This is a genomic window from Pedobacter sp. Leaf41 (genome assembly GCF_001422545.1).
Lineage (GTDB): Bacteria > Bacteroidota > Bacteroidia > Sphingobacteriales > Sphingobacteriaceae > Pedobacter.
Genome location: NZ_LMLE01000008.1, coordinates 285 through 57,955, shown reverse-complemented (window position 1 = coordinate 57,955; position 57,671 = coordinate 285). Strand labels below are relative to the sequence as shown.

Annotated in this window: 47 protein-coding genes (1 of these 47 only partly in view); 34 read left to right on the top strand and 13 right to left on the bottom strand. The window is 39.9% G+C overall.

All coding sequences use genetic code 11. From position 1 onward, the window contains the following. The 4 genes from ASE92_RS12585 to ASE92_RS12570 all read left to right on the top strand — a co-directional run. Nucleotides 1-1,305: the 3' portion of a class I SAM-dependent DNA methyltransferase gene (locus ASE92_RS12585; RefSeq protein ID WP_056850472.1), read on the top strand. The gene continues 1,020 nt to the left of window position 1, outside the view; the window shows 1,305 of its 2,325 coding nt (coding positions 1,021-2,325); its start codon lies beyond the left edge, outside the window; the stop codon is at nt 1,303-1,305. A gap of 3 nt (nt 1,306-1,308) precedes the next feature. After that, nucleotides 1,309-1,914, top strand: a complete 606-nt coding sequence (locus ASE92_RS12580; protein WP_056850471.1) for a hypothetical protein — start codon at nt 1,309-1,311, stop codon at nt 1,912-1,914. A 197-nt stretch (nt 1,915-2,111) separates the two neighbouring features. Then, entirely contained in the window at nt 2,112-2,537 is a 426-nt protein-coding gene (locus ASE92_RS12575) for a hypothetical protein (RefSeq protein ID WP_056850470.1), read from the top strand. Next, nucleotides 2,534-2,893, top strand: coding sequence for a hypothetical protein (locus ASE92_RS12570; RefSeq protein WP_056850469.1), 360 nt, complete (start codon nt 2,534-2,536; stop codon nt 2,891-2,893). The genes ASE92_RS12575 and ASE92_RS12570 overlap by 4 nt, the downstream gene beginning before the upstream one ends. A gap of 390 nt (nt 2,894-3,283) precedes the next feature. Here ASE92_RS12570 and ASE92_RS12565 read toward each other — a convergent pair whose 3' ends face one another. From ASE92_RS12565 to ASE92_RS12535, 6 genes are all read right to left on the bottom strand, one after another. After that, complete coding sequence (locus ASE92_RS12565) at nt 3,284-3,775, bottom strand: hypothetical protein (RefSeq protein ID WP_056850468.1); 492 nt, start codon at nt 3,773-3,775, stop codon at nt 3,284-3,286. After that, nucleotides 3,762-4,433, bottom strand: a complete 672-nt coding sequence (locus ASE92_RS12560; RefSeq protein WP_235527360.1) for a peptidoglycan-binding protein — start codon at nt 4,431-4,433, stop codon at nt 3,762-3,764. Before ASE92_RS12560 ends, ASE92_RS12565 begins: the two co-directional genes overlap by 14 nt. Further along, nucleotides 4,352-4,723, bottom strand: coding sequence for a hypothetical protein (locus ASE92_RS12555; RefSeq protein WP_157255737.1), 372 nt, complete (start codon nt 4,721-4,723; stop codon nt 4,352-4,354). Before ASE92_RS12555 ends, ASE92_RS12560 begins: the two co-directional genes overlap by 82 nt. Nucleotides 4,724-4,817: 94 nt before the next feature. Then, nucleotides 4,818-5,456 (bottom strand): DUF6266 family protein, encoded by a 639-nt coding sequence (locus tag ASE92_RS12550; RefSeq protein ID WP_056850466.1) that lies wholly within the window; start codon nt 5,454-5,456, stop codon nt 4,818-4,820. Nucleotides 5,457-8,328: 2,872 nt separating this feature from the next. Then, entirely contained in the window at nt 8,329-8,607 is a 279-nt protein-coding gene (locus tag ASE92_RS12540; RefSeq protein WP_056850464.1) for a hypothetical protein, read from the bottom strand. Nucleotides 8,608-8,793: 186 nt separating this feature from the next. Further along, on the bottom strand, nt 8,794-9,726 hold the full coding sequence (locus ASE92_RS12535) for a LytTR family transcriptional regulator DNA-binding domain-containing protein (RefSeq protein WP_056850463.1): 933 nt from the start codon (nt 9,724-9,726) through the stop codon (nt 8,794-8,796). A 285-nt stretch (nt 9,727-10,011) separates the two neighbouring features. Here ASE92_RS12535 and ASE92_RS12530 point away from each other — a divergent pair, with 285 nt between their 5' ends. From ASE92_RS12530 to ASE92_RS12515, 4 genes are all read left to right on the top strand, one after another. Further along, on the top strand, nt 10,012-10,398 hold the full coding sequence (locus ASE92_RS12530) for a hypothetical protein (protein WP_056850462.1): 387 nt from the start codon (nt 10,012-10,014) through the stop codon (nt 10,396-10,398). A gap of 120 nt (nt 10,399-10,518) precedes the next feature. After that, nucleotides 10,519-11,094: a Crp/Fnr family transcriptional regulator gene (locus ASE92_RS12525; protein ID WP_056850461.1), complete on the top strand. Its 576-nt coding sequence runs from the start codon at nt 10,519-10,521 to the stop codon at nt 11,092-11,094. A gap of 181 nt (nt 11,095-11,275) precedes the next feature. Next, nucleotides 11,276-11,722 (top strand): MauE/DoxX family redox-associated membrane protein, encoded by a 447-nt coding sequence (locus tag ASE92_RS12520; RefSeq protein ID WP_157255736.1) that lies wholly within the window; start codon nt 11,276-11,278, stop codon nt 11,720-11,722. 85 nt (nt 11,723-11,807) lie between these two features. Then, on the top strand, nt 11,808-12,191 hold the full coding sequence (locus tag ASE92_RS12515) for a hypothetical protein (protein WP_056850459.1): 384 nt from the start codon (nt 11,808-11,810) through the stop codon (nt 12,189-12,191). Between the two features lie 55 nt (nt 12,192-12,246). Here the strand turns inward: ASE92_RS12515 and ASE92_RS12510 are convergent, their stop codons facing one another. Genes ASE92_RS12510 through ASE92_RS12500 form a run of 3 tightly spaced genes read right to left on the bottom strand, consistent with a single transcriptional unit; the run spans nt 12,247 to nt 17,404 of the window. Continuing rightward, nucleotides 12,247-13,614 carry a RagB/SusD family nutrient uptake outer membrane protein gene (locus ASE92_RS12510; protein WP_056850458.1) on the bottom strand — a complete coding sequence of 456 codons (1,368 nt, stop codon included), beginning with the start codon at nt 13,612-13,614 and terminating at the stop codon, nt 12,247-12,249. An 11-nt stretch (nt 13,615-13,625) separates the two neighbouring features. Continuing rightward, nucleotides 13,626-16,826, bottom strand: a complete 3,201-nt coding sequence (locus ASE92_RS12505; RefSeq protein ID WP_162237760.1) for a SusC/RagA family TonB-linked outer membrane protein — start codon at nt 16,824-16,826, stop codon at nt 13,626-13,628. Between the two features lie 32 nt (nt 16,827-16,858). Continuing rightward, nucleotides 16,859-17,404: a TlpA disulfide reductase family protein gene (locus ASE92_RS12500; RefSeq protein WP_056850456.1), complete on the bottom strand. Its 546-nt coding sequence runs from the start codon at nt 17,402-17,404 to the stop codon at nt 16,859-16,861. 1,353 nt (nt 17,405-18,757) lie between these two features. On the opposite strand from ASE92_RS12500, the gene ASE92_RS12495 reads away from it, so the two are divergent. From ASE92_RS12495 to ASE92_RS12425, 14 genes are all read left to right on the top strand, one after another. Beyond that, nucleotides 18,758-18,991: a helix-turn-helix transcriptional regulator gene (locus ASE92_RS12495; RefSeq protein ID WP_056850455.1), complete on the top strand. Its 234-nt coding sequence runs from the start codon at nt 18,758-18,760 to the stop codon at nt 18,989-18,991. Nucleotides 18,992-18,996: 5 nt separating this feature from the next. Beyond that, nucleotides 18,997-19,566, top strand: a complete 570-nt coding sequence (locus ASE92_RS12490) for a hypothetical protein (protein ID WP_056850454.1) — start codon at nt 18,997-18,999, stop codon at nt 19,564-19,566. A gap of 393 nt (nt 19,567-19,959) precedes the next feature. Further along, complete coding sequence (locus ASE92_RS12480) at nt 19,960-20,943, top strand: site-specific DNA-methyltransferase (RefSeq protein ID WP_200926414.1); 984 nt, start codon at nt 19,960-19,962, stop codon at nt 20,941-20,943. Nucleotides 20,944-20,945: 2 nt separating this feature from the next. Then, nucleotides 20,946-22,943 (top strand): ATP-binding protein, encoded by a 1,998-nt coding sequence (locus tag ASE92_RS12475; protein WP_157255735.1) that lies wholly within the window; start codon nt 20,946-20,948, stop codon nt 22,941-22,943. A 6-nt stretch (nt 22,944-22,949) separates the two neighbouring features. Next, nucleotides 22,950-24,302, top strand: a complete 1,353-nt coding sequence (locus ASE92_RS12470; protein ID WP_056850450.1) for a hypothetical protein — start codon at nt 22,950-22,952, stop codon at nt 24,300-24,302. Continuing rightward, complete coding sequence (locus ASE92_RS12465) at nt 24,299-26,413, top strand: AAA family ATPase (RefSeq protein WP_056850449.1); 2,115 nt, start codon at nt 24,299-24,301, stop codon at nt 26,411-26,413. Before ASE92_RS12470 ends, ASE92_RS12465 begins: the two co-directional genes overlap by 4 nt. Further along, nucleotides 26,406-27,362, top strand: coding sequence for an HNH endonuclease (locus tag ASE92_RS12460; protein WP_056850448.1), 957 nt, complete (start codon nt 26,406-26,408; stop codon nt 27,360-27,362). Before ASE92_RS12465 ends, ASE92_RS12460 begins: the two co-directional genes overlap by 8 nt. After that, nucleotides 27,359-28,408, top strand: coding sequence for an HNH endonuclease (locus ASE92_RS12455; RefSeq protein ID WP_056850447.1), 1,050 nt, complete (start codon nt 27,359-27,361; stop codon nt 28,406-28,408). The genes ASE92_RS12460 and ASE92_RS12455 overlap by 4 nt, the downstream gene beginning before the upstream one ends. Before the next feature lie 72 nt (nt 28,409-28,480). Next, nucleotides 28,481-29,170, top strand: a complete 690-nt coding sequence (locus tag ASE92_RS12450; RefSeq protein ID WP_056850446.1) for a hypothetical protein — start codon at nt 28,481-28,483, stop codon at nt 29,168-29,170. A gap of 309 nt (nt 29,171-29,479) precedes the next feature. Continuing rightward, nucleotides 29,480-29,866: a (deoxy)nucleoside triphosphate pyrophosphohydrolase gene (locus ASE92_RS12445; protein ID WP_056850445.1), complete on the top strand. Its 387-nt coding sequence runs from the start codon at nt 29,480-29,482 to the stop codon at nt 29,864-29,866. Continuing rightward, a complete protein-coding gene (locus tag ASE92_RS12440; RefSeq protein WP_056850444.1) occupies nt 29,863-33,000 on the top strand; it encodes a DUF3427 domain-containing protein in 3,138 nt (1,045 codons plus the stop codon). The genes ASE92_RS12445 and ASE92_RS12440 overlap by 4 nt, the downstream gene beginning before the upstream one ends. A gap of 188 nt (nt 33,001-33,188) precedes the next feature. Then, nucleotides 33,189-33,569, top strand: a complete 381-nt coding sequence (locus ASE92_RS12435; RefSeq protein WP_157255734.1) for a hypothetical protein — start codon at nt 33,189-33,191, stop codon at nt 33,567-33,569. 115 nt (nt 33,570-33,684) lie between these two features. Beyond that, nucleotides 33,685-34,734, top strand: coding sequence for an HNH endonuclease domain-containing protein (locus ASE92_RS12430; protein ID WP_056850442.1), 1,050 nt, complete (start codon nt 33,685-33,687; stop codon nt 34,732-34,734). A gap of 246 nt (nt 34,735-34,980) precedes the next feature. Next, nucleotides 34,981-35,385, top strand: coding sequence for a DNA-directed RNA polymerase subunit alpha C-terminal domain-containing protein (locus ASE92_RS12425; protein WP_056850441.1), 405 nt, complete (start codon nt 34,981-34,983; stop codon nt 35,383-35,385). A 70-nt stretch (nt 35,386-35,455) separates the two neighbouring features. On the opposite strand, the gene ASE92_RS12420 is transcribed toward ASE92_RS12425, so the two are convergent. Continuing rightward, nucleotides 35,456-36,049, bottom strand: coding sequence for a hypothetical protein (locus tag ASE92_RS12420; RefSeq protein WP_056850440.1), 594 nt, complete (start codon nt 36,047-36,049; stop codon nt 35,456-35,458). Nucleotides 36,050-36,089: 40 nt separating this feature from the next. On the opposite strand from ASE92_RS12420, the gene ASE92_RS21275 reads away from it, so the two are divergent. Continuing rightward, nucleotides 36,090-36,299: a hypothetical protein gene (locus tag ASE92_RS21275; protein WP_056850439.1), complete on the top strand. Its 210-nt coding sequence runs from the start codon at nt 36,090-36,092 to the stop codon at nt 36,297-36,299. A 713-nt stretch (nt 36,300-37,012) separates the two neighbouring features. Here the strand turns inward: ASE92_RS21275 and ASE92_RS12410 are convergent. Continuing rightward, the gene (locus ASE92_RS12410; RefSeq protein WP_056850438.1) at nt 37,013-37,993 is read right to left on the bottom strand and encodes a phytanoyl-CoA dioxygenase family protein; all 981 of its coding nucleotides are present in this window, start codon (nt 37,991-37,993) and stop codon (nt 37,013-37,015) included. A 96-nt stretch (nt 37,994-38,089) separates the two neighbouring features. On the opposite strand from ASE92_RS12410, the gene ASE92_RS12405 reads away from it, so the two are divergent. From ASE92_RS12405 to ASE92_RS12360, 10 genes are all read left to right on the top strand, one after another. Then, nucleotides 38,090-38,776 carry an aspartyl/asparaginyl beta-hydroxylase domain-containing protein gene (locus ASE92_RS12405; protein ID WP_056850881.1) on the top strand — a complete coding sequence of 229 codons (687 nt, stop codon included), beginning with the start codon at nt 38,090-38,092 and terminating at the stop codon, nt 38,774-38,776. Beyond that, nucleotides 38,773-39,726: a hypothetical protein gene (locus tag ASE92_RS12400; protein WP_056850437.1), complete on the top strand. Its 954-nt coding sequence runs from the start codon at nt 38,773-38,775 to the stop codon at nt 39,724-39,726. Before ASE92_RS12405 ends, ASE92_RS12400 begins: the two co-directional genes overlap by 4 nt. Further along, on the top strand, nt 39,719-40,252 hold the full coding sequence (locus tag ASE92_RS12395; RefSeq protein WP_056850436.1) for an adenylyl-sulfate kinase: 534 nt from the start codon (nt 39,719-39,721) through the stop codon (nt 40,250-40,252). Before ASE92_RS12400 ends, ASE92_RS12395 begins: the two co-directional genes overlap by 8 nt. Nucleotides 40,253-40,463: 211 nt before the next feature. Next, nucleotides 40,464-41,435, top strand: coding sequence for a hypothetical protein (locus ASE92_RS12390; protein WP_056850435.1), 972 nt, complete (start codon nt 40,464-40,466; stop codon nt 41,433-41,435). Nucleotides 41,436-41,438: 3 nt separating this feature from the next. Then, entirely contained in the window at nt 41,439-42,038 is a 600-nt protein-coding gene (locus tag ASE92_RS12385) for a phage tail protein (protein WP_056850434.1), read from the top strand. Between the two features lie 3 nt (nt 42,039-42,041). Continuing rightward, complete coding sequence (locus tag ASE92_RS12380; protein ID WP_056850433.1) at nt 42,042-43,193, top strand: ABC transporter substrate-binding protein; 1,152 nt, start codon at nt 42,042-42,044, stop codon at nt 43,191-43,193. 13 nt (nt 43,194-43,206) lie between these two features. Continuing rightward, nucleotides 43,207-51,243, top strand: a complete 8,037-nt coding sequence (locus tag ASE92_RS12375; RefSeq protein ID WP_056850432.1) for an Ig-like domain-containing protein — start codon at nt 43,207-43,209, stop codon at nt 51,241-51,243. Nucleotides 51,244-51,298: 55 nt separating this feature from the next. After that, entirely contained in the window at nt 51,299-52,177 is an 879-nt protein-coding gene (locus tag ASE92_RS12370) for a PorP/SprF family type IX secretion system membrane protein (RefSeq protein WP_082455053.1), read from the top strand. 73 nt (nt 52,178-52,250) lie between these two features. Beyond that, nucleotides 52,251-52,754, top strand: coding sequence for a hypothetical protein (locus ASE92_RS12365; protein ID WP_056850431.1), 504 nt, complete (start codon nt 52,251-52,253; stop codon nt 52,752-52,754). Between the two features lie 1,375 nt (nt 52,755-54,129). Beyond that, nucleotides 54,130-54,975: a PRC-barrel domain-containing protein gene (locus ASE92_RS12360; RefSeq protein WP_056850430.1), complete on the top strand. Its 846-nt coding sequence runs from the start codon at nt 54,130-54,132 to the stop codon at nt 54,973-54,975. A gap of 178 nt (nt 54,976-55,153) precedes the next feature. Here the strand turns inward: ASE92_RS12360 and ASE92_RS12355 are convergent, their stop codons facing one another. Then, nucleotides 55,154-55,684, bottom strand: coding sequence for an NAD(P)H-dependent oxidoreductase (locus tag ASE92_RS12355; protein WP_056850879.1), 531 nt, complete (start codon nt 55,682-55,684; stop codon nt 55,154-55,156). A 94-nt stretch (nt 55,685-55,778) separates the two neighbouring features. On the opposite strand from ASE92_RS12355, the gene ASE92_RS12350 reads away from it, so the two are divergent. Further along, the gene (locus tag ASE92_RS12350; RefSeq protein WP_056850429.1) at nt 55,779-56,147 is read left to right on the top strand and encodes a helix-turn-helix domain-containing protein; all 369 of its coding nucleotides are present in this window, start codon (nt 55,779-55,781) and stop codon (nt 56,145-56,147) included. A 289-nt stretch (nt 56,148-56,436) separates the two neighbouring features. Here the strand turns inward: ASE92_RS12350 and ASE92_RS12345 are convergent, their stop codons facing one another. Then, on the bottom strand, nt 56,437-56,667 hold the full coding sequence (locus ASE92_RS12345; protein ID WP_056850428.1) for a hypothetical protein: 231 nt from the start codon (nt 56,665-56,667) through the stop codon (nt 56,437-56,439). Between the last annotated feature and the right edge of the window lie 1,004 nt (nt 56,668-57,671).

Here is a 57,671-nt window from a genome sequence, read left to right as displayed (position 1 = left end):
GATTTTGATTTAATTCTAATGAATCCTCCATTTGTCTCTTGGGAACTTTTGGATAAACAATCAAAAGATGTAGTAAAAAACACTTTAGATAATGTCTTTGTTGGTAAACCAAATCAAGCCAGTGCATTTTTTTATAAATGTATTCAAAATTTAAATGATGGTGGGATTATTGGTTGTGTTGTTCCCTCTTCATTATTGTCGTTAGATGCCTACAAAAAACTTAGAATGGAGGCATTTGATTTAATTTCGATAAGTCTGATAGGTAAACTTGGAAATTTTGTTTTTGAGGATGCCTTAACTGATGTTAGCTTATTAATTGGTCATAGACCTAAAGTGAATATACTTACAACAGTTCTCTGGGCAAGGAATGAAAAAGGAGTTGCCCAAGAAGCCCTCAGAGATTTGAGAAAGATGTACTATTCTAATGCACTGACTATAGACGAAAGAAATTACAGTATTTTTCAACCAATTGACTTTCCTATAATTCAAGGCAGTTGGAAACCAATTTCACTCGATGAGAATAAGCTGTTTAAAAATATTGAACGGTATGTTCTTGAGAAAAGATTAGTAAGGGTTGAAGATGTTTTTGGTGTTCAACAAGGAATTAGGACCGGTAAGAATAAAGTTTTTATTATAAGTAGTTCCGAGTTTGAAAATTTGCCAGAAAAGGAAAAAATATATTTTCGACCTAGTGCAGATAATGAATCAATAAGAAATGGTAGTGTTAAGATCATTAATTACGTATGGTATCCTTACAATGAAAAAGGGACGTTGATTAAGACCGAAGAGGAATTTGAGAAAGAAGCGCCAACTTTCTTTCTTAAGTTGTTCCCTTTGAAAGATATGTTAGCCGACCGTGCAAGGAAAAGTGAAAATAGTTGGTGGCTTCTAAGTGAGCCAAGAGCATGGTTAAGAGAGAACAAATCTCGTTTGATTTCTTCTGAATTTGGAAAATCTGATTCATTCGCATTTGATAAAACAGGTAGGTTTGCGGTTGAAAGAGGTAATGCTTGGCTTCCGAAAAAAGCTTTCACGAATTCTGATTACTACTTTTACTTAGCTATATTTTCAAGTCCATTATTTGATAGTTTGCTGTCAATCTATTCGAAACAACTTCTGTCAGGATGGGACTTAGGTAGGAAATACACAAAAGATATACCGCTTCCTGATGTGAAGAATAGTGACGTAAGAAATTCGCTTGGATATGACGGTCTTGTACAAATTGGATTAGGGTTATCTGAGGGAAATCAATATATGAAGCTACTCATAAATGAGGTTCTTTTTAAATATTTCTATCCTGACTAGATTATGCTCGATCAAAAAAAGATAATCGATGGGATTAATACCGCATGTAAAGTTTTTTTTACGGAATCCATCTTCTTCTTAAAGCCAAGCAGAGCAAATCGATTTAGTGTTGAGGGTGATATTATGTCGAAAGCTATAAATAATTACAACAACTCCTCATATGAAGTAAATGTACTAAAGTGGTTTTCGGATTTTTGGATATATGTAGACATTCGGTTTGAGGATAAAAATACATTTATTTCACTGTCAATATTTCAGGGTTTAGCAGACGACGCATTTAAGCATCAATTATTTCGGGCTGAATGGGACGATTATAATAAGATCGACGAAAGTCATCCTCAGCCTCATTGGCATATAACGTCTAATCAAGTTATTGAAAAGACGTTTATGGAACTGGCAAATATGGATAAGAATTCTGATACTTTTATAGGCTTATTAGCTGAAGAAAAGTCTAAAATTATTGATTTAACTAAAATGCATTTTGCAATGAGCGGTAACTGGATTAATAACCAAACTCATGTACATAACTTAAATGACGAAAACCAAATAATTAAGTGGTTTATAGGATTATTTTCTCACATGAAACAGCAATTGTTATATGTTTCATGATCGTATTTCAAATTTAACTGGTTTGTTTGATCTGAGATGCTGGAGAAAAAGAGAGATATTAGGCGAAGTTTAATGCGGCCGAGTCATGGAGGAAAGTCATAGATTTCAATTTTGAATACCAAAACTTCTTAATTGTATTAACAATTTATAATCTTCGATATATTTGTTTTTAACAATGCACTCTTAATAAATATTTAATGGAAGAAAATAAGGATAAAGCTGAAGGCAATTTACATCTAAACGACGTGGAGAAGCCTGTCAAAAGAGCAAATGCTTACGAAAACCTTTCACGTGGGTTGACGGTAGATGAGCTTGCTCAAACAGGTACGCAAAAGCTAATCCTAAACGATTTATCAAAAGCTGAAAGAACAATTGAATTACTGGAACCATTTCGTGATATGTATTATACAGAAACAACTGAAAAAAGGGTTTTGGAGGAAAAGTTAACCAAAACAAAAAGAGCAGAAATTTTGTACTCTTTCTCGACGGCTTCTGGTGGGGTAATCTTAGGAATGGGTAAAATGTACTTAGAAACTAAAGGAAACCTAGCATTTTTCATGATGGGTATTGGTATTCTACTAATACTTGGGGGGGTTGCCTTTAAAATATCTTTTAAGAAATGAAATTAGAAATTAGAAATGTAAGTGATAGGGGCACCAAAGAGGAAAGAGTGGTATTATTAGCAAAAGAAGATTGCGATATTGGTAAATATCTTGTTTTTATCACTAGAAAAAATGGAGAAAGTGTAATTTATACATCCTTAAAAGAACCTTATTGGTTTCCTGATAAAGTTGTGAGTAGAGGCGACTTAGTAATATTATACACAAAGAAAGGAACATCTTCTTTCAAAGAAAATAAAGATAATAGTAAGTCTCATTTCTATTACAGAAATTTAGACACTGCACTACTAACAGCTAGTAATTTTGCGTTCATTATTGAGGCAAATACATGGCAAATTGAGAAAAAACCAACTCCTTAAATTTTATTTCTAATAAATTAAGCTTCGTTATTCTGTTGCTAATTTTGTTTGGGGGTGGAGAAATATGAAAAACGACTAGGATAGGAACTTACAGGGCATAAATTAATTTTGTTTAATTAAAAAAAATCAAATAGCAGAAAGGGACCACCAAAAGTACCACGAAATAGATAAAATCACCGTTCATTGACTTTTAAAGTGGTATTTATAAGTCTCGTCGGGACCACTTTTTATATTAGCCCTTAGGCCTTAGAGACCACCTTTAAGGCTTTTTTTATGAGTGCCCTGAAAAGAAAACGGGAATCATCCAGTTTGGACAATTCCCGTTTAATCTAAATTAACGCTCTCGTATATAATACGATCAGGTACGCTGTTTATTGTGCGCCGTTTAATTTAAATCATCGCTAACTTCTTTCGCAACCTGGAAACCAAGATTACCCAAGCCAGGAATATCCCACCGGCTACCGCAAGCCAAAGCCAAATGGCTGAACTCCAACCTGATTTTTTGAGATGTTCGTCCAATTGAGTCTTTTTTATTTTTGTGGCCTGTGTTTGCCGGTGATTAACGCCAATAAGTTGATTCTCCTTGCGCTTCATCTGGGTTTGTTGCTGTAACTTTCCTTTCCACACCAATTGGCTGGCCATGCCTTTGTATCCGTTAAAGGCATCATAAGTAAAAACACCAAGCGGTGAAATCTCTACCAGGTAATCCTGCCGGGAACTGTCGGTAATTACTTCATTGGTAGTGGTGCCGATCGATAAATTCGAATTCATTTCAATGGCTTCCGCTTCGGAGGTACTTGCTTTCAGAAGCTGTTTATCTTTAATACTCCCACAAGCACTGGTGAGGCTGATGATCATCAACAGCAGACTAAAATTTCTCATGCTTTGCTTCCTCCTTCCCTTGGGTCCAATCGGCAAAGTACCGGATGGAATTTACCAATCTTCGTTTCCGATACACCCCGTCACCTTCTCGATTTCCGGCAACGTTTGTATTGCCTTCAATGGTGATGATCCAGTGCCCATCCAGGCGCTCTACAAAACCACAATGGGCGATCCTTTTTAAAGCAGGAAAATAAATGCCAAATACAGTTGCAGGTTGAATGTCAGTCGTTCGTTTCTGAAGCGGAAACAGCGAAGGGCTCCAGGCGGTTTTAGGCTGACCGAAACCTGCCCTTCCAAATACCCAGCTTACAAAGGCGGCACACCAGGGCGCTCCCTTCTGCTCTCTGGTATAGGCAAGGTATTGCGCTACGTTTAAACCGTCGTTTTTGCCTGTAGCCTCCCGCACACCGATCTGAGATTGTGCTATGGCGATAATGGCATTTTTAACCGCACAAGAGGCTGCCTTTTTGGAAATAAGATGCCGAGGCTTTGCTTTTATGTAAGCCACACTAAAGGCTGGCCACTTCTTGTTAGCAACTGCCGGCTCCATATTTCCGGCTCCAAACTCAGCCCAGCCTACAAAACCGCTGCCAGGCAGCCCACTCCAGCCAAAAGCAGCAAGGCAAATGATGCCCAGTAAAATCCTAATTGTTGCCATAACGCTAAATTTTTAAACTGTGAAACCATATTTGATAATTCAACAAGACCCAGCCGCTGCCAAAAATGATGGGTTAAATGCCAGGCAATAATTAACCAGCCTATAAATATCAATACCGCTAATAGGAGTAACTGCCAAATACCTGCATCCAGCAGTGCAACAGTAACATCGAGCTTCGTTAATATTTTGGTGAATGTTTGCCAGCCTAATACCATGATGGTTATCAGCATGATCGGTTCGAGTACTTTTTGGAATTTTGCCGTAGCAAATTTTAAGATTAATGTTTTCATGATTTTTTTGATTAGGAAAGCCATTTGATGCAGCATACCTGCTCTGGTTTTACCAGCATAATACACCACCGTCAAACGGCTTTCCGGTTAATAATTAAGGCATGGTAAAGGATCCGAGATACTGGCTGTTGCCAACGATGTCTCCTTCACGCTTCATGGAAAATGCCCACGCATCATAAACATCTCCCGAGAAATCGTTTCCGATCTCAATGGTGTAAGTGAGGTCGGCCCGCGTTATTTCCTCATAAATCTGATACATCATTTTGGTCTCGTTGAACAAGACCACCATAAGGGTATCATCTGTAAAAGCATTATACCTGTTCAGGATGCTCTTCCAGGTAAGTACAATATCTTCTCCCTGTAAATTGGCACCCAGGCCATGAAATACAGATAGAGATCCCTTGCTCAATACCATTTTGGAAAAATCGATGCTGAAGGCAGGATAATCCCCTGTAACTACGTCATTTAAGAACAGTCTCACCGCAGCATTATAACCCGTAAGCTTGTTGAGGTTTTTATCGCCAAAGCCAATGTTGAGAATGTCTTTTATTGGCCTGAGGTAAAGCGGTGCCAGTGCAAATTTTGCCCTTTGTGCCAACTGGTCGGCTGTGGGCTCCTTTTTGCTTTTCTTAGGCAAACTTCTTAAATAATCAATACTGCGCCAGCTGGTGCCAACAACGCTACCAACTTTTCCGGAGAATGTGCCATTGGCACCTTTTGAATACGCTCCCATAATTTCTAAATTTTAAATTGTGATCATTGTTTAAATGGATGTTGAATACCGGTATATTTTGAAATCCATGACCAAACATAGTTCACATTATTAGGCTGAGATGCATTATAGGCTGTATTGGGACGAGATGATCTATTATGGGCTGAAGTGAACCATAGACGATGCAATTCTCTTTTACGGATCGAAATCGTTTAGGTTTTGAACCCTATAGGCATCTAAAACATGTATTTTTTTTCCTTCATCATTTGCCAGACTGGATACCCATTCCAAACCTCATTCCACAATACCTTATATCATTGCCTGCGGTAGGAGGGCGAAGGAGTATTTCACGCTTGCGGCAATCTTCTCGTTTATACGATGTTTACGTTCAGCAAATCCCTCCAGCCAATCCCATCCAACCAATCCGTCATCACGACCGTTGTGGAGAGATCTTTTAAGCTGAATCTCATCCGTTGTCATCCTGAGCGTAGTCGAAGGATCTCTTTTCAATCATTCCTTTCGCCTCATCGGCGGCGGCCTTTTACCTTTTTCTTGATAAAAAGGTAACCAAAAATNTGTCATCCTGAGCGTAGTCGAAGGATCTCTTTTCAATCATTCCTTTCGCCTCATCGGCGGCGGCCTTTTACCTTTTTCTTGATAAAAAGGTAACCAAAAATCAAGGCTTGCATCTGATGTCGGGTAAATTCGTCAAAGCTCTTACTGCGGCATCACAAGCTGCGATGAAGAATCGCAGAATACGCGATGCCTTGGTTTGTGGTTTTTGAAAGTTGCTACATAAGCTTTAACGTTTTCCCCTTCCATNGGCATCACAAGCTGCGATGAAGAATCGCAGAATACGCGATGCCTTGGTTTGTGGTTTTTGAAAGTTGCTACATAAGCTTTAACGTTTTCCCCTTCCATCAGCTCCTATGCCGGAGAGCAGGGCGGCTATAGCGAGCGCCTGTTTTAGGGGTGGTCATCTCGAGTGCAGCGGAGAGATCTTTTAAGCTAGGTATTAATCTCGCATCCTGTCATCCTGANGGGCGGCTATAGCGAGCGCCTGTTTTAGGGGTGGTCATCTCGAGTGCAGCGGAGAGATCTTTTAAGCTAGGTATTAATCTCGCATCCTGTCATCCTGAGCGTAGTCGAAGGATCTCTTTCGCCTCATCGGCGGCGGCCTTTTACCTTTTTCTTGATAAAAAGGTAACCAAAAATCAAGGCTTGGAGCTGATGTCGGATAAATTCGTCAAAGCTCTTATTGCGGCATCACAAGCTGCGATGAAGAATCGCAGAATACGCGATGCCTTGGTTTGTGGTTTTTGAAAGTTGCTACATAAGCTTTAACGTTTTCCCCTTCCATCATCTCCTAGGCCGGATAGCAGGGCGGCTATAGCGAGCACCTATTTTTGGGCATCGTCATTTCGAGCGCAGCGAGCAATCTTTGTACCTAATTGCGTATAAACCTTAGGATAACTTAAACTCGCCGTCGCTTAAAGCTTGAAGAACTAGAATTTTATCTTCTATATTTTTGATTCAGAAATACACAACCGCCTGCAATTTCGACTTTGTTTTTCCACCTAATAAGGCCAACGCAGAACATCTCCGTTAACCTTCAATCCGGCTTGACAAATTCTTGGGGATGCACGGTAAAGGCCTAAGCAGAAACTTGAATACAAAAACGGCGTAGCCCTCATGAATACCAATAAAAARATAAATATCAATGAATAATTTTAAGCCGGTGTTTTTTGTTGCTTTTTGACATCAAAAAGCAAAAAGCCTGTCCGGCCAGGACAAATGAAGTCTAACCTGATATCCGGGATGCACGGTAAAGGCCTAAGCAGAAACTTGAATACAAAAACGGCGTAGCCCTCATGAATACCAATAAAAAGATAAATATCAATGAATAATTTTAAGTCGGTGTTTTTTGTTGCTTTTTGACATCAAAAAGCAAAAAGCCTGTCCGGCCAGGACAAATGAAGCCTAATTTCCCGTTTGATAGCCTTAGAATCCTAAACACCCTCAACAAATCCGTCATCCTCGCGTAGGCAGGGATCTTAAAGCGTAAAATAAATAATCAAAACCTTGAATTTTTCTTTCGCCTCATCGGCGGCGGCCTCCTACTTTTCTCTTGATAGAAAAGTAGCAAAACCGAGCCCTTCAGCGAGCTCATTAATGCCTTTAAAAAACAATAACAAATTATTAATACCTCAAGGCTTGCATCTGATGTTGGCTATCCTCGTAGAAACTTCCATTGCGGCAACGCAAGTATTCCGACGAAGGGTCGGAACAGAACACGTTGCCTTGTTCCTGCTAATTGAACGTTAGTGCAAAAGTTTCAACGGGCTATCCTTCCATCATCTGCTAGGCCGGAGAGCAGGGCGGCTATAGCGAGCGCCTGTTTTAGGGGTGGTCATCTCGAGTGCAGCGGAGAGATCTTTTAAGCTGAATCTTGTCCGTGTCATCCTAAGCCTGTTAAAGGATCTCTTTTCAATCATTCCTTTCGCGTCATCGGCGGCGGCCTCTTACCTTTTTTCAGTAGTTTTTATCCCTCTCCCGAAGGAGTGGGAGCCATGGCGCTTATAGCGATGCGTAGTACATTTTTCGGCAACCTCTTCCGATAATCACCCACAATCAACTATCAGTGTCACATCGCGAGAATCTTAAAACAATGTATTATCTCCTTTTTTTGCTTGATTTTTGAAATTATGCTGTCTGTTGCAGTTCCCCTAACAGGCAATAACGCTACTGTTTTATTACCCTTTGTTTACCCCATGTTTACTGTTTGGGTAAGCAATGGGTTAACAATAGGTACAGAATGGGTTAACAAAGGGTATAGAAAGGGTTAACAATGGGTTAACAAAGCCTAAGGAAATCTGCAATAAAGGGTAAACAATCAGGTACGGCCACGGCGATGACTCTCATTAAAAGCCGCCAGTAATTCGTGTTTGTAAAAACGATCACCTCCAGGCATTTTGATCGGCCTTAATGTGCCGTCTTTTACCTTGCGTTTGTAGGTACTTTCGCTAATTTTTAGGTAATCTTTTACCTCCTGGCGGGTCATTTGCTGGCTATCATCATACTGTAGCGGTAGCGCAGCAAGTAAATTTGGATGATCTTTTAACAAAAGATAAATGTTGTAGAGAATTTTAATCAGGGTATCGATCTTTTTCATGATGCAAATCTTTAGTTCTGGTAGCACCCATCCGAAAGCTGATTCGGTTGAAGCTAACTTGATGATTAACTATTATGTTGCATTGATCGATAACTAAATTTACAAAAACAGATGGGTTAAAATGAATAGTATTTTTAAATAATTATGCACAAAGGTGATCTTTTGAACATCTTGCCATTCCTCTTTTTACTGATTTTCCACGTAAGCTTTAAATGAATCTTTAAAGTTCTGGTATCGGTCTCTGCTAATCAACGTCGACCCCTGGAAGTCAATCTCTTCTTTGAAAAGCACATTGCCTGTTTTGCCATTATTTTTATAGTTCCTTATGGTGTCAAAGCCTATAATTGATTTATGATTAATCCTGAAAAAACGTGCAGGATTTAACATTTTTTCGAGTGTTTCGGTATTAGCGTCTATCATCCAGGTGCTATTATCCTTGAGCAATGCCAGACTAATCCTGCCCCGGCGCTCAAAACAGCTCAAGTCCCTGACCTGGAACAACCTGTTATGAACACCCATTGTTCCCTGAAAAACTAAGTTTGGATGGTATAAAGACGCACTGCTAGCCTCAAGTTCGGCTGCTTCACGCTTTAAATTCTCAGCTTCCTCTACTGCCTCTAATTCTTTTTCTTGTGCTGCTATTTTTTTTAAGCGCTCGGCTTCGATCTGGTCTGCTGCTTGTTGGTGTTGGAGATACAGCTGATAGTACCATCCATTGAGTACGTAAATTAACAGTTTTGCTAAGGGAAGTTCTGAGGTTTCATAGCGGCTCTGAACATAATCAAGTTTAAAAAGCCAAAAAAAGCCTTTGACGAGAAAGATGTCTAAAGCAATGGGAACGAGTATGCAAAGGATCAGTTGATATAATAAACGTTTTCTATACTCCAGTTTCCAGTTGTAAGTCCTGTCCAGTAGTTGCGTAATCCAATGAATGATACAGATTAAGATCAAAGCAATACCAATTGAACAGATAATAGTAATCCAGACATTCGGATCAGAAAGAGATTTCCAAATTGGAGCCTGGTGACACTCCGTTACAATATAGATTGCCACAAAAACAGAAAGCCATAATCGGGTGGTAAGGGAAAAATATAGCGGATATTTCGATTGAATGAGCATGCGTTGAAATTGGGTTTGGCTTGTTTGGAAGCAGAAGATATAAAAAAAAATATTTCCATTTAAAACAAGCGTTGAAATGGATAGGGGATTTGCATTCCTGTACTAATTTTCAAGAATTAAACTGAACGGCATCACCGCAATTTAGGGCAGTTTTAAAAAGAAATGAGACATTATTCGACAAAAAATGGGCAATATGCACTATGGATACCGTTTGGGCCTATTCAAGAGCGGAAGTGTTTAATAAATTTGGTTAGCACAATGGTGTGCAAGATAAAATATAACATTATGGATAAACATGAATTTAGTCCTGAAGGATTATCCGAACTCTTGAGGCAACTTTACCAATTGCCCGATCCTCAACTCCGGCAGGAGGCAGCAGCAGTGAGCGCCGATTTTAGGGGCTGGCTAAAGAGTAATTTTAACCTGGCCGAGAGCCAGATCATTTTCCTCGATGCCTTGAGCAACGAATTTATCGCTATGGCGGCAGTAAAAAGCGGTTACTTTATTCAAAACCGGCTGCCGATTGTACTCATCAAAGCAACCACAGCGGGTGCCCGTTCCGAAACCCAAGATAAAGTGGTGGTGGTGCACCAAGATACCAAAGGTAAATATTCAGAAAAAGAAGGCTTTAATGAAGAACAAGCCCTTAGTTTTACCATTGAATATCAGTAAAAAAAAAGCAAAGCATGAAATCCGCAATGCATTGATCGATACTTGATTGCGGAATGTGGAACACAGCCCTATGTGTTAGGTCACATCCCCTGTACAGTTTGGAACTAATGAATCCCAAAGATGATAAATCTGTTCGAAAAATTTACGCAGCACCTCAGTCAATACCATCCTTTATCTGAAGGGTTGACCGAATACCTCGAAGAAAGTGTTACCGAAAAAGTATTGCCCAAAAACTACAAGCTATTGGAGACCGGTAAAATCCCAAAACACATTTGGTATCTGCCATCAGGTTCGGCAAGGGTGCACCGTGTAGATGAGCATACCGCAGAAGATTTGACCTTGTGGTACTGGCAGAGTGAGTTGATTTTGCCACTGGATGGCCTTTTTAGCCAAACCCCAGCCAGAACCACTATCTCACTCGATCAGCAAAGTACGGTAATTGCCCTATCGTATATTCATCTCAAGCACCTCAATCACCTTTTTCCGGAATATTATTATATCAGCCAGGGCTATCTGGAGCGCATCAATCAAAAACTGAGCGAACATCTTGATTTGATCCAACATGCTGAAAGTGCCGCCCGCTACGCTTTCCTAATGAAATATCATTCCTCTCTGTTACTCCATGCCAGTTTGAAAGATATTGCTTCCTTTCTGGGCATGAGCATCAGCACCATCAAACATTTGCGATACGGCTAAAGCCTGCGCATACAGCTGAAGCCAATATCCCCCATTGTAAATCATCTATCAGATGAATTAACTCAACCGCCCAAAGCCGAATTGATTACAAGCGCTGCAAATTAAGCTTGCATTCGGTGCAATTCTAACCTTTTTTACTCCTCCTTATCCAGCTAGCTTTATTCTATTCAAAATGAAGGATATGAAAAGCAGATTGATCATCGGTAATCTTTTAAATACAGCAGGGTTGATGCTGCTCATTACTTTGTGGACTTATGCCTTTTTTATCAAAATCATCGATTTTAATCATTACCAGAATCAAATGGCTGATCAGCCTTTTCCCATCTTTTTCCAGGGTATATTAACTTACGGATTATTGATTACCGAGGCCATAGCCGCAATCCTTTTAATTATAGGGAAAAAGCTAAGTGGCCTGATTCTCTCCTTAATGCTTTTGATAGCGTTTACCATTTATATTTTGCTGATTCTTAATGGGGCTTTCCCCGAAAGACCTTGCAGCTGCGGGGGCTTCATTTCCAAAATGAGCTGGAAAAATCATTTAAAATTCAATCTGGTTTTAATCGCCATCAATAGTTTTTGTCTTTACACCATGAGCAAAAAAGGAAGGAGGTTAGCCGTTACAGCATAAATTATTTTATAAACGGGGCGAAAGCCCAAACCTTAAACTAAACTTTTTCACTGCTTTTTCAAATGCAAACAAGCAGTATTAAAACATGAATACAAACATTAAAAATTTAAGCAAAGGCCTGTTGGCCGCCGCTTTCGGATTAACATTGGTTTTTACAGGATCTGCCTTTAAAACAGAAAGCAATGCAAAGAGAATCCAGTACACCTTTCGTTTCAACGATTCCAATCATAGCGAAGCTAACGTAGAAGATGAAAGTAAATGGGTTTATGATGCAACAGCAGGAGATTGTGATCAGGAGCAGGAACAGGCCTGTTTAATAAAAGTGGATGCTACCTATGTAAATGCAGGTGCTACCCCTACATTGAAATCTACACTCAATCTAAATGCGAGCGCCATTTCATCAGCTAATGCGTATGTGGCAGGAAGTGCAGATGCCAGCATGGAAATTCAAAACCGTAGTATTCAATAGTACATCACTTTGATAAAACGGCAAAGGGCAGATAATTTTTTATCTGCCCTTTTTTTTAGTTTTGTGGCATACCCGAAGCCTCAATGATATCTGTAGGGATCGGTAATGCATAATAGCTTGCATTTGGCAAAAGTGTATAGGTTTTGCCGTTCACTAATCTTTTCAGGATAATGTTTGCACCCTCCTTGTTATATCGCTTCAGATCACCGAAGCGTAAGCCACGCATTAAAAGCTCTTTTCTCCGCTCTAATCTGATTTTATCCAAAGCATCAATTCTGCTAACTGCCGTTAATGGTACAAAAGCTACTGAGTTTTTCCACCTGCTTTTCAATAAAGTGTTTAAATCGGCCATTGCGCCAGGCAAATCATTAAGATAGGCCTTACACTCTGCGCTATTTAAATAAAGCTCGTCAGTTGCAAACCCAGAGAAATAAACCGTTGCGCTTCCGGTATAGTTCCCTTTAAATTGCTGGTACGGAGCGGCGGCCTTAAAAAATGCCGTTTTCCTCAAATCATTCGTGCCATAACTGGCATATAAATTTGAATCAATTCTTATTCTGGCAGTAGTGGTTACACCAAAACTGGTTGATAATTCTGCATACCAAATGGTTTCTTTATTGAATTTTTTAACAGGCACAGCGTTACTCAATGCTAAAAGGTCGTTATCACCATTAAAATTCATCAGCTTGTTATTGAATTTAAGCGCTTCACCAGCATATTTCAAAGCCAGATCATACTGATGCATATACAGATAACATCTGGAAAGCAAGGCTGCTGCCGCCCCTTTTGATGGACGCATAACATGTTGCGGATAGTCGGGTAATAAATCGATTGCTTTGCCGGCATCATCAATCACCTGTTGATAGCCCCCAAGCACACTTGCCCTTACAGATGGACTGTTGAAGTCGGTGCTTAGGCGCAGCGGGATACCTAAGTCTGAAACTGATGACTGATCATAGGCTAAACCAAACTGGCTGTTCAGCATCAGAAAATAATAGGCCCTGAAGAATAAAGCGCTCCCCTTAACCTGATCCCATGCCGCAGCATTTGCCGTATTACGTGTGATATCGTTCAATAGCTCCAGGCTTAAATTGCTATTGTAAACGGCAAGGTAGCCCATGCTCCAATCATTTTGATATCGGTAAGGGGTAGGCTGCCAGGTATAAGCTTCCTGCCCTCGGCTAAGAATAGCGTTGTAGCTGGCCGGCGGAAGAAAAAAGTCATCGCTCGAAGCCTCGCCAAATGATGGCGTGGTTCTCAGGTTCATTAAAGTGGCGTCATCCAGTAAGCCCTGCGCATCGGTGAGTGTTTTAGGGATCACAAGCTTTGCATCGGATTTCATTTCCAGGTATTTTTTACAGCCAAGTATGGCAATTGTGGTATATAGCCCAACAATAATGGCTATCGTATATTTCTTTTTCATCGTTTTCTAGATTAAAATGAGCCCCTAATTCCGAAAGTGAGTTGACGGCCTGGCGGAATAACATTGGTGTAATCGGGATCGTAATCATCATGATTGGCTTTCCATAAAATGCCAACATTTTGCAGTCCCGTATATACTTCGAGATTGCGAAAAGGAAACTTCCAGGTTGCTGTACTAAAAGTATAAGCCAAACGGATATAATCCAGCCGGATGTGATCGCCAGACATGATGTTGGCAGTTGCCCCTGCATAAAAAGCATCACGGTTACCATTAACGGGATAAACGAAAGCAGGTACATTGCTAGCAGATTCATCCCCTGGTTTTTGCCACCTACTGGCAAACTCCCTGTTTCCGATCCCATTGCTGATCAGCTGACTGTACGACAAGGCAGGTTTACGCACCTGGTAACCCAGTTTATAATTGATATTGAATGATAAGCTTATTCCTTTCCACCCAAAAGTATTGATCACTGATCCAAAATAGGTGGGGCTGGCAGTGCCTTTATATTCCAGGTTGGCACCAGTTTGCCCAGCTTCTTCAGCGATGGCATTGTAATCAGTACTCAATTGCCCCTTCAGATAGCCCTGTGGATTTCCCTGCGCATCTAGTCCGCCCCACCTGTAGCCTGCAATCGAGTAAAGTGGATAACCTGCCACGGGGGTGATAAATGTGCCTCCTGATAGGAGATTGACGATATTACCACCGTATTGACTGTAATATTCGGTTGTTTCACTTTGGTTATAGCTGAGGTATAAGTCTGTATTCCAGTTGAAACGACCGGCTTGGATGTTTTTGCTGTGTAAATCCAAATCGAAACCATAACCTTTCATGTTGGCTATATTCCTTACCAAATCATCTCTGCCGCCCCAGCTGGTATAATCGTAAGGTGAATTGCCGTACAGATCAGATCCTTTTTTAAGGTACCAGGAAAACGACCCGGTTAAGCGCTGTCTTTTGAGCTCAAAATCTACCTTCAGGTTCAGTTGCGATAATTGCTCCCATCGCAAACTGGGGTTGCCAATGGTGTTTACCCTGGTAATTGGAAAACCAGTTACGGTGTTGCTGGCATATCCGGCAATTGCCGATGCGCTTCTGCTTAAATCTACGTTGCCACTATAGCCGAAGGTGCTGGTTAAAGTGAATACCGGTAGCCAATCCAGGTTGTAAAAACTTTCTTCCGCCAGTTTCCATCCTAGCCCTGCGCTCCATAAGGGCTTCCATTTATCGTTGGTATTGGCTCCAAATATATTAGAGCCATCACGGCGAACACTGCTGCTTATGGTATAACGCCCTTTATAACTGTAGGCAATATTCGCATATAAGCTTACAAACCTGTAATCGGTTTGCGTTAAAGTATTGTTTCCAGCCAGCTGACTGTAATTACCTGTTAAGATTTCGGAATAAGCGGTCAATTCATCAACTGCACTAAAATAGAGTGGATCAGCCTGATAACCCAAACGCCTGCTGGCATTTCCACTGGTGCTGGCCGAACGCATTTCAGCACCTAAAATGGCGTTGATGGTATGAAGGCCGAATATTTTATTATAATTCAACTGTGCCCGCCCTGTATGAGAATACACTTCAGTATGATCCATATTCAGGATGCCGCCCTTTGGTACAATGTATTTGATCAAGCCTGTACTTTGATCATATTGGCTAAAGGTATTTACCAGATTACGGGCAGCGTAGCTCTGTACATCGGCGGTTTGGGTATATGTTGTATTTTGTTTCTGGTATTGGTAGCTCAACTGTATATTTAAACCGCTCATGATCTGATAGCGTAAACCTGCATTGGCAAAAAATTCCTGCGTTTTTCTTCTATAAACGTCGTGCTTGTAATCATCAAGCGGATAGTAAGCCCAATCCAATAGTTTGCCTCTTGCCAAAGTATCGGTATAAGCCGAACGATATTGGTATGCCAGCTTATCGCCAGATGCAAAATCGAGATAGGCGGGAAAACGACCGCCAACGGCTAAACTGTTGTATGCAGGCCTGCCGCTATTTGCCGTACTATTGGTGTAATACATGTTGGTGCTTAAATCGAGGTTTTTAACAATTTTAAAATCGTTTGCAAAATGAAGGTTCAGTTTGTCGTTTGTTGTATAGGTTTCTCCTTTAGCACGATCGTAAGCAATTCCGAATAAATAACTGTTCCTTTCACCGCCACCTTTCAGATTCAGATTGTATTGTTGGGTGAGTGGATGGGTATAGAAGTTATCCAGATACGATTGGCGGGTGTCTTGTTTGCTCAGGGCTTCCAGCTCACTCGCGCCTCCCACTCCGCTCAGTTTGCCACTCCGCATGGCCAGCAGAATTTCTACCGCTGGCGTAAGCGCATAAAAAGGCGTGGTGGTGATCCGGTCGTTAAAATAACCCGCATCAAATAATTGCCGCTCCACCATGATGTAATCACGGGCTTCCAGCTGATTCATTTCTTTCAGCTTAGGTAATGCCTGTAAAAAATAACTGGCTCCAAAAGTGATCTGCATGGCCTGATTTAATTTCCCACGTTTGCTGGTGAGCACAATCACTCCGTTGCCTGCCCTGGCACCCCAGATGGATGCAGCGGCAGCATCCTTCAAAATCGATACACTTTCTACGTCGTTCGGATTGATATTGTTAATGTCGCCTTCATAAATGAAGCCATCCAATACAATGAGGGGATCCAGTGGGCCGTTAATGGTGCCCAGGCCTCTTATGCTCAGGTTAGTCGTATTTTGAGGATTACCATTGCTTTTGCCGGTTTGCAGCATCAATCCGCTGCTTTGACCGATAATCCGATCGAGGATATTCGTGCCTACACGGGTTTGAAGTGCCTGCTCATTAATGAGCGAAACAGTGCCATTTATTTCGTTAGGCTTTACCGTCTGATAACCGGTTTGCGCCACTACATCTTCCAGCTGTTTAATTTCTTCTGTCATTTTGATGGCGAGAAAATCGCCCTCACGGCGGTAAATTTTGGTCAGGGCGGTATATCCCAGCGCGGTAAAGCGTATGGTATCGCCAGGTTTGACAGATGGGATTGTAAACTCGCCATTTTTGCCATCGGCAAGCAGCATTCCTCCTTTAAACCTGACACTCGCCCCAACCGGGCGGCCATCTAAATCTGTTACCTTACCTGAAATTTTTGATGGGTTTTGAGCGTAGGCCGAAAAAAATGCCAGCATCGATAAGATGATCACCGTGCTGATAATCATGAAGTTCCACTTCATTTTTTTAGCGTTAAAATGATTGTCATTCATGGCTAGTCTTTTTTAAGTTTGAGGTTAAGCGACAAGCCAGCAATGAGCCGTTCGATGTTTGCAGGCTTAACCTGATCTGCCCGGGTAATGGCTTTAATGCGGCCATCCGCGCCGACCCAGATGTAGTGTGGCATACTTTTAATTGGAAAAACCCCTTTAATGGCTTCACTATGTTGCACCAGTGGCATCGAAAAGCCACTGTCGGCACGCAGTCTTTCTTTTAAAAATGCCTGTAACACTGCTTTCGTGTCTTTCGTGTAGGCATCCATTAAAATGATCTGCAGGTTTTTAGCATACTGGCGTTGCAGGGAATCCATTTTTGGAAACTCCTTTAAGCAGGCTGTACAATAGGTTGCCCAGAAATCAAGGATGACCGCTTTTCCTCTTAGTTGTGAAAGCTGAATGGTGCTGTCTTTATAATTAAGTACTGTTGAGAATGCTATATTTGGTACTTTGTCGCCAATGATCAGGCGTTCCTGGGCCTGTGCGCCCGCCCAAAAATTTAGGCATAGCAAAGCCATTACAGTAAAAAGTATTATTTTTTTCATGTTAGTTTGTTTGGTTTAAAAAGCCCCACCCTAACCCTCCCCAGAAGGGAGGGAACGCAGGGCGGCTATAGTGTTGTATTGTAAAAGCCCCACCCTAACCCTCCCCAGAAGGGAGGGAATGCAGGGTGGCTATAGCATGTTGTCATAATCCTTAAAATAATCCCATCCAACCAGTCCGTCATCTCGACCGTAGCGGAGAGATCTTTTAAAGCAGGTATTAATCTCACCAGTTGTCATCCTGAGCTTGTCGAAGTATCTCTTTCGCAATTTCTCTTTCGCCTCATCGGCGGCGGCCTTTTACCTTTTTCTTGATAAAAAGGTAACCAAAAATCAAGGCTGGCATCTGATGTCGGCTATCCTCGTCGAAACTTTCTCTTCGCCAATCCCATTTCACCAAACCGTCATCGTTTCGCAGGCGGGGATCTTAAAGCGATACACAATTAAGCGGATGTGAAAGCAAAACCCTGCCCGCTCCTTAAACAATTATTAAATCACCAAATTTTATGGAAAACAGGAGCGGAACAGGGTTCGCTCCTGCGCTAAACCGGTCCTTTTGGCTTTAAAGCAAAGAGCCTGTTAAATGGATACTGGCTAAATGATTTCATTCTACATTTGGTTAATTATTGGATTGTTGATAAAAATCAAAGCAATAAACAGCCCCGAGCATACATTTCTGTATACTTTACGGTAAACCGTAATAAACAATAGGAAAAAGATGCTTACCTTGGAATCGCGAAACACCCTAGTTTGCACCTGTGCCTAATCATCACGGGGCTGGTACCAGTTTAAATTAACCCCTCCTCAAATCGGGTATGCGATCGCCCGCATACTCCCTTTTTATTCAGGGCGCTTTTTTACCTGGAATTTCTGGCAAACATTAGGATGGAGAACAAATAACGTTCTTTAACAAATTTTGGAGGGAATGATTTTGTGCTACTTCTGTAAAGAAGCAGTAGGGTTTGATGGCGTTTAATTGGTTCGTTTTCATAAACGGTTAATTTTATGTAAAACGATGTGAACTCAGTAAAAGTAATGAGGAAACCAGATTGGCTGAAAGCCAATAAGGCGAACCTCAATGCTTTTGGCAGTGGTACCGTCAAGAACCATTCAGATGAATCTGAATTCCACAAAAGACTAACATGAAGTCCGCCGTATTGAATAAGATATCACGAAGATAGCAAAACTCAATAAGTACGGCGAACTCACGAACATCTCATGTGGGAAGTTTGACGGTTTCTGCCATGAGTGACATCGTTAAAGCCAGGTTGCCCCAACTCTATTTGTCGCTATAAATAACTGATAACAAATATAGTAAAGTTGATATTAAATATCAACTATTATTTTAAAATATTTATGATCAATAGGATTGCGGAAGTTTTAAAAGAAAAAGGTGCAGGCAATAAAGACTTAGTTGAGTTTCTGGAAATAGAAAAAGAAACTGTTTCCAGATGGGTAAATAATAAACATCAACCTACTGTAACAACTTTAAATAAAATAGCGGAATTTTTAAGAGTTGATATTAGGGAGCTACTGCATCCGAGTGATTGGAGTAAGAGTGAGGTACAAGAATTTATAGCTAAAAAATAAATATTATGATTATAAGCTTTGATTTTCCTGACGCTGAGTTTAATAGATTAAGAGACCTATTTAAGAGTAATCTAAACTTGGACATTGCGGTGACTGATCCTGAAATCAATGATAAGTTAAATGATCTGGCAAGGTCAGCATTTTATGAATATATTACTATGATTACGGATTCTGGAATGCCCTCAAAAACATTAGATGTATTGAATTCAAGAATCCTTTTACTTATCGAACATTATTTTGGCAAATTCCCAACAGACAATGATATTGCGTTATTATTTAATGTAACTCAATTAAAAAGCAGAGCTTTATTAAATAATTTGAAGGCCACGCATAGAAATAAATTAAGGCAGAAGTTGCAAGATGAAATTATAGTATTTCTTCAATCTGGAGATGATTTAGGGGATGATAGGTGGGAGTTCAACATAACTTCAAAACCTATTATTCATGAACTAAATGAAATAATGACAGTCGAAAAACCTGGATTAGAGTTATTTAAACAAAAAATAAATAGCGGAGGAAAAGTAATCCTTCAAACAGACTCTTACAATCACTTGAAGAATAAATATGGAATCTAAAGATTTAACAGACATTTATTCAGCAATTTCAATAATCTTAGTTTTTATCACTATCATTTTAGATTTAATTATTCGAGAAACTCAGATATTTGATCAGAAAAAAAAACCAGATAGCTCAAAAGCAACAGAAATTACCCTCTATAATAGAGAAAGAATTAGATTGCTTTTTAAAATTGCCTCTGTCTTTTTGTTCTATCTATTCACTTTCTATCTTTTATTACCAAATTCTATAAAAATTTTTAATGTATCCACAATTAGTTTTTGGGAGTTTGACCTTCTAAGTACTTTTTATCTTTTCATTAACATTTCATTATTAGTTTTTATTTACATTATTATAGTGAATTTTATCAAAATATACAGAAAGCGTTAATAGCCTGTTAATCTAACATCTTCGTGAATTCAACACCAACATACAAATCAAATAAAGGAATATTAATCCAAGGCAACTCAATTGACTTATTAGCCAATGGCGCCGAACTCGATTATTTAAAAGGAAAAGTGAACTTGATTGTAACTTCTCCGCCATTTCCATTAAACAATAAAAAACAATATGGTAATGAGAAAGGTGAAGAGTATAAAGAATGGTTTATTAAACTCGCTCCAATATTTTCAGAGCTATTAGCTGATGATGGTTCATTAGTTATAGAAATCGGCAATGCGTGGGAACCAGAAAGGCCTGTTCAATCCTTACTACATCTCGAATGTCTCTTTGGGCTTGTAAAACACCCTACAGCCAATTTAAGATTAATACAAGAATTTATTTGCTACAATCCTTCAAAACTTCCATCTCCAGCACAATGGGTTACTGTAAATAGATTTAGAACGGTAGATAGCTATACACATGTATGGTGGATTGCAAAAAGCGACCTACCAAAAGCTGACAATAGTAAGGTATTACGTCCTTACAGTAAGAGTATGCTAAAGTTATTGAAAACACAGAAGTATAATGCTGGTAAAAGACCCTCAGAGCACCAAATAAGTGAAAAAGGTTTTTTAAAAGATAACGGTGGCAGCATTTCTCACAATTTCTTTGAAATGGAAAATCTGGATGAAAAACGAGACGTCAGATTACCTCACAGCGTATTGAGTTTCTCAAATACCAACTCTAACGACTATTTTCTCAAAACATGTCGAGGTAAAGGTATAACACCACATCCTGCACGTATGTCTGGCGGACTAATTAACTTTTTCACTCAATTCTTAACAGATGAAAATGATTTGGTCTTAGATCCATTTTCTGGCAGCAATACGACTGGTTACTGTGCAGAAAAGCTAAATCGCAAGTGGGTATCTTTTGAAATCAAAGATGAATATGTAGAACAGGCGATTCTCAGATTTAGCGAACCCAATTTCAAATCTCCATTAAAACCGTTATAATCATGGAAAACTTAAGAGACGAATTTGAAAAAATTGCTAAGACAGATATTTTTGAAGTCGCAAAAGACTCCAATAATTTTGTAGGTAATCCATTCAAAATAGATTACAACAAAATAAGTCTACTTACTTGTGATAATTGGAAATATAATGTTGGAGGAATTGCCCAAGGTTGTTTTCTGTTGGCATTCTATGAAAATGACTTTGGAGAAGAAACCGTTCACGAAGCATTATTATTAAGAGCACTGAGACCTTGTTCTATTCCAAGTGATAATAGCGTAATTAGTTCTAGAATAGAATATTTCAAAGAGGAACTTAAGACGGCGGGAAAGAACAGGCAAATTGATCAATTTACCAGATTTGAGTTTAGTTGCTCGGGTATGGAATGTTCTATACTTGGGACGTTCTATAAAACATCTGGCGGAAAAGTAGAGTTTGGTGCTGATTTAGAAAATTTTTATTCCCCACATTTATATAAAGTGTATAAACCGTCAGGTCAATATCTTCAATATATTGTAAATCTTAGAGATAATGATGGTCCGTTAAAACCAGATTCTAATTTTCAGATAGGGACTGTTCGTTACAGTTCAAGTAGAAAAAACTATTCTGAAAATACTAGTACTGATGAAAAGGTTTATATGCATACCAAAGATATATTAGGAAAAAGGACGGCATTGTTTGGTATGACCAGAACAGGTAAATCAAATACGGTTAAAAAATTAATTGAGGCTACCCAAGAACTCTCAAATAAAGCAACAACTACCTCAACAAGCAACTTTCAAGAAGATATAAATCCATATCATGAAAATGAAATTCCTAAAGAAAAAGTAGGACAAATCATTTTTGATATTAATGGTGAGTATGCAAATAAAAACTTGCAAGATGGAACTGCGATTTTCGAAAAATATATAAAAGATGTAACTCGATATAGCGTATTAGAAAAGGATGATTTTGAGGTGTTAAAAATTAACTTTTATAAAGATATTTCAGCCGGACAGGAATTAATGCGAGGATATTTTAAGCAGTTTGGGAAACAATCTGATTATGTAGAAGATTTTCTAGGTGTTAATTTAGAAAAAGAAGGAGAATTACAAGGAGGGGAAAAAATTAGATACGACCGAAAGATGACAGCTTATAAATGCTGTTTGAAATTAGCTGGATTTACTTTAGCAGGAAGCAATAAACTTTACTTTGAAGGATGTAAAGAAATTAATGAACAGGTAAAAGAGGGCGGTATAGACCCCAAAAAAGGGATTACTTATGATGAAGCAATAACCTGGTTCAGCCAAGTTTGGAAAAATTATAACGAGTGGGATTATTTAAAAAATTATGAGTCAAAAAAAGGAAAACCTTGGGCAGATAATGACTTAAAAGCCATTTTAAGATTTTTATCTCAATATAGAAGTCCAGGGGAAAGAGGTCCAGTAAATAGCTTCATAAAATTACGTCCACTAATAAAATACCATACAACTTCTGAAACAGAGTTGTTTGAAGACAATATTTGCAAACTCGTTAAAGTTGGAAAAATAGTAATTGTAGATTTATCTCAAGGAGATCCTGAAATTCAAAATTTATATTCTGAAAAGATTTGTCGAGCTATTTTTAATTCATCCATGAATAATTTCATTGATGCTAAGCCTAATAATTTTATACAGTTTTACTTTGAAGAAGCACACAACCTTTTCCCTAAGAAAGATGACAAAGATTTAAGTCAGATTTATAATAGAATTGCCAAAGAAGGTGCTAAACTTAACTTGGGGATGGTGTATGCCACACAAGAAGTTAGTTCAATCAGTTCAAACATTCTGAAAAATACACAGAACTGGTTCATAGCCCACTTAAACAATGAAGATGAAGTAAAGGAGCTACGTAAATTCTATGACTTTAGTGATTTTGCAGATGCTTTAATTAAGTTTAGTGCGAAGAATGACAAAGGATTTGTTCGAATGAAAACTTATTCCAATCCTTTTGTGGTTCCTGTGCAAATCGGACTTTTTAAATAACGGAATATGTCAAACGAATACACAAATAATAGTTTCGAACGAGGTAGCCGAATTTCTCATAGTTACATTATTAACGATGAGGAAGTAAAACAATATTTAAACAATTGTGAGATTCCTGTTAAAGAGGAAGATGTAGAGTTGAATGATGCTCTTAAGTATGATATTATTTATCCAGAGAAAAATACCATTGAATTTATTGTAGCTGTTGACGGAGAAAGCACAACCATTCCAGTAAAAAAGAGCTTTCCTTCTTCCTTAATTACTTTCTTTCAGTTTGGTTCTCTTCTTATCAAAGGTTCCGATTTGGATGAGATGGAAAAGAAGCCGTTTGTATCACCTTCTGATATTAATAAACTGAAGAAGATAGAGCGAGAAAAATTTGTATTGCCTACAAAGAATGTTGCATTAAAAAAAGATATTGATTTTCGAACTACAGTTAGAGAAGCAATTCACGAATTTTTCAAAAAGAAGCATTCTGGTACAACATCTATTCTTGAAACATTATATTGGTTCATATTTGAGCAATATAACCCTTCTTCAACCAAGAGCAACTACAAACTTTCTCAGTGTCCTCATTGTGGAACTAATAACATAGTTTTAGAGAAAGACAAAATAGAATTTAAAAATTACTCTTGGACATGTACACACGATAAGTGTAATAAAGAAATATTTATTACTGATGTCTTCAGGTTATTTGAGAAAGTTGATAATGATGCTGGAGCGTCTGGCATTATTACCTACCTGGAAAGTGTTACAGGAAGCTTTTTTATAATTCATACTATCAAAAGTCTAATGGAAATTGAAGATGGTTTAGTAGATCGCTTTTTGCTTGTAAAAGATGGCCCTTTAAGTTTTGGTGGTGAAACAGCCAATATGCATAAACCAATGCAGGTTTTGCTTACATATCTTAACAAAAACAATAAGATTAATTTGATCGGAGTTGAAACTTCTGGGGCTTTTGTAGATCACGCAAGACAAATCAAAGATAAACTGAATCCGGGTCAGGTTTTTCTATTAAATAATGAGCATATATATACTTATATACAGGTAGGTAATCACAAAGAACAGCAGTATGGTAGTACTTCATATTACAGTGGGAAGTTTATTTATAAAGCGTTCGACGGAAGAGTTTATGTTTTAACAATACCTGTCGAAAACCACAATACATATTACAACCAGCCCGAATTGGCCGATTTAAAGAATATTCAAGAGATACTTATGAATATCGATAAATTAAGATGCGATATTTATGAAAATGCATTGATTCCTGTTGCAATTGCTAACAAGTTAATCTCACTAACAAATCACCCAAGTTATAATATATTGGAACGATTCGCAAAAAAAACTATGGGAATATGATTAGGATAGAAAAACAAAATGCTCCTAAATATTTAAGCTCATCGATCGTTGATTTAGCTATTGAGAAAATGGAGGAGTTTTTTGCCTCTAAAAACAGAAGCCAAAAAAGATATGATTGGCCTTTTAACAAAGAAATAGATAATGAGCTTAAAAAAAATTTACATGTTGTATTTCATGGAAAATGTGGTTACTGTGAAACCAAAATTGAATCCCCTGAAATAGGAACTGTAGATAGGTATAGGCCCAATAATGGAGTAAGGGATAAAAATGAATATCACCAAGATTTGTATTGGTGGTTAACGTTTGACTGGGAAAATCTTGTTTATTGCTGTAAAGAATGTAATCAATATAAAGCAAGCTATTTCCCAATAAAAGGCATAAGAGCAACAGACGAAAAATCAGATTTAGCGACTGAAAAAAGAATGCTTCTGAATCCCTACCAAGATATTCCAAATCAGCATTTTCTTTATAACGTGTCTGGCGAAATTATCCCAATAACTGAAAACGGTCTACAAACAATCGAACTACTTCGACTAAACAGATCTGATTTAATCCGTTTAAGGCTCGAAGCAAAAAGAGAAACTGAACATATTATATATAACATACTAGAAGAAGTTAATGAAAATAACAGAACCTTATTAGAGGAACTTAAAAGAATTTATTATGAAGAGAGTCCAGATGTTGGCTTTAGCTCCTATAAAAAATGGGTTATCGAAAATGAAGCTGATACAGATTCACGTGTTGCTAGGCTTTTAGATTTTGAAATTTATAATGAGCCTGGATTTAGAGATGTTGACGAAGCCAAAAGGTTCATAAGTGGAAAGTTGTATAAAAACATTATTCGTAATGACTATTTTCCTATTGAATATATCCAAATAAGAAATTTTAAATCGATAGACGAGTTAAGAGTTGATTTTAAAGAAGATGATTCTGAAAAAAAATCTTGGCTAATTCTATTAGGAGAAAATGGCGTAGGTAAAAGCTCTATTCTTCAAGCGATTTCTATTGGCTTGAAAGTAGATAAGAAAGTTATTAATGAAGACATAATTCGTTCTTTAATCAAGAAAAGGAAACAAACTGCTGAAATTATAATTAAAGAGAGAAATAGCAAAAATATCATCTATACGAAGCTAACACGTAAAACTGGGACTATTGAGCAGGATGGTGATTTTAACTCCTATTTAATCGGTTACGGCTCACTTAGGCTTTCAATAGAGGAAACCGAAATCATTTCAGAAAAAGACACCTCAAAAGTTAGTTATGAAAATCTATTTAGACCTACTAAAGCCTTAAATAATGTAACCAAATGGCTTAAATCTATACACAAAAACGATATTACTTATTTTAATAGCATCGCTTATTCCATAAAACAATTATTACCCGATGATAAATCAGATACCGAACTTGCTATAAAGAATGGTGAAATAGTTCTTGGTGATTCCGAAAAGTTATTTTCAGAATTAAGCGATGGTTACAAAAGCACCATCACTTTGGCAATCGACATTATGATGAAGCTTTCTGATGTACAATCTGATATGGAAAAAATGGCGGGCATTGTATTAATTGATGAACTAGGAAATCAATTGCACCCTAGATGGCAAATGAAGATTGTAAGCCAGTTGAGACATGTGTTTCCCAATATTAACTTTATCATTTCTACACACCATCCACTTTGTTTAAGGGGTGCAGAAAAAAAAGAAATTTTGTTGCTTAGGAATTTAGATGATCAAGTTGTAATTACTACGGAGTTACCCGACCCTGCGTCCTTAAGAGTTGACCAAATCTTAGCTTCTGAATTTTTTGGTTTGAATAGTCTTATTGATCCCGAGATAGAAGCTAAGTTTAATAGATACTACACACTTTTGGCTAAAAACAAAGGCATTAGTCTAAATGAAATCAGAGAAATTGATGAATTGAAAGACTTTCTTAGGAATAAAAAACAATTAGGAGCTTCGTTGAGAGAAGAATTAATGTACACAGTCATAGATAGATTATTAGCAGAAAAGGTAGTATTCAATAAAAACACTTTTAGCCGAGATAGTTTAAAAGAGGAAGCTGTGAAAAGAGTAAAAGAAGTATGGAAAAATCTAAATCTTAATACAGATGATTAATGTTAAAAGGTCAGATTGCCCAGACATACTTAAAATAAGTTCAACTCCTCAAAGTTCTGGTGAATGGGAAACAAGAGACGCAATCGAATATTATCGGGATATTGCTAATCATCCAGAAAAATACAAAAAAACTGGAGCAAATGGAGCAAGAATTCAACAAGCGTATTCAATTTATTCAGATAAAAGTGTAAGGAGGATACTTTTAAATATGTTTAATGGAAAGTGCGCTTATTGTGAAAGTAAAATAACAGCAATTTATAATGGAGATATAGAGCATTTCAGGCCCAAGGGAAAAATTCAGAATGCCAATCCTTCCAGACCAGGTTATTTTTGGCTAGCTTCTGAATGGGAAAATTTATTGTTCGCGTGTCCTTTCTGTAATCAAACAAATACCCATGAATTCAGACATGGAAATAATATTGAAGAAGCAGTTTTCGGCAAACTTGATCAGTTTCCATTAGAAACAGAAATACATCGTTTAAAATATACTCATGGAATTATATATTTTACAGATAGCTTAACATACAACCAAGCCTTTGATTTAGAAGAATCTGTAAGGCTCTTGCTTAATCCTTGCAAGGATGATAATATTGAAAAATATTTCAAATTTAATGATGATGGTGCTATTATTTCAAATGACGGACTGACCACTTTTGAGGGAAAGAAAGCGCAAATATCAATCCTCACATACGCATTACACAGGCTTCCTCTTACAATAGCTCGTGAAGAGAAAATTATTCAAATAAAGGCTCAAATCCGGAGAGTCGAAATCGCTGTAATAAATTATAATAAATATTTTGATAAATCAGATGAAGAGAAGGTTTGGTTTGAAGGAATAATGAGGGATGAAATGGCGATATTGAAAAAATTTAAAGACGCTGATCAAGAATACTCTGGCTTGGCTAGGTATATTATAAATAAATACTTTGCTCACCCAAATTTATCATGAACGGAAAGCATTTAATTAAGCTTTTGTCAATCACTGCTCTCCATTCTTTATATCGAGAAGATGGAAAATGGTATCATCATCTTAAAAAATTCCCGGGTGTTCTATTTGATAAAAATGGCTATATAATCTTTGCTACTAAAGAAGATTATGAAAACAATGCATTTTTGATAAGACAAAAAGATTTGCACATTACAAATGGGATATCCTCATTAGTTGAGTATAAACATTTCAGCTTAGATGAGCTAAAAAAAGTTAAAAGCTTTGATAATAGCAACAACAAACTAGAAGTATCAGAAAAGGCTTGGGAAGTTTTAATTTCAATAGCAGCACAAGCTCAAAAAAACAAAGAGGTATTTAAGTCGCCCATTCATAGAAAGGATTATTTTGTAGAAGCTGTAGCTGAAGGGAAAATCTTTATAAAAAAAGAAAGCAGTAAGAAATCTGAAATTGGAAAGAAGTTCTTTCTAAGAGTACTAGAAGAGATAAATAATAGTAGCGGGAGAATTGAACGTAAAAAAATAGGCGGCCATGTCGCAAAAATTAGTGCCATTGTTTATTTACATCCTCAATTAGAATGGGCAGACAATTTTGAAACTATTTTAGCAATAAACAACACCTCAAAGACAAAATTACTTGAGATAGTAAAGTCAGATATCGATGCTTTCGAAGAAGAAAACTCTGACAATTTTGAAGGCAAGCCGAGTAAGCGGTTGGTTAACTATTATGAAAGAAAGCCTCATCTACGTGCTAAAGCAATTCTGCTACATGGTACAACCTGTAAGATTTGCAAATTCAATTTTGAAAAACATTATGGTGAGTATGGGGAAGATTATATAGAAGTTCACCACTTAGTTCCTATCTCCAAATTAATAGATCCAACTGAAATTAATCCCGAAACAGACATGACTGTGCTATGTGCAAATTGCCATAGAATGGCACACCGAAGCAGAAGCACGCCTTTATCTGTTGAAGAATTAAGGGGGATTTGGGAAGAGGCGAAGGATAAAATATCACCAAGCGACAGCAAATTAGATATAGATAATTAATTTTAGTTTATGCATAATTTCTTCTAAACTTATCAACGTTCTATTTATCTTAACCAAGAATTTAACCTCTCGATGAAAACAAAGCAATATCGTTCACTCCTGAAAAGCAAAGGCATACATATAGCTCAGGTTGAGTTATATTTATCATCAAAACTCGGAGAGTTTGACAAGTTTTTTATGAAAAAATCTGCAGAATTTGGAACTTACGTGAACAAAATCGGTAGTTTTCAAAAGGGACGTAATTCAAAGATTAAAGATATCGACCAAACTGAAAGAAATTTAAATGAAAACATCGAAGGTCTGCTTGCTGGAGATATAGAAGCAATTGAATCAACAGACAAGTTAATGGCAGACTATGAAGCTGCCATTATGGATAGCTGGACAGAAAAAGACAAAGCTGCGTTCAAAGACATTAATGATGATTATCTAAAGATCACTCTAAAGAACAATATGGCTTTCAAGATTGCGTTGCTGGTTGGAAAGAACCAGTTTATGAGTTATGCTATAGAATTTGCCTTATTCTGTCTGAGTTATTGGCTTGCCTACCCTATAAAAAAAATACTCCTACCACTTTTATTTCCAAGTCAAGGCGAAATAATAGATCAGTTTATTTATGCGATCATCATCTATTTTTCTGCCAGGATAATTATTGATTTCCTAAAAAAAGCCCTTTTGCACTGGCGGGTAAAACAACTGCACAAATCCTTTCTGAGATTATTGCCACTCATCGAAAGTGCGAAACAAAAAATGGAGAAAAAATAAATCGTTTAAAAGTTCAAATGGGTATAAACCTGCCAGTTGATCAAATACAGGGCAAATAACGGCTGACTAGTTAAGAACTATTTCATGCCTAGCGGAGCGAAAAATTTTTCTAAAACTAATGTTATTTTATTAGCCAAACGATAGTAACCTCAGCACTATGTCAGGCTTATTTTTAAATAATTAAGCAGCTTTTTCTATAGCCAAAATTGGTTAGTAAGATCTATATATAATAGCCTTTACTAACCGCACCTCAAAGTTGCGTGTAGCATCTCAAAAATTTACCTTACTTTAGAAAAGTAAACATTACTAATGATCGAAGTTACCTGCGCCATTATTTTTAAGAATAACCAGGTGTTGATTGCCCAACGCGGCGTCAACATGAAATTACCTTTGAAATGGGAATTTCCTGGAGGAAAGGTAGAGCATGGCGAAAGTAAAGTAGCTTCCCTGGTAAGGGAAATTAAAGAAGAATTAAATCTGGAAATCAGCATCAGCAAAGGCTTAACAGATGTGTTGCACCATTACCCAGATTTTTCGTTGCGCCTGTATCCTTTTATTTGTAAATACCAAGGTGGTGAGCTTAATGCAGTGGAGCATGCGCAAGTAAAGTGGGAAAAGATAACCAACCTAATGGCGTACGATTGGGCAGCGGCAGATGTACCAGTGGTGAAAGAGCTAATGGAACTATATCAATGAATTTAGGCATATACGAACAATTAATTACAGGCGTACTTAAGGCGAAACTAGACAGCTTAGACAGGCAATCGTTTTATATCAACACCGCCCCTATAGACAAAGAGGAAGCCTCAAGAATACTGGCCCAGCATTTAAGTTCGGCCATGCAGCAGGCTTTTAGTTTAATTAAAAAAGATGTTACTAAGCAGATTGAAATTGCCAACAAAATTATTGTCCTTTTACAGCAGGAGATAGCACAATACGATTTCAAAGAAGATATTATTGATGCAGAGGCAACAATCTTAAGGGCTGTTTTCACCACGATAGACAATCACTATAGCGATTTAGACCTGCGCTTAAAAGAAATTACACCACAAACCAGACTCACACAAAGTGAACTTTTTACTGGTGGCAATGTAGGTTTGTCATTAGAAAGCGAACTCAAAAAAGAAATAGCCTCTGCTAACCGCATTGATCTATTGGTGTCCTTCATCAAATGGAAAGCTATCGTCATTTTAAAATCGGCATTTGAAGATTTTACTGCCAATGGTGGCCAATTAAGGGTAATTACCACCACTTATATGGGCGCTACCGATGCAAAGGCAATTAGAGAATTAGCCAAACTACCGAACACCGAAATTAAGGTGTCGTATAATGTAGATAAAGAAAGACTCCATGCAAAGGCTTATCTGTTCTACAGGGATTCTGGATTTCATACCGGTTATATTGGCTCTTCCAACTTTTCGAGGTCTGCGCTAACAGATGGCTTAGAATGGAATGTTAAGATTACGACTAAGGAAATCCCGCACATCATCGCAAAGTTTCAGAAGACTTTTGAATCTTACTGGCAGCATGCAGAGTTTGAGCTTTACGATGATCAGCGCCATTATGAAAAGCTAAGTGGCGCCATTAAAAACAACCGGATTGGAAAAGCAGAAGAGGGTATTATTAATTTTTTTGATATTAAACCCTACCATTACCAATTGGAGGTATTGGAAAAACTGCAGGTAGAGCGTCATATTCATGGCAGGTTTAAAAACCTAATTGTAGCAGCAACAGGTACCGGAAAGACGATGATCTCAGCTTTTGATTTTAAGCGTTTTAGACAGCAAAATCCTCAGTCAACTTTTCTTTTCATTGCCCATCGAAAAGAAATACTGACGCAAGCCCGCCATACTTTTAGAAATATTTTAAGAGATTCTAGCTTTGCTGAACTCTGGGTAGATGGGTTAGAGATTACGGATAAAAGACACGTTTTTGCCTCTGTACAAACGCTCAATAATCAGTTGGAAGCGATGAAGGTAAGGCCAGAGTATTACGATTACATTATTATAGATGAAGGACACCACGCTACCGCTAATAGCTATAGAAAGGCACTTAGCTATTTTAGACCGCAAATTCTTTTAGGTCTTACCGCCACGCCAGAGCGCATGGATGGCCAAAGTATCTTACCTTATTTCGATAACCATATTGCTGCAGAAATACGCTTGCCAGAGGCACTAAACCAGAAACTGCTCACCCCTTTTCAATATTTTGCTATTGCTGATAGTACCGACCTATCTCAGGTAAGATGGGAAAAAGGCAGATATGTAGCCAGTGAGCTGAGCAAGGTGTATACTGCGAATCATAGGCGTGTGGGTGAGATTATCAGAAATCTAGAACAGTACACAAAGGATTTTGAGGATTTGATTGCGATAGGTTTTTGTGTAACAAAAGATCATGCGCTGTTCATGAGCGAACGGTTTAATAAGGCCGGATTGAAGTCTAAAGCATTAACCAGTGATACGAGTAGCGAAGAACGTAGCTTAGCTTTAATGCAGTTGCGCACCAAGCAGATTAACTACTTATTTGTAGTTGATATTTTAAATGAAGGCATAGATATTCCTGAAATAGATACCCTATTGTTTTTAAGGCCTACAGAAAGCTTAACCATTTTTCTACAACAACTGGGAAGAGGCCTTAGATTACATGATGGAAAGGATGTACTTACTGTATTGGATTTTGTTGGTAATGCCAATGCCGAATACGATTTTGAAGGAAAATTTAGGGCACTGATTGGCAAAACTAATACTACAATACAAAAAGAGATAGAGAATGACTTTCCACATTTGCCTTTGGGCTGCGCCATCGTTTTAGAGAAGCAAGCAAAGGAGACCATTTTAGCCAATATTAAACGGGCTACTAATTTGAGTAGAAAAAATCTGATCCATAAGATTAGGGCCTATGCGCAACATACCAACTTGCCGTTGACTTTAGCTAATTTCTTGCACATCTATAACCTGGATATCAATTTAATCTACGCGAGAAACAGCTGGTCGAAATTGTGTGATGAAGCCGGTGTAATAGCAGACTATAATCCATTAAACGAAAAGTTATACACGGCTATGTTGAAGAACAAGTGGTTAAGCACCAGTTCGCATAGCTATTTTTCTTTTCTACTTAATTTGGCAAAAGCAAATTTTGTGATCAGCGACAAACAATTCTCTGAAACGGAGAAACTCATGTTGGTGATGTTGCACTATGACTTTTGGCAAAAACCTACAGACAGCAGTCTTATTGAAAGCATTGAAGAAATAGGGAGAAATAGAATTTATGTAGCGGAAATCATTTCGTTTTTAACCTACCGTTTGGCTCAAACCGATTTTGAGGAATATGATTTAACAAACCTATCATATGCACAGCCTTTGAAGCTCCACGCGAGGTATACAAGAGAACAGGTATTGGTTGCTTTCAGATTAAGTACTTTAGCTAGTCAATCTAGCAATCGCGAGGGCGTAGCAGAAAACAAAGATTTAAATACCGAATTACTTTTTATAGACCTGACTAAGTCGGAAGAGGATTTCTCTCCTACTACCCTATATGATGATTATGCCATTAATGAGATCTTATTTCATTGGCAATCTCAAAATCAAACCCGTAGTGATAGCGGCAAAGGCTTAACGTATATTAATCACCAGAAGTTAGGTAAAAAGATATTGCTTTTTGTACGGGAGGCCAAAAGTAACCAATATGGCAATACCCAAGGTTACGTTTTTGTTGGAGACGCTAACTTTATTAAATATGAAGGTTCTAAACCGATGTCTATCACTTGGGAGTTGCAAGAGCCGATTCCAAATTACTTGTGGAAGGATTCAGCTAAATTGGTGAGTGGGTAGTAATCTGATTATCTAGCTTCATAAGCGCTTGATGCTTCATTGTGCATTTAAGTTTAATATGGAAGAGTAGCCATTCGTAGCTTTCTCTTATGATTTAGGAAAGTGCTGAACAGAGCGATAGGCTGTTGTTCATTTTCTGTTCATTCCATGCTATGCAAATCCTGCCTTTTATCAATTCCGTTGATAAAATGATGAAGGTAATATTTACAATTTTATTGATTCTAATTAGCAGCAACCTGTTCGCTCAAACCTACGGTTGCTTAGTTGGCAGCACGACTAGCGGTACTGTTTATATAAACCACTTAGGTGCCTTGTATGATATAAATGGAAATAATTATAAAACTACCGCACCAGCCTGCCCCAGGGTTGCTTTAAGTGCAAGAAGTGGAAATTGCTATTTCGATTTATTTGGCACCGCTTACCCAAGGTATGTTTACACACTGGTTACAACAACAAGTTCGCCTATTGCCTGTGACATTGATCATTATGCCATTTTTGCTCTGGGGTTGATAGGAATTTTCTGTTTTATAAAACGAAGGGCTATATATGACGAAGCTTTAGCATTGTAGTTTAGGGTGGTACATCACCCTATTAAACTTTTTTGTTGTCGTTGATCATATCATTGCAAAAATACATCGGCGTAAATTTGTTTGATGTTAATAAGAATAGATATCTTGCAATTGAATGATCCCTGTTCAAGAATATCTTCCTGTTAATCTTTTAGCCGCCAGTTTTAACAATACTGCTGCGGCCTATAAATTCTATTGGTTTCTATCCATTTTAGAGGAGGTTGAGCAGGGGGAGTGCCATATCCCCAAGCAAAGATTATTTGCCGGAATGGTGGCTGCCAGCTGGTACACCATTAATTACTTTAAAATCAGCTTTGGCAAACAGGATCAGTTACACGAAAAGGTAAAAGAAATAGCAGCACTTGAGAGTATCAGCATTGATGCGGATAGGGCGCATATTAAACATCGGATAAGCCAGAGTAATCTTCTGCTTACGCAAAAACTGTTGTGGCATTTTGATAAGCAGGTGCCTCATCGTTTTTTAAGTCCGTGGTTTCCGGCGATAGCGGAAAAACGTAATGAAGTGCAAATCACTTCGCAGCAATTTGAAAACGATTGTTTGTATGCACTGGAACAAACCCATATTACCATTAACCCGATCTGGATTGATTATCTCCGTGCCAATGCGGGCGTTTTGAAAAGCTTTTGTTACTGGAAACTGAGTTTATACCTTCAGAAGCACAATCCCAATGTACCAGATATTCCCAATAAACTGATTAAACCCGCTAAAAGAAATGGTTTGACGAGGCAACGGAAAGTATGGGATCTGGTGATTGAGGAATTAGATGGCGTAGATTGTATTTATACCAACACCAGGCTTTACAAAAGCGCTTATGCGGTTGAGCACTTTATCCCCTATGCTTTTGTATCGCATGATCTGTTCTGGAACCTGATCCCTGCAAATACCGCTTTTAATAGTTCTAAATCAGACAAGCTTCCACGCATGGAAAAATATTTTGATGCTTTTTACAATTTACAGAAAACAGCGGTCGAAATTATTAAATATAAGCTGCCGAAAGAAAAGCTTTTGGAGGATTACTTAAGTATATTTCCGGATTTGGAAAGTGTGAAGGAATTGCCTGGTGAATACAAATATAAGTTTAAAACAACTATAGAGCCTTTGATTACGATAGCGGGGAATAATGGCTTTGAGTTTATGCTATAAATTAACATTGATCTACTATAACAACAACCCTGCCTTGAGATTCTTTGTGCCATTTAGGGGATAATTATTTTGATAAATCAATAGGATTCTCTAAATTGAGCTATCCTATTGTTGTAGTTCATATTTCATTTTGTTGTGGCTGGGGTTCGAATCCCTGCCAGGGTACAGCAAAAACATCTCTTTTGTTTCCTGATCATCCCATGATTTACGGTAATTATTATTTTATTCTACTAATCAAACGAGAAAATGGATTATTTAGCAGATTTAGAGATTTTTTTTGAAGACATAAGCGCCGGTATAAAGGAAGCGAGGATACTTTCTGCTTCAGGAAATGCTGATCAATCGGAAAGGATGAAAGCAAGGGTGAAGTTTGTAGCCTTAAGAAGTAAGGTCTTAATAGACAAGATTATGGAGGAGCCGAACATTACATTGTTAGAAACTAAAATGGCCCTTTTGCCATTACCTACACGTACTATAAAAGTACTCCATGCTTATAATGTGATCACCATGGCCGATTTGCTTAGGCTGAGTTTGCAGGAAGTTACCAATATACCAGGTGTTGGCAGGCAATCTATTATTGCCCTACAAGATATTGTTAAAGCGAATAATTTACCATGGGAGTTGCTAAAAAGCCCGGGAATAGACGATTAGACAGAGATGGGTACTTACTAAAATACAGAAGGAAATCGATAAATCGATTATGGCTTAGTTTTATTGTTAACTACTTTTTCCAATAAAGGGTGAGCCTTATTCGCTGCGTTCCGGCAGAAAAAATAAGGTTTAGATCAGCATGGAGCTCATCAGTCTCCCAAAGTGTATTCTGGTTAAGATAACTTTGTCCTTCATCATTCACTGTTTTTGGCTTTTCATCAGCCTGATCAGGTTTGCCAAATGATTTAATGAGCTGCTGTCTGATCCGTTCATATTCTTTGAAATAGATTTCCGATTTCCCAGCCTGTTCTTTGCGGCTCTCCAGCATATCTTTCAGGTCAGCATAACGCCCTTTTTCCCAATCGTAAGAAACCAGGCGCAATAGCGAATCCTTTGGCGTATAAAAATATTCTGCGTAAACCGGGAGCACACCAACCGGCTTACGCTGTACAATAACGGGGTTTACAGTCTTGTAATGATCTGCAAGGGGATAGTATTCCGTGGAAAGCGATACATTCTGAGAAAGGAATTTTGCATCTGGATCAAGTTTCTTTTCAAAATCGATCACCTCAGCAATTTTACGTTGTTTCGTCCAGATACTTTCCTGAGAAAAGCCTGCCTGACTACAAAAGAGCAATGCGAGCGCTAAAAAGATTATTTTCATGTTGTGAAGTTACCATATTGTACGGAGATAACTTTCTGGTATGAAGTGTAAAGATTCAAGCGTTGAGGTATTAATAATTTGTTACTGTTTTTTTAAAGGTATTAATGAGCTCGCTGAAGGGCTCGGTCCTGCTTATTTGTTATCAAGAACAAAGAAGGAGGCTGCCGCCGATGAGGCAAAAGAAAAATTGAACAGAGACCCTTCGACTACGCTCAGGGTGACAAGCTACGAGGTCAAAAAATTGGCTTAAAAGCTCTTTCCGCTGCGGTCGAGATGAGATGACGATACCCTAAAACAGGCGCTCGCTATAGCCGCCCTGCTCTCTGGCATAGGAGATGATGGAAGGATATACCGTTGAAACTTTTGCACTAACGTTCAATTACCAGGAACAAGGCAACGCGTCCTGTTCCGACCCTTCGTCGGAATACTTGTGTTGCCGCAATGGAAGTTTCGACGAGGATAGCCAACATCAGCTCCAAGCCTTGATTGTTTGCTTCTTTGTTATCAAGAACAAAGAAGAAGGCCGCCGCCGATGAGGCGAAAGAGAAATTCAAGGTATTGATAAAATTTATTTTATGCTTTTAGATCCCCAGTCAGGCTGAGGATGACGGATCTGTTGAGTATGTTTAAGCTTTCTGTTTATAAAGGATATCAGGTTAGACTTTATTTGTCCTGGCCGGACAGGTTTGTTGCTTTTTGATGTCAAAAAGCAACAAAAAACACCGGCTTAAAATTATTCATTGATATTTATCTTTTTATTGGCATTCATGAGGGCTACGCCGTTTTTGTATTCAAGTTTCTGCTTAGGCCTTTACCGTGTATCCCCAAGAATTTGTCAGGCCGTATGGAAGGTGAACGGAGATGTTTTGCGTTGGCCTTAGGAGGTATTAAGCGAGGCGGAGTTACAAGTGTTCAAAATCCCCATGTTATACACATTGAAATCGCTAACAAATTGTTATTCTGTTAAAGCAGCCCAAAACTTACATATTGTACAAACCTGGGTTGATCAGAACGGTTCGGGCTGGCTGCATGAGGTAGTGCTTCGAGCCATACAATTAAATCGCCTTTTTTGCCGGCAACGGCAATCTGTCGGTTTTCTTCCCTCAGTTTTTCGATGGCTACATCCTGATGGGCGTGTTTAGAGAGGAACATGTCAATTTCGTGGTGGAAGCCAGGGATCAATGTCAATGCGCCTCTTTCTGCAGGAACATCGTTAAGGTAAACCAGGCCTTGAATGTGGTACTGAATGCCCCTGCTAAAATCAATGTCCCAATGAAGCGGACTTCCGGCAAAGCGGTAGTGAGTATTTTCTGGCGGATTATAGCTTAGTTTTTCGGCATTCGGAACGATATTTTTACCGCCATAGAGTTGCATGAATACTGCTTTGAGCTTGGGGTTGTGGCGGATTTTATCGATACAAGCCGCCTGATAGCGTTGGAACATCATGCCTTGTAATAATTCATGAGGCTGATACCAGGTTTTGGGATCATCCCGCCGTATGCGTAAACTGCGTTTCATAAAATACACCACTTCTTCGCAATCCTGCCCAGGTACCAGTCCGGAGATTTTGAGATATCCGTTTTTCCTCCAGAAATCCATATTCTCTTCATCAAGTAGCTGGGGAAGAGTCATATCGTTTTCTGATATACCAGAATAGAGCCATTTATTGAAATCATACATTGATTTTAAATGCGTTTCCAATCCTTTTAATCCGATCAGCCATTCCTTAAAATGTGCAACATCTCTGCACTCCTGATATAGGAATTGATAAGTTTCAAAAATTCCGATCTGGAAGAAAGACAGGAACATTTTCTCTTTCAGGATCAGCGCTTCATCTTGCGGTGCCGGGGCTACATTCGGGCGGTGATTTTCATAGTATGTGCCAATAAAGGGGCAATCTGGACTTGTGTTATTTTTTAATTGATGTTCAGGAAGCTGGTACATGGGTTACATTGATGGGGGATTGCAAATACATGAAGTTGCAAAATAATTTGCTTAAGGACAAACCGTTTGCTAACATTACCATCAAATCCCAAACCAGTGTTAAATTATATCCAGTTTAAGCATCATTATGATGTGGAACAGCTCCAGGCAGAACTTTCCATTTGTTTACAGCAGGAATGGGGCGATCATTTTAATCAAAAAGACTATCAGGGCTGCTGGCAGAGTATTTCCTTGCGTTCGGGCAGTGGCCGGGAAGCAGATATTTATGCCAATTACGGCATTTCAACCTATCGCGATACGCTATTGCTCGATCGCTTACCTTATTTCAAATCGGTGATCGATTCGTGGGCATGTGATAAGGAAAGCATCCGTTTACTGGCTTTGCATCCCGGAAGTGAAATTAAGCCCCACCGCGATTTAGGCTGTAATTATCAGGAGGGTCATTTTCGGATTCATATTCCCGTTCAAACCCATGCGCAAGTAGTTTTTAAAGTGGCGGAGGAGCGCCTTACGCTAAAGGAAGGCAGTTGCTGGTACATTGATTTTAGCCAGACGCATAGCATTAAAAATGAGGGAAACGAGGTTCGGGTTCATCTGGTGATGGATGGGATCAGGAATGGGTGGACAGATTCTCTTTTCGCTGCGCATGGTTATGATTTCGCCTCGGAACATGTAGTTGAAAAATATGATGCAACAACCAATGATCAGATTATCGCTGAGCTGGAACGGATGAATACAGATACGGCCCGGGCATTGATTGAAAAGTTAAGTGCGGGGAGATGAAGGCGCAATTAAAAAACTGGATCCCTTATCAACTGGCTTGGGTGGAGCAGGAATGGAAGGTAAATTGGCTGGATTTGGGTGATCATCACATTCAGGAACCTTTTTTCGATGAAACCATATCGATTTGCAGGGCACGCATGCGCATGCGCTCCCGCTTCCATTCGCAAAGCGATCTAGCCTTTTTGCTGCAAGCTGCCACCGGCGTGGAAAGTCTGGCACCAACGGCCTTTATTTTTCATGTATCCAGATGCGGGTCCACTTTGTTATCGCAGGCGCTTGCCGCAGCTCAGGATCATATCGTGATTGCGGAAGCACCTTTGCTTGATCAGGTGTTGCGGATGCAGGAAAAGGATGTCTCTTTAACGGAGCAGGATCTAAAGGGTGTTTTCTTAGCGGCTATTCAGCTGATGGGTAAACAAAGAACAGGAGAAGAAGAACATTACTTTATTAAACTGGATAGCTGGCACCTGCACTTTTATGCTTTACTGAGAGAATGGTTCCCCGATACCCCCTTTTATTTTTTATCCCGTGAACCTGTTGCGGTGCTGACGTCGCATTACAAAAGAAGAGGCATCCATAGTATTCCGGGTTATATTTTACCTGCTGTGTTTGCCATCGAACTTAAAGCGGCTCACTTCGAGGATTTCAATTTATATACAGCAACAGTACTAGGCGGATATTATGATCGATTGAAACGTTACCATGCTTTAAATTTTCCATACAATCATTTTTATGATTACGGTTGGGGAATGCAGGGAATGGTGCCTCATTTCCAGCGGGCTATCGGGCTCGAATTTTTAAAGCCGGCCATGATCGATAGGATTGCTTTTCACAGCAAGTATCCAGACAGGCCCTTTCAAACGGAGATAAGCCCGGATGCATCTTTTCGTTATGAGATTGCAGAAACGGCCTATTCGGAGTATTATAAAACCTTGCGTATTCATGGCTAGAATTTTCCAGTTTACTGGTTTATCCGGAGCAGGAAAAACCACATTAGCCCATGCGCTCGAAGTAGCACTAAGCCTTGAAGGATACCGGGTGGCGGTGATTGACGGCGACGTATACCGTGGGAAGCTGTGCAAGGATTTGGGCTTTAGCCGGGAAGACCGCATAGAAAACGTCAGGCGCCTGGGTGCCGTGGCGGAAGAGATGAATCCGTATTACGATGTAATCATCATTTCGGCCATTAATCCCTATCAGGAATCAAGAACCTTATTAAAAAACAACTACGACGCACTTTTGGTACATATAGATTGTGATATCACTACTTTGCGATTAAGGGATACGAAGGGATTGTATCAACGAGCCTTTCTACCCGACCAGCATGAGGATAAAATCTATAACTTGACGGGAGTAAATGATAATTTCGACGAGCCTGTATCTGCAGATTTTCGGTTGCATACTGGAAAAACGCCTATCAATTTGTCTGTCTGGAGGCTGAGAAAATACATGTTATCAGCTATACAGAAAAAGTAGTGTGTATAATTGCGTATACAAAAAATGCTGATAATTTAATTTTTCTAGAATTTTTTATGTCGATATTTCGACTAATTGTGCCGTTAAATCTACTTGGGATAAATGTTTATCGATAATTCATGACATTTGTCAAACTCTTGTAAATAAGGCTATTTTGACTAATAATTTTATTACATCTTTGTAAGAATTAATCCTCCTTACAAACGCTTTTATGAATACAGATAGAAGATCTTTCCTTCGGAAAAATCTCTTCGTCGGCAGTAGCTTGCTACTGGCAAATTCGCTTGATGCCCTTGCAGGCGTTGCGAAATCTATTAATACCCGTGGGGTAAACCAATCGCAGCTGAAAATGATGTACACTAACGACCTTCTTGGGAAGGTTAATGCAGCTTACCGGGATTTTGGGGGGCTTCGCCAGTTGCATAACACGATTAATAACGAAGAGGTTTCGGCTTTATTGTTTGATGCCGGTGGTTTTCTAAATGCCAGCCACGATAAGAATGATCAGTTGCGAGGCATCGATATTATGAATAAGATCCATTACCATGGTGTAAACCTGAGCGCTGCTGATTTATTACAAGGTATAGAATCGTTTAAATCGCTAATTCCTTATATCAATTTTCCATTACTGAGCTGTAATTATCATTTTGAAGACCCCCTTTTAAGAGAAACGGTTAAGTCCTATCAAATTCTACAGTATGGTAAATTTAGGGTGGGTGTAACTGCAGTAGGTGAAAAGGCTACTATTGCTGGTCTGGTGGTGAGCCATCCACAAACGACTTTAAACAGAGTTAGCCATTTGCTGAAAAAAAAGCACCACTGTGATGTAGTAATTTGCCTGGCACACCTGGGTTTTAACGAAAAAGCGAGAATCAATAATAAAATCCTGGCGCAGTCTTCCATTGGCGTGGATTGTGTAATTGGCGGAAATGCGAATGAAGGCAAAAGCCAATTATGGATCGTTAAAAATGCTCAAAAGGAAGAGGTAATGTTGAGTAGTAACCATCATGAAGGTTTATCAACTGCCACGCTTACCATCGCTTTTAATGAAGAAAAAGAAAGGGCTGGCCTCGCTTTTAAACGACACGTACCGGGAGCAAACAAAATTCAAAGTAAACAAAAATTGCTGTCATTGATGGCGGCCCGAAATAATAACATAAACAACTACAATTTTAATATCTAAATTATGGACGAATATATTGCGATAATAAAGCTATTTGCCGGGAATTTTGCCATGAGGGGTTATGCTTTTTGCGACGGTCGGACGATGGGCATAGCACAAAACCAAGCAGTTTTTGCATTGGTCGGTACAACTTATGGGGGTAATGGTCAAACTACGTTTAATCTGCCTGATTTACGGGGGAGAGTGGCTATTGGATCAACTCAGGGAGTAAATTTGCCAGGTGTGGGAAGTTATCAGTTAGGGCAAGTAGCGGGAACTACAAACGTGACGATTTTGGTTAATAACATACCTGCTCACACGCACACGGCTGTGGTAACTCCAGGTACCCCTGGAGTTATTGCAGATAATAGTGTAGCCAATACGTCTAATCCTTCTGGAAATAGGTTGGCAATAAGTCCGAAAACAGGTTCAGGGCCGAATGCAAGTACCTTAAATACTTATACAACTGCATCAGCCAACCCTGTATCATTAGGTTCAGCAGACGCACAACCGACAATTACAATTGGTACAACAGGCGGTAATCAGCCAATATCTGTTCTGCAGCCTTATAACGTTCTAAATTATATTTTTTGCCTTGAGGGCCTTTTTCCTTCCAGAAACTAAAAATTGAACAGACCGCTCAAAGTTGGCTTTTTGATGCCCTATTCGGGCATTTATCCTTACTATGCACAACATGTGATGGCAGGGATTTTTTGTGCGGCTGCGAAAATGAAGTTCAGTCAGCAAGACTTTGCTTTTGTGCCGGTTTATGTTGGTCAGGGTGGTACAAAAGCTATCCTGGAAGCCATGCAGAAACTGCTTTTCTTTGAGGCCGTGGATGTGGTGACAGGTATGGTGAACATCAAAGTTTTAAATGAAATCCGGCCATTGCTGGAAAATCACAACAAGCTGGGTTTGTTTTTCGACATGGGCGAACTTGCACCGTCACTTGCGGGTTACGGACCGAATATCGGTTTGATTTCCATGAATTTCTGGCAAGCTCAATATGCGTTGGGCCAATGGGCGGTAAAAGAATTTGGCAAAGATGGCCAGATCATAGCCCCCATTTATGAAGCTGGCTTTAATTTAAACGCAGCTTTCGTGAATGGTGCCGGTGCTGCCGGAGCGGAAAAGCTCCACAGTATGGTATTGCCTGAAGATTTGGCCAATAAAGATGGATTGCACCTGGACGGCTTTTTTGCCGCTCTGGAAAAAGATCCGCCCCATTTTGTACACGCGATTTTTACGGGAAAAATGGGTAATCACTTTTTGCAACAATGGCGCAGCAGTAAGTTTTACGACACTATTCCCTTGGTGCTGGTCGAAAATATGGCCTATGAAGATATGCTTGATGATGTGAAACACCTCGGCATGAAAGTTTATTCAAGCTCCAGCTGGAACCGAAAAGATGAAAGCGTTTACAACCAGAACTTTGTAAAGGATTTTGAGGATTTCGGCAAACAGCAATCCAATTTTTTTGGCATGATTGGCTATGAAATCGGCCTTTCACTTTCTACTATGATGCCTTTAATTAAAAAGGGCGAGACAGCTAATGCCTTACAAAGTCTAAAAAACCAGGGCGTGACTGGCCCAAGAGGTGTTTTAGATGTAGATGCCGATGGCAGGCAGCGGCCAAACATAGACATTACCAGAATCATTACGAATAACCAACATATACACCAAACAATCATTGCACAAACATCAGCAGTAGGCTATGATACTTCTTTTTTGTATCAGGAAACTGTGAGTGGCTGGCAAAACCCCTATTTATCCGTTTAGTACACGCTCCAAAATGAAGAAATTCTTTACAAAATCAGGTATTGTCTTATCGGCTATACTGTTTTTTCTGTCCCTGGCCTTTCCAGCACTGGCGCAATACAATGAAACCACGCTTGAACAGAACGGGCTTTACAGTGCACTGGCAAAAGATGCCGCTAACAATATTTATGTCACCCGTGTAAAAAGCGGCACTAACGGGCAAACCTATGAGGTGGTAAAGTATACCAATCCTTTAACCAATCCTGGTGCAACACCTGTGGTGGTGTACACTGGCCTTACACATGGTACACAGGAGTTTCCATGGGGCCTTGCGGTAGCTTCCAATGGAGATGTGTACATTTCAACGGATTTCACCGACACGAATAAAAACGGAGAAATTATTAAGGTTTCGGCAGCAAGTAATTATGCTACATCGTCTTCCTATCTCACCGGAAAGTATTTTACAGCACTCACCATTGCCAATGATCAGCTTTACACAGCGCAATATAATTCCACTACCTCAAAATATGATATTGTAAGATATGCCACAGGAGCTTCGGCAGGTACCGGCACAGTGATTCGTGCGGGGCTGGGTAGTTCGGGTTATTCGTACATTACAGGATTGGCTGTTGATGGCAACGGAACTACATACATCGCTGCACCATTTGATGGGGTAGATAAGGGCAACATTATTAAAATTACGTCATCAGGAACCGAATCTGTTATATCTGCCGGCGGCTACCCTTCGGCATTAGCTGTTGATGCACAAAATAACTTGTATGCCAGTGAATTTAGCGGCACGTCTAATCAGTATAAATTAACGAAATACAGCGCAGCTGGTGGATCGACAATTATTAAAAGCAACCTGAGCCAGAATGGATTTTATTACCCATGGGGAATAGCGGAAACCAATTCTTCCCTATTCGTTGTGGATGGAGATGATGGAACAAATGGAGGCAAGGTGATTATCCTCAAGCCAATCATTCCGGCGCCCTCCACACCAGTATTGGCGGCAGGCAGCGATTCCGGGATCTCCAATTCAGATCAAATTACCAACGCAGTAAATCCGGTACTTACCGGAACTGCAGAGGCGAACGCTACAGTTAAACTATATGAGGGCACAACGTTTTTGGGTTCAACTTTAGCTAACAATGGTACGTGGTCGATCACGCTGAGCACTGCTTTAACTGCAGGGGTTCATAAATTTACGGCTACTGCAACCAACTCGAGCAACATAACCAGTGCACTTTCGGGCGAGCTAAGCATTACCGTTGATCTAACATCGCCATCTGTTACCATTTCAAGCAATATTACAGCTTTAAAAGCTGGAGAAACCGCCAACATTACTTTTGCATTTAGCGAAAATCCGGGAAACACCTTTACCTGGGACGGTTCTTCTGGTGATATAACCGTATCGGGTGGTACATTGAGTGCGCTATCAGGTGCTGGATTAATCAGAACAGCTATTTTTACGCCTGCTGCGAATACAAACAATGGGGTGGCCGGTATTTCGGTTGCAGCCGCTAGTTACACAGATATTGCAGGAAATGCAGGAGCTGCCGCACCTAACCAGACCATAACTTTCGATACACAAGCGCCTGCGGCAACATCAGTGCCGTTTTTAAGGTCATCCAGCGATAGTGGGCAGTCGAATGTTGATGGAATTACCAATGTAACCACACCGATTTTTACGGGCACAGCTGAATCTGGTACTACTATAACCTTATATGATAACGGCAGTACAATAATTGGTTCTATAGTGGCAACAGGAGGCGTCTGGTTAATTACCAGTACATCGCTAAGCACTGGAGCGCATAATATTACCGCATCAGCAAGAGACGCTGCGGGCAATACCGGGCCAGTATCTGGGGCGCTGTCTATCATAATTGATAACGTGGCTCCTGTAGCACCGTCTCAAGCAGCTCTTACCGGGGCAAGCGACAGCGGTATTTCTACTACTGATGGGATTACCAATATCACAAAACCCACTTTCACCGGAACGGCAGAAGCTGGAGCTACTGTAAGACTTTATGATACAGATGGCACAACAGAACTGGGGAGTGGAGTATCGAACCTCGGTTTATGGTCGATCACTATAATTTCGCCACTGGCAGCTGGTACCCATACCATCAGGGCCAAAGCTACTGATGTGGCCGGGAATACCAGTATTGCTTCTAATGGACTCACCATTACCATTGATTTAACGCCGCCTGTAGTAAGTGGGGTAATAAATAATAGCATCAATACTGCACCTGTTTCTTTGAACATCTCTATTAACGAAGGTACCGCAACGCTCAATGGGAATCCTTTTCCAAATAATACCAATTTGAGTGCGGTGGGTACCTATGAACTAATTGCCACTGACCTTGCAGGAAATTCCACTATTGTTAATTTCCGTATCGATAAAGCGACCCCGGTCATTACCTGGGCAAACCCTGGCGATATTACTTATGGCACGGCACTAACAGCTACGCAGTTAAATGCAACAACAAGTGTTCCGGGTACATTGACTTACCTGCCAGTTTCTGGTACGGTGCTGAATGCAGGGGCTAATCAAACCTTAAATGTGAATTTTGTTCCGACGGATGCGGCGAACTATAATTCAGTCAGTAAAACAGTAAGCATTAATGTAGGTAAAGCTACACCGCTAATTACCTGGGCGAACCCGGCAGATATTACGTATGGCACTGCACTAACAGCAACCCAATTGAATGCTACAGCAAACGTTGCCGGAACCTTTACCTACCTGCCGGTTTCAGGTACCGTGTTGAATGCAGGTGCAAACCAGAACTTAAAAGTAGATTTCGTGCCGACAGATGCGGCGAACTATGCTTCGACAAGTAAAACGGTAACGATTAATGTAAGCAAGGCAACTCCGATAATTACATGGGCTAATCCTGCCAATATCACGTATGGCACGGCGCTAACAGTGGCGCAGTTAAACGCAACGGCTAGTATTCCCGGCACCTTTACTTACGTGCCGGTTTCTGGTACGGTGCTGAATGCAGGTGCAAACCAGAACTTAAAAGTAGATTTCGTGCCTACGGATGCGGTGAACTATGCTTCGATAAGTAAAACGGTAACGATTAACGTGAACAAGGCAACGCCGTTAATTACGTGGGCAAATCCTGCCGATATTATTTATGGTGCGCCATTAACGGCTACCCAACTGAATGCAACGGCTGGTATTCCCGGCACCTTTACTTACGTGCCGGTTTCTGGTACGGTGCTGAATGCAGGTGCAAACCAGAACTTAAAAGTAGATTTCGTACCTACGGATGCGGCGAACTATGCTTCTACAAGCAAAACGGTAACGATCAACGTGAGCAAAGCTACACCGATAATTACATGGGCAAATCCTGCCGATATTACGTATGGCACGGCACTAACAGCTACGCAGTTAAATGCAACAACAAGTGTTCCGGGTACACTGACTTACACCCCTAATTTAACCACGGTTTTAAGTGCAGGTGCAAACCAGAACTTAAAAGTAGATTTCGTGCCGACAGATGCAATTAACTATGCTTCGATAAGTAAAACAGTAAGCATTAATGTAGGTAAGGCTACACCAGTAATCACCTGGGCAAATCCTAACGATATTACGTATGGCACGGCACTAACAGCTACGCAGTTAAATGCAACAGCAAGTGTTCCGGGTACACTGACTTACACCCCTAATTTAACCACGGTTTTAAGTGCAGGTGCAAATCAAAACTTAAAAGTAGATTTCGTGCCGACAGATGCAGTTAACTATGCTTCGACAAGTAAAACAGTAAGCATTAATGTAGGTAAGGCTACACCAGTAATTACCTGGGCGAACCCGGCAGATATTACGTATGGCACAGCAATAACAGCAACCCAATTGAATGCAACGGCTAGTGTGCCGGGTACACTGACTTATACCCCTAATTTAAACACGGTTTTAAGTGCAGGTGCAAACCAAAACATAAAAGTAGACTTCGTGCCGGCGGATGCAGTTAACTATGCTTCGACAAGTAAAACGGTAACGATCAACGTGAGCAAAGCTACACCGTTAATTACCTGGGCAAATCCTGCCGATATGGTTTATGGAGCGCCATTAACGGCTACCCAACTGAATGCAACGGCTGGTATTCCCGGCACATTTACTTACCTGCCGGTTTCTGGTACGGTACTAAATGCCGGTGCAAACCAAAGCTTAAAAGTAGATTTCGTGCCTACAGATGCGGCGAACTATGCTTCGACAAGTAAAACGGTAACGATCAACGTGAGCAAAGCTACACCGTTAATTACCTGGGCAAATCCTGCCGATATTATTTATGGTGCGCCATTAACGGCTACCCAACTGAATGCAACGGCTGGTATTCCCGGCACATTTACTTACCTGCCGGTTTCTGGTACGGTACTGAATACCGGTGCAAACCAAAGCTTAAAAGTAGATTTCGTGCCGACAGATGCAGTTAACTATACCTCGACAAGTAAAACAGTAAGCATTAATGTAGGTAAGGCTACACCAGTAATCACCTGGGCAAATCCGGCAGATATTACGTATGGCACAGCACTAACAGCAACTCAATTGAATGCAACAGCTAGTGTGCCAGGTACACTGACTTACACCCCTAATTTAACGACGGTTTTAAGTGTAGGTGCAAATCAAAACTTAAAGGTAGATTTCGTGCCCACGGATGCAGTTAACTATGCTTCGACAAGTAAAATGGTAATCATTAACGTGGGTAAAGCTACACCAGTAATTACCTGGGCGAACCCGACAGACATTACGTACGGCACGGCGCTAACAGCTACGCAGTTAAACGCAACAACAAGTGTTGCAGGGACACTGACTTACACCCCTAATTTAAACACGGTTTTAAGTGCAGGTGCAAATCAAAACATAAAAGTAGACTTCGTGCCGGCGGATGCAGTTAACTATGCTTCGACAAGTAAAACGGTAACGATCAACGTGAGCAAGGCTACACCGATAATTACATGGGCTAATCCTGCCGATATTATGTATGGCACGGCGTTAACAGCGACGCAGTTAAGCGCAACAGCAAGTGTTGCTGGCAGCTTTACTTACCTGCCGGTTTCTGGTACGGTACTGAATGCAGGTGCAAACCAAAGCTTAAAAGTGGATTTCGTTCCGACGGACGTAACCAATTATACAAGCATAAGTAAAACAGTAACCATTAATGTAAGCAAGGCAATTCCAGTAATTACCTGGGCCGATCCGTCGGATATTAATGACGGTACGGCATTAACGGCGGCCCAATTAAATGCGACAGTCAATGTGCCCGGCACGTTAACTTACTTACCAGTAGTCGGAACGGTATTGAATACAGGCGCAAACCAAAGCTTAAAAGTAGATTTTGCTCCGATGGATGCTGCAAATTATACAGTTGTTAGTAAAACAGTGAAAATTAATGTAGGCAAAGTAACACCGGTAATTACCTGGGCTAATCCTGCTGACATCACATTCGGCACCGCATTGACGGCTACGCAACTAAATGCAACTGCAAGCGTTCCTGGCACACTAACTTATTCGCCGATTACTGGTACAGTCTTGGATGCGGGTGCAGCCCAAACATTAAAAGTAGATTTCATTCCGGCAGATGCAGCTGGTTATACTACCGTCAGCAAAACCGTAACGATCAATGTAGGCAAAGCGACACCAGTAATTACCTGGGCGAATCCAGCCGATATCATTTTCGGTACGACATTAAGCGCAACTCAACTGAATGCAACGGCCAGTGTTCCCGGAACATTCACTTATTCCCCATCTTTGGGTACGATCTTGAATGCAGGAGCAAACCAAACTTTAAAAGTAGAATTTGTTCCCACTGATGCAGCCAATTATACTGCTATCACTAAAACGGTAACGATCAATGTAGGCAAAGCAGCGCCAGTAGTTACCTGGGCAAATCCTGCCGATATTATTTATGGTGTGCCATTAACGGCTACCCAACTGAATGCGGCGGCCAGTATTCCCGGAACATTCACTTATTTACCAGCTTCGGGTACGATCTTGAATGCAGGAGCTAACCAAACTTTAAAAGTAGATTTCGTTCCGATAGATGCGGCTAATTATACCTCAACAAGCAAAGCAGTAACCATTAATGTAGTTAAACCAACGCCAATCATTGCGTGGACAAATCCTGCAGACATTACTTTCGGGACAGCATTAACCGTATCGCAGTTAAATGCTACGGCTAATGTTCCTGGCACATTCACCTACTCCCCAAACTTAAATACGGTTTTAAATGCAGGTGCAAACCAAAGCTTGAAAGTGGATTTTGTTCCGACAGATGCGGCGAACTATGCTTCAATAAGCAAAACGGTAACCATCAATGTAGCCAAAGCCACGTCGGTAATTACCTGGGCCAATCCGGCAGACATCATTTTCGGTACTGCATTAAGCGCAACCCAACTGAATGCAACGGCCAGTGTTCCCGGAACATTAACTTATTCCCCAGCTTCAGGTACGATCTTGAGTGCAGGAGCTAACCAAATTTTAAAAGTAGATTTTGTCCCGGCGGATGCAGCCAATTATACTACTGCGAGTAAGATAGTAAGCTTGGATGTAAATAGAAGGCCGGTTAATGGAAACATCATCTTCGCAAACAAGATTTACGATGGCAACAACTCAGCTATGGTTGCAAGTATTGCCTTAAATGGTGTACTGGCTGCTGATCTTGCCGATGTCGTGTTGACGGGATTTACAGCAACATTTGCAGATAAAAACGCAGGTTTAGCCAAATCCATCTCAACGGCAGGCGCAACACTTAGCGGTGCAAAAGCCAATAACTATACCTTATCGGGTGTGGTTTCTGGTACCGCTGCTATTACTGCAAAACCAATAATAATTACTGCAGATGCTAAAAGTAAAATCTATGGCGATATGGATCCGTTACTGACCTATACGCTTTCGCCGGGCGCTTTACTTGCCGGAGATGCTTTGAGCGGAATATTATCCAGACTAGCGGGAGAAAATAGCGGTAGTTACCTCATCAATCAGAATAATTTAACAGCTGGTGCGAATTATACCATTACTTTCAATAGCAATAACTTAGTCATCAACAGAAAAAACCTGGTAATCACATTAGACAATAAAACAAAGGCTTACCTTGCACCAAACCCATTGCTTACTGCAAGTTATAGTGGTTTTGTAGGCTCGGAAAACAGTAACGTTTTAACAACATCTGTAAATATTACTACTACTGCAACCGCTGCTTCACCTTCTGGCATCTATCCGATTACAGGTAGTGGAGCTATAGCAGCAAACTACGCAATAAGTTATGTGACAGGTACCCTAACCGTTCTTTCCAGTCCGCAAACAATTACGTTTGATGTACTGGCGAATAAATTGTCGACAGATCCAGTATTTAATTTAACTGCCACTTCAAGCGCTGGATTAACAGTTAGTTACACCAGCAGCAATAGCAATATTGCTCGTATTGTGAATGGTAATCAGGTTGAGATTTTGAATCCAGGTACCGTAGTGATTACCGCTAGTCAGGCTGGTGACGCAAACTATGCAGCCGCCGTTCCGGTATCGCAAAGCCTAACCGTTATTAACAACCCGGCGCCGCTCATCAGTATTGTGAGTAATAAAGGTGCAAGTGTAAGCAAAGGCGAAACAGCCAACCTTGCTGCAAGCGGAGCGGTTACCTATCAATGGAGTAATTCAAATGGAATCCTGAGCGGGCAAAATACATCCACATTAACCGTGAGGCCAAATGCCAATACAACTTATACGGTTACAGGTTTCAATCAGTTTGGAAGAAGCAGTACCCAGAGTTTCACTTTAGAAGTAAGGGCTGATTTCCAGGTATTGAACATTATGAATGTACTCACGCCAAACGGCGACGGTAAAAATGATACCTGGATTATTGAGAACATCGATATGTATCCTAATAACCTGGTTAAAGTATTTGACAGAGCAGGAAAATCCGTTTTTGAAATGAAAGGATATAATAATACCTGGGATGGTACTTTCAAAGGAAATGTATTACCCGAGGGTAGTTACTATTACATCATTGATTTCGGTCAGGGAATTGGCATTAGAAAAGGTTTTATTTCAATCATCGGACAATAACAAAAATTAATCCGGTCGTTACACCAGATAACGGCCGGAAATAAAAATATCAAACATGAAAAAATTATTATTCCCATTACTTTGGCTGGTGAGTCTCACAGCTTATAGCCAGCTAAATCCTATGGGCTCCATGTATTATCAAAATCAATATTTAAACAATCCGGCAATGGCTGGAATAGCACAGGGATGGGAAGCTAATGCCGCTTACAAAGCGCAGTGGACATCTGTAGATGGGGCTCCATCCATGCAGGCTGTAACAGCTACTTATGGTTCTGAAAACAGTAAAATCGGTGCCGGGCTTTCATTTTATAATGAAACATCGGGGGTGATTCAACGTACGAACATCAAAGGTAGTTTTGCTTATCACTTGCCGTTAAACAATAGCGGCAGTTATATCGATTTCGGCTTGTCTGCCGGCGTGATGAATGAGTGGATTGATTTCAGCAAGGTTAGAGGTGATCAAAGCGACATGAGCCTGAATAATTTTAATCAGCGTAAGCTTTATTTCGATGGAGATTTTGGAATCGCTTTCAGAACGAATCGTTTAACCATTCAGGGTTCATTACCTAATATGAAACGCTTTTTTAACCGTGATCTGGTTAGGACTGTAGTAGACCGTTCCAGTTATTTTGGTGCAATTTCCTACAAATTCTTAAATCCAAATGGTGTGCTAAATGTGCTTGAACCTAAGTTAACCTATAGGGGAATTGATAATTACCGGGATATCGTAGACCTAGGTTTGAACACCCAGTTTTGGGGAAATAAGTTGCTTTTGAGTTCCATTTACCACACCACTAATAGTGTTACTGTTGGCGCTGGAACAACTTATCAAAATCAATTTTCAATTCTGTTATTTTACACCAGCAATACCTCTGATTTACAAAATTATACTAATGGAGAGTTTGAGATCGGTTTAAAGTATCACTTCAAATAGCAATTGCACTAAAAATACTTATACATTAATAACACCAAGCCAATTTTCTGATTTTGATTAGAGCAATATTGCGATGACCAATCCAACGAAAGTAATCCTTGAATTTCTTGATGAAATTGGTATCGACTATCAACTTCAACCTATTTGTGGATCGACCTTTTTGCCAGGGCTTAAAATGAGCAAAGGCAGGTTGTTAATTGATCCTGATCAATTACTTTATCCTGGCGACATATTACATGAGGCCGGCCATTTGGCATGTATGCCTCCTGAAATAAGGAAGGATATGAGTGACAATTTACCCAATGGTAATCTACATGCTGGGGGCGAATTAATGGCTATTGGATGGTCTTATGCCGCCTGCATTTATTTAAATTTGGATAGCAGCGTCGTTTTTCATGATCATGGTTACAAAGATGGTTCGGAATCTTTGCTCGAAAATTTCAGACAATCCCGTTATATCGGGGTTCCTGTTTTACAATGGGTGGGTATGACTTTGGATGAGCGAAATGCAGAAATGCTTGGATTGAAACCTTATCCCGTAATGCAAAAATGGCTTTGTGCCGAGCGTCCTGATTAACGCTAGGCTGGTGACGAGGAGGCAAATTTGTTCTATAAGTTATAAAAAAATGTTGGCATGGCGGATGTTACTACTGCTCCGTCGCGTTAAAAAACAAAGCGGGCATTCTCACTAATTTTGCATTGGAGTTCCAATGTATTTTACTGTTGTTTATTCAACTTTAAGTGGTCATCAGCGTTAAAGAGATAACATTTAATCGATTTTTAAATCCCCAGTCAGGCTGAGGATGACGGATTTGCTGGGTATGTTTAGGCTTTCTGTCTATAAAGGATATCAGGTTAGACTTTAATTTGACCTGGCCGGACAGGCTTGTTGCTTTTTGATGTCAAAAAGCAACAAAAAACACCGGCTTAAAATTATTCATTGATATTTATTTTTTTATTGGTATTCATGAGGGCTACGCCGTTTTTGTATTCAAGTTTCTGCTTAGGCCTTTACCGTGCATCCCCAAGAATTTGTCAGGCCGGATTGAAGATTAACGGAGATGTTCTGCATTGGCCTTGCTAGGTGGAAAAACAAAGTCGAAATTGCAGGCGGTTGGGTTTTTATGAATCAAAATATAGAAGAAAATTCTAGTTCTTCAAGCTTTAAGCGACGGCGAGTTTAAGTTATCCTGAGGTTTATACGCAATTAAAGACAAAGATTTCTCGGCTGCGCTCGAGATGACAATGCTTTAAAATAGGCGCTCGCTATAGCCGCCCTGCTATCCGGCATAGGAAACAATGGAAGGAGAAAACGTTAAAGCTTTTGCAATAACGTTCAAAAACCACAGCCCAAGGCATCGCGTTCTTCCCGACCCTTCGTCGGAATACTTGTGTTGCCGCAATGGAAGTTTCGACGAGGATAGCCGACATCAGGTGCAACCCTTCATTGTTTGGTCCTTTATCATCAAGGATAAAGGACTAGGCCGCCGCCGATAGGCGAAAGAAAAATTCAAGGTCTTGATTAAATTTATTTTATGCTTTAAGATCCCCAGTCAAGCTGAGGATGACGGATTTGTGGAAGGGGTTGATTGGAAAGACTTGCTGAATGGAAATGCGGCGTAAAAGAGGAGATTGCTTCGGCTCGCTCTACCCCAACCTCGCCCGCCTACCTCAGGCAGGCAATGACGTAGGGTATCTTGGAATTATGGAATAGGTTGGACCTAAGAGAAAAACACCTATATGTTCTGTATACCTATATGGTTAATTAAAATTTATATTGTCCTCGTGCTTTTGATCCCCAGTGAAATTGAGGATGAGGGATTGGTTGAATGGTTTACCGACAGAAGACGAAATTTATAGCACCTACAAATCGGTTGAATAAACCAAAACCATTTACCTGAGGTGATGTTTAAAAGATGGGTAAAATTGTTTATCCCTTTTAACTCTTAAACATGAATTCAGGAAATATAACTTATTTAAATCTTAGAGAATTAGCCCATGAGGATTACGTGATTACAGATGGACAGGCAGATATTACAGGTTGGCCTGTGGTTGATGAAAGCCAAACACCTGTCGGAAAAGTGCGGGATTTGCTGTTTGATCCGGAGCAAAATGCGGTTCGTTATATCATTGTTGACCTTAATGATCAACACACTGCAATAGAAGATAAAGCTATCCTGATCCCGATTGGGTTTGCCAACCTGGGCGAGGATAAAAAGGAGGTGGTGATCCCGGTTCTGCATGAAGATCAGTACAATGCCATGCCCCGCTACATTATTGGAGAGGTGACGAGAGATACCGAAATGCAAATCAGATCAGCCATTGGAAGTCCGGCAGCTCTACGCATAGAAGAAGAAATTCATGAGCTTGATCCTGCAGATTTTTATGCGCATCATCATTTCGATCGTGGCAATGTGATCTCGAGAAGGCAGGAAACTTCGCCATCTGGAGTAATTTCTGATGCGGCCATTGAAAACCGTGAAGAAGAACGACACACTATTCATCAGTTGATAGAGCATGCGGAGGAAAATAAAGTGGAGCAAGACGAATTGAAAACCGCTGCTGTATCAGAACATGCAGATTTTACGGTAACCGCCGGGCAAGGGATTTACACCATTTCGCCACAGGAGAACGGTACCTACCGCATTTTTCAGGGCGAAAACAAAATTGGCGTAATCTATGCTGAACCGGGTCATGAAGGTACAAAGTGGCGTACGATGGATCACCTGGATGAAAACCTGGTAAGCAGTTTAGGTCAATCCATTGCGGCGCACAACGGTTCAAATACTGGTCAATAAAAATAATAGCGGGTATCAAAGAGATCAGTCTTTGGTGATCTGCTAATTAAAAGAACTCATCAATCATTATTGGTGAGTTCTTTGCGTTTCAGTGGATTTAACTCCTCAGTAGTTACGGTCCGTAATCCGTCGTTACCTGTGCGCCTGTTGATCAACGCCATTGAAGGGTTTGACCAGCCTATAAATGCTTTAGGTATTCCATGTATAATGCTACGCCTTTAGCGATATGGCTTTCATCAACCTGATGATCCATTCCATAAAAAGCAAACGGGGGCTGATAATCAGCTTTAACATACTCGAAACTGAGTTCAAAAGGTCTAATCAGTTCGCTTAGCGGATATTTATAGATTCCAGAGGAACTTAACTCACTTTCTTCTACGCCTAATGATATCGCCAAAGCAATCTTTTTTCCTTTCATTCGGTATCCACTTTTGCTACCATAGGCCCAGCCATGGGTGAGTACCTCATCCAGCCATTTCTTTAACAGCGCAGGGCAATTAAACCAATAATAGGGGAACTGAAATACAATCTGATCATACTGTTCAACCAGGCGTTGCTCTGCCAAAACATCTATTTTTCCATCTGGATAAACCTGATGCAATTGATGAATGGTGTAACTTTCAGGATATTTAGAGATCTCCTCAATCCATCTTTTGTTGATGATAGATTCTGCAATATTGGGATGAGTGACGATGATTAATGTTTTCATTTCTTTCATTTTTTATGATGCTACAAAGTTATTGCCTAACCATGTGTTTTGTATATTGCCTGCCAATTGTTAGGTACTATATAAAATGTAAGTAATGAGTGAGATCAAAGAAACATCAACCAACTTTGCCAATAAAATTGCTCTGGCGGATGAATGTCCGGAAGCCTATGCCTCGAATATCATCGGCGGCCAGTGGACTTTAGTGATTTGCTCCTGGTTATTAAGCGGAAAAATGAGGTTCGGCGAACTTCGGAAGAAATTACCCAACATTACTGAACGGATGTTAACCTTACAACTTCGAAAGCTGGAGGAGCATAAGATCATCAGCAGAACAATTTATGCCGAGGTTCCGCCCCGTGTAGAATATGAACTTACTCCAATAGGTTATGCGCTAAAACCGGTGATCAAAGCCCTGGAAAGTTGGGGCGAAGAACATAGAGAATTGGTAAAAAATCAACGGTAGCTCGCTATTTATTGCTACTAAGAATCGTAGGCAAGCAATGAGGGGAAATTGAAGACATCAATGGTAGGATGTTGGGTTGATATTTCTGCACATCGCCATGGCCGCTCTGCTTTCCGGCATAGGAGCTGATGGAAGGATATACCGTTGAAACTTTTGCACTAATGTTCAATTACCAGGAACAAGGCAACGCGTACGGATTTGCTGAGTATGTTTAGGCTTTCAATTTTATATAAGGATATCAGGTTAGACTTCATTTGTCCTGGCCGGACAGGCTTTTTGCTTTTTGATGTCAAAAACAAACCAAGGCATCGCGTATTCTGCGATTCTTCATCGCAGCTTGTGATGCCGCAATAAGAGCTTTGACGAATTTATCCGACATCAGCTCCAAGCCTTGAGGTATTAATAATTTGTTATTGTTTTTTAAAGGCATTAATGAGCTCGCTGGAGGGCTCGGTTTTGCTTCTTTGTTATCAAGAACAAAGAAGAAGGCCGCCGCCGATGAGCCGAAAGAAAAATTCAAGGTTTTGATTAAATTTATTTTACGCTTTAAGATCTTCGCCTACGCGAGGATGACGGATTTGCTGAGTATGTTTAGGCTTTCAAGTGTATAAAGGATATCAGGTTAGRCTTYATTTGTCCTGGCCGGACAGGCTTTTTGCTTTTTGATGTCAAAAAGCAACAAAAAACACCGGCTTAAAATTATTCATTGATATTTATTTTTTTATTGGTATTCATGAGGGCTACGCCGTTTTTGTTTACCGTGCATCCCCAAGAATTTGTCAGGCCGGATTGAAGGTTAACGGTGATGTTCTTCGTTGGCCTTATTAGGTGGAAAAGCAAAGTCGAAATTGCAGGCGGTTGTGTTTTTCTGAATCAAAAATATAGAAGACGAAATTCTAGTTCTTCAAGCTTTAAGCGACGTCGAGTTTAAGTTATCCTGAGTTTTATACGCAATTATGTACAAAGCTTGTGTTTTTCTGAATCAAAAATATAGAAGACGAAATTCTAGTTCTTCAAGCTTTAAGCGACGTCGAGTTTAAGTTATCCTGAGTTTTATACGCAATTATGTACAAAGATTTCTCGCTGCGCTCGAGATGACAATGCTTTAAAATAGGCGCTCGCTATAGCCGCYCTGCTCTCCGGCATAGGGGCTGATGGAAGGGGAAAACGTTAAAGCTTTAGCTGCAACGTTCAAAAACCACAAACCAAGGCATCGCGTATTCTGCGATTCTTCATCGCAGCTTGTGATGCCGCAATAAGAGCTTTGACGAATTTACCCAACATCAGCTCCAAGCCTTGATTGTTTGGTCCTTTATCATCAAGGATAAAGGACTAGGCCGCCGCCGATGAGCCGAAAGAAAAATTCAAGGTTTTGATTAAATTTATTTTACGCTTTAAGATCCCCGCCTACGCGAGGATGACGGATTTGCTGAGTATGTTTAGGCTTTCAATTTTATATAAGGATATCAGGTTAGACTTCATTTGTCCTGGCCGGACAGGCTTTTTGCTTTTTGATGTCAAAAA

Excerpts from the sequence above, each read along its gene's own strand:
- ASE92_RS12555 (WP_157255737.1), bottom strand. The coding sequence starts at position 4,723 with ATGAAAACATTAATCTTAAAATTTGCTACGGCAAAATTCCAAAAAGTA.
- ASE92_RS12410 (WP_056850438.1), bottom strand. The coding sequence starts at position 37,993 with ATGTACCAGCTTCCTGAACATCAATTAAAAAATAACACAAGTCCAGAT.
- ASE92_RS21275 (WP_056850439.1), top strand. The coding sequence starts at position 36,090 with ATGAAGTGTAAAGATTCAAGCGTTGAGGTATTAATAATTTGTTACTGT.
- ASE92_RS12500 (WP_056850456.1), bottom strand. The coding sequence starts at position 17,404 with ATGAAAAAAATAATACTTTTTACTGTAATGGCTTTGCTATGCCTAAAT.
- ASE92_RS12450 (WP_056850446.1), top strand. The coding sequence starts at position 28,481 with ATGAAAACAAAGCAATATCGTTCACTCCTGAAAAGCAAAGGCATACAT.
- ASE92_RS12395 (WP_056850436.1), top strand. The coding sequence starts at position 39,719 with ATGGCTAGAATTTTCCAGTTTACTGGTTTATCCGGAGCAGGAAAAACC.
- ASE92_RS12565 (WP_056850468.1), bottom strand. The coding sequence starts at position 3,775 with ATGAGAAATTTTAGTCTGCTGTTGATGATCATCAGCCTCACCAGTGCT.
- ASE92_RS12525 (WP_056850461.1), top strand. The coding sequence starts at position 10,519 with ATGATAAATCTGTTCGAAAAATTTACGCAGCACCTCAGTCAATACCAT.
- ASE92_RS12540 (WP_056850464.1), bottom strand. The coding sequence starts at position 8,607 with ATGAAAAAGATCGATACCCTGATTAAAATTCTCTACAACATTTATCTT.
- ASE92_RS12425 (WP_056850441.1), top strand. The coding sequence starts at position 34,981 with ATGGATTATTTAGCAGATTTAGAGATTTTTTTTGAAGACATAAGCGCC.
- ASE92_RS12550 (WP_056850466.1), bottom strand. The coding sequence starts at position 5,456 with ATGGGAGCGTATTCAAAAGGTGCCAATGGCACATTCTCCGGAAAAGTT.
- ASE92_RS12445 (WP_056850445.1), top strand. The coding sequence starts at position 29,480 with ATGATCGAAGTTACCTGCGCCATTATTTTTAAGAATAACCAGGTGTTG.
- ASE92_RS12350 (WP_056850429.1), top strand. The coding sequence starts at position 55,779 with ATGAGTGAGATCAAAGAAACATCAACCAACTTTGCCAATAAAATTGCT.
- ASE92_RS12465 (WP_056850449.1), top strand. The coding sequence starts at position 24,299 with ATGATTAGGATAGAAAAACAAAATGCTCCTAAATATTTAAGCTCATCG.
- ASE92_RS12365 (WP_056850431.1), top strand. The coding sequence starts at position 52,251 with ATGACCAATCCAACGAAAGTAATCCTTGAATTTCTTGATGAAATTGGT.
- ASE92_RS12510 (WP_056850458.1), bottom strand. The coding sequence starts at position 13,614 with ATGAAAAAGAAATATACGATAGCCATTATTGTTGGGCTATATACCACA.
- ASE92_RS12455 (WP_056850447.1), top strand. The coding sequence starts at position 27,359 with ATGAACGGAAAGCATTTAATTAAGCTTTTGTCAATCACTGCTCTCCAT.
- ASE92_RS12570 (WP_056850469.1), top strand. The coding sequence starts at position 2,534 with ATGAAATTAGAAATTAGAAATGTAAGTGATAGGGGCACCAAAGAGGAA.
- ASE92_RS12580 (WP_056850471.1), top strand. The coding sequence starts at position 1,309 with ATGCTCGATCAAAAAAAGATAATCGATGGGATTAATACCGCATGTAAA.
- ASE92_RS12490 (WP_056850454.1), top strand. The coding sequence starts at position 18,997 with ATGATTATAAGCTTTGATTTTCCTGACGCTGAGTTTAATAGATTAAGA.
- ASE92_RS12360 (WP_056850430.1), top strand. The coding sequence starts at position 54,130 with ATGAATTCAGGAAATATAACTTATTTAAATCTTAGAGAATTAGCCCAT.
- ASE92_RS12400 (WP_056850437.1), top strand. The coding sequence starts at position 38,773 with ATGAAGGCGCAATTAAAAAACTGGATCCCTTATCAACTGGCTTGGGTG.
- ASE92_RS12375 (WP_056850432.1), top strand. The coding sequence starts at position 43,207 with ATGAAGAAATTCTTTACAAAATCAGGTATTGTCTTATCGGCTATACTG.
- ASE92_RS12505 (WP_162237760.1), bottom strand. The coding sequence starts at position 16,826 with ATGAAGTGGAACTTCATGATTATCAGCACGGTGATCATCTTATCGATG.
- ASE92_RS12495 (WP_056850455.1), top strand. The coding sequence starts at position 18,758 with ATGATCAATAGGATTGCGGAAGTTTTAAAAGAAAAAGGTGCAGGCAAT.
- ASE92_RS12470 (WP_056850450.1), top strand. The coding sequence starts at position 22,950 with ATGTCAAACGAATACACAAATAATAGTTTCGAACGAGGTAGCCGAATT.
- ASE92_RS12440 (WP_056850444.1), top strand. The coding sequence starts at position 29,863 with ATGAATTTAGGCATATACGAACAATTAATTACAGGCGTACTTAAGGCG.
- ASE92_RS12355 (WP_056850879.1), bottom strand. The coding sequence starts at position 55,684 with ATGAAAACATTAATCATCGTCACTCATCCCAATATTGCAGAATCTATC.
- ASE92_RS12460 (WP_056850448.1), top strand. The coding sequence starts at position 26,406 with ATGATTAATGTTAAAAGGTCAGATTGCCCAGACATACTTAAAATAAGT.
- ASE92_RS12530 (WP_056850462.1), top strand. The coding sequence starts at position 10,012 with ATGGATAAACATGAATTTAGTCCTGAAGGATTATCCGAACTCTTGAGG.
- ASE92_RS12575 (WP_056850470.1), top strand. The coding sequence starts at position 2,112 with ATGGAAGAAAATAAGGATAAAGCTGAAGGCAATTTACATCTAAACGAC.
- ASE92_RS12370 (WP_082455053.1), top strand. The coding sequence starts at position 51,299 with ATGAAAAAATTATTATTCCCATTACTTTGGCTGGTGAGTCTCACAGCT.
- ASE92_RS12390 (WP_056850435.1), top strand. The coding sequence starts at position 40,464 with ATGAATACAGATAGAAGATCTTTCCTTCGGAAAAATCTCTTCGTCGGC.
- ASE92_RS12515 (WP_056850459.1), top strand. The coding sequence starts at position 11,808 with ATGAATACAAACATTAAAAATTTAAGCAAAGGCCTGTTGGCCGCCGCT.
- ASE92_RS12520 (WP_157255736.1), top strand. The coding sequence starts at position 11,276 with ATGAAAAGCAGATTGATCATCGGTAATCTTTTAAATACAGCAGGGTTG.
- ASE92_RS12435 (WP_157255734.1), top strand. The coding sequence starts at position 33,189 with ATGATGAAGGTAATATTTACAATTTTATTGATTCTAATTAGCAGCAAC.
- ASE92_RS12535 (WP_056850463.1), bottom strand. The coding sequence starts at position 9,726 with ATGCTCATTCAATCGAAATATCCGCTATATTTTTCCCTTACCACCCGA.
- ASE92_RS12475 (WP_157255735.1), top strand. The coding sequence starts at position 20,946 with ATGGAAAACTTAAGAGACGAATTTGAAAAAATTGCTAAGACAGATATT.
- ASE92_RS12560 (WP_235527360.1), bottom strand. The coding sequence starts at position 4,433 with ATGGCAACAATTAGGATTTTACTGGGCATCATTTGCCTTGCTGCTTTT.
- ASE92_RS12385 (WP_056850434.1), top strand. The coding sequence starts at position 41,439 with ATGGACGAATATATTGCGATAATAAAGCTATTTGCCGGGAATTTTGCC.
- ASE92_RS12430 (WP_056850442.1), top strand. The coding sequence starts at position 33,685 with ATGATCCCTGTTCAAGAATATCTTCCTGTTAATCTTTTAGCCGCCAGT.
- ASE92_RS12420 (WP_056850440.1), bottom strand. The coding sequence starts at position 36,049 with ATGAAAATAATCTTTTTAGCGCTCGCATTGCTCTTTTGTAGTCAGGCA.